Annotated in this window: 64 protein-coding genes (2 of these 64 cut by a window edge); 23 read left to right on the plus strand and 41 right to left on the minus strand. The window is 52.9% G+C overall.

The genetic code is table 11. The features are described 5' to 3' along the window. Together D568_RS0113115 and D568_RS0113120 are read right to left on the minus strand one after the other, a co-directional pair. A protein-coding gene (locus D568_RS0113115; protein WP_157497865.1) for a translocation/assembly module TamB domain-containing protein crosses the window boundary here: on the minus strand, positions 1–583 show its 5' end (the start). Its footprint begins 2,894 nt before the window's first position; only the first 583 of its 3,477 coding nucleotides appear in the window; its start codon is at positions 581–583; the stop codon falls past the left edge of the window. Positions 584–630: 47 nt separating this feature from the next. Beyond that, the gene (locus D568_RS0113120) at positions 631–2,367 is read right to left on the minus strand and encodes an autotransporter assembly complex protein TamA (protein WP_020210069.1); all 1,737 of its coding nucleotides are present in this window, start codon (positions 2,365–2,367) and stop codon (positions 631–633) included. A 142-nt stretch (positions 2,368–2,509) separates the two neighbouring features. Here D568_RS0113120 and D568_RS0113125 point away from each other — a divergent pair, with 142 nt between their 5' ends. The 14 genes from D568_RS0113125 to D568_RS0113190 all read left to right on the plus strand — a co-directional run bounded on the left by D568_RS0113125 (position 2,510) and on the right by D568_RS0113190 (position 16,300). After that, on the plus strand, positions 2,510–3,337 hold the full coding sequence (locus tag D568_RS0113125; RefSeq protein ID WP_020210070.1) for a 23S rRNA (adenine(2030)-N(6))-methyltransferase RlmJ: 828 nt from the start codon (positions 2,510–2,512) through the stop codon (positions 3,335–3,337). A 10-nt stretch (positions 3,338–3,347) separates the two neighbouring features. Then, positions 3,348–3,779 carry an RDD family protein gene (locus tag D568_RS0113130; RefSeq protein ID WP_020210071.1) on the plus strand — a complete coding sequence of 144 codons (432 nt, stop codon included), beginning with the start codon at positions 3,348–3,350 and terminating at the stop codon, positions 3,777–3,779. Positions 3,780–3,854: 75 nt separating this feature from the next. After that, positions 3,855–4,604, plus strand: coding sequence for a bifunctional demethylmenaquinone methyltransferase/2-methoxy-6-polyprenyl-1,4-benzoquinol methylase UbiE (gene ubiE / locus D568_RS0113135; protein WP_020210072.1), 750 nt, complete (start codon positions 3,855–3,857; stop codon positions 4,602–4,604). A gap of 35 nt (positions 4,605–4,639) precedes the next feature. Further along, a complete protein-coding gene (locus D568_RS0113140; protein ID WP_169334801.1) occupies positions 4,640–5,233 on the plus strand; it encodes a ubiquinone biosynthesis accessory factor UbiJ in 594 nt (197 codons plus the stop codon). Continuing rightward, positions 5,230–6,885: a ubiquinone biosynthesis regulatory protein kinase UbiB gene (gene ubiB, locus D568_RS0113145; protein ID WP_020210074.1), complete on the plus strand. Its 1,656-nt coding sequence runs from the start codon at positions 5,230–5,232 to the stop codon at positions 6,883–6,885. Before D568_RS0113140 ends, ubiB begins: the two co-directional genes overlap by 4 nt. 87 nt (positions 6,886–6,972) lie before the next feature. Then, the gene (locus D568_RS0113150; protein WP_020210075.1) at positions 6,973–8,712 is read left to right on the plus strand and encodes a S41 family peptidase; all 1,740 of its coding nucleotides are present in this window, start codon (positions 6,973–6,975) and stop codon (positions 8,710–8,712) included. Then, positions 8,709–9,068: a hypothetical protein gene (locus tag D568_RS0113155; protein ID WP_020210076.1), complete on the plus strand. Its 360-nt coding sequence runs from the start codon at positions 8,709–8,711 to the stop codon at positions 9,066–9,068. The genes D568_RS0113150 and D568_RS0113155 overlap by 4 nt, the downstream gene beginning before the upstream one ends. Positions 9,069–9,104: 36 nt before the next feature. Then, positions 9,105–9,416: a hypothetical protein gene (locus tag D568_RS20130; RefSeq protein WP_020210077.1), complete on the plus strand. Its 312-nt coding sequence runs from the start codon at positions 9,105–9,107 to the stop codon at positions 9,414–9,416. Positions 9,417–9,505: 89 nt separating this feature from the next. After that, on the plus strand, positions 9,506–10,867 hold the full coding sequence (gene mpl, locus D568_RS0113165) for a UDP-N-acetylmuramate:L-alanyl-gamma-D-glutamyl-meso-diaminopimelate ligase (protein WP_020210078.1): 1,362 nt from the start codon (positions 9,506–9,508) through the stop codon (positions 10,865–10,867). Positions 10,868–10,877: 10 nt separating this feature from the next. Further along, on the plus strand, positions 10,878–11,498 hold the full coding sequence (locus D568_RS0113170; protein ID WP_020210079.1) for a flavin prenyltransferase UbiX: 621 nt from the start codon (positions 10,878–10,880) through the stop codon (positions 11,496–11,498). A gap of 2 nt (positions 11,499–11,500) precedes the next feature. Further along, a complete protein-coding gene (locus D568_RS0113175) occupies positions 11,501–12,403 on the plus strand; it encodes a hydroxymethylglutaryl-CoA lyase (RefSeq protein WP_020210080.1) in 903 nt (300 codons plus the stop codon). Next, positions 12,400–12,702, plus strand: coding sequence for a DUF2288 domain-containing protein (locus tag D568_RS0113180; RefSeq protein ID WP_020210081.1), 303 nt, complete (start codon positions 12,400–12,402; stop codon positions 12,700–12,702). The genes D568_RS0113175 and D568_RS0113180 overlap by 4 nt, the downstream gene beginning before the upstream one ends. Positions 12,703–12,939: 237 nt before the next feature. Continuing rightward, complete coding sequence (locus D568_RS0113185; RefSeq protein WP_020210082.1) at positions 12,940–15,165, plus strand: NADP-dependent isocitrate dehydrogenase; 2,226 nt, start codon at positions 12,940–12,942, stop codon at positions 15,163–15,165. A 160-nt stretch (positions 15,166–15,325) separates the two neighbouring features. Next, positions 15,326–16,300: a glutathione S-transferase family protein gene (locus D568_RS0113190; RefSeq protein ID WP_020210083.1), complete on the plus strand. Its 975-nt coding sequence runs from the start codon at positions 15,326–15,328 to the stop codon at positions 16,298–16,300. Positions 16,301–16,375: 75 nt separating this feature from the next. Here D568_RS0113190 and rplQ read toward each other — a convergent pair whose 3' ends face one another. The 32 genes from rplQ to D568_RS0113360 form a co-directional block, all read right to left on the minus strand. After that, on the minus strand, positions 16,376–16,771 hold the full coding sequence (rplQ, locus tag D568_RS0113195; protein ID WP_020210084.1) for a 50S ribosomal protein L17: 396 nt from the start codon (positions 16,769–16,771) through the stop codon (positions 16,376–16,378). Positions 16,772–16,841: 70 nt separating this feature from the next. Next, the gene (locus tag D568_RS0113200; RefSeq protein ID WP_020210085.1) at positions 16,842–17,831 is read right to left on the minus strand and encodes a DNA-directed RNA polymerase subunit alpha; all 990 of its coding nucleotides are present in this window, start codon (positions 17,829–17,831) and stop codon (positions 16,842–16,844) included. Between the two features lie 26 nt (positions 17,832–17,857). Then, the gene (rpsD, locus tag D568_RS0113205; protein WP_020210086.1) at positions 17,858–18,478 is read right to left on the minus strand and encodes a 30S ribosomal protein S4; all 621 of its coding nucleotides are present in this window, start codon (positions 18,476–18,478) and stop codon (positions 17,858–17,860) included. 12 nt (positions 18,479–18,490) lie between these two features. Beyond that, positions 18,491–18,886: a 30S ribosomal protein S11 gene (rpsK, locus tag D568_RS0113210; protein ID WP_020210087.1), complete on the minus strand. Its 396-nt coding sequence runs from the start codon at positions 18,884–18,886 to the stop codon at positions 18,491–18,493. Positions 18,887–18,941: 55 nt separating this feature from the next. Next, positions 18,942–19,298, minus strand: a complete 357-nt coding sequence (gene rpsM / locus D568_RS0113215) for a 30S ribosomal protein S13 (RefSeq protein ID WP_020210088.1) — start codon at positions 19,296–19,298, stop codon at positions 18,942–18,944. Between the two features lie 251 nt (positions 19,299–19,549). Further along, entirely contained in the window at positions 19,550–19,666 is a 117-nt protein-coding gene (gene rpmJ, locus D568_RS21700; RefSeq protein ID WP_020210089.1) for a 50S ribosomal protein L36, read from the minus strand. A gap of 21 nt (positions 19,667–19,687) precedes the next feature. Then, complete coding sequence (gene secY, locus D568_RS0113230; protein WP_020210090.1) at positions 19,688–21,025, minus strand: preprotein translocase subunit SecY; 1,338 nt, start codon at positions 21,023–21,025, stop codon at positions 19,688–19,690. Positions 21,026–21,034: 9 nt separating this feature from the next. Next, complete coding sequence (gene rplO, locus D568_RS0113235; RefSeq protein ID WP_020210091.1) at positions 21,035–21,469, minus strand: 50S ribosomal protein L15; 435 nt, start codon at positions 21,467–21,469, stop codon at positions 21,035–21,037. A 1-nt stretch (position 21,470) separates the two neighbouring features. After that, positions 21,471–21,656, minus strand: a complete 186-nt coding sequence (gene rpmD, locus D568_RS0113240) for a 50S ribosomal protein L30 (protein WP_020210092.1) — start codon at positions 21,654–21,656, stop codon at positions 21,471–21,473. Between the two features lie 36 nt (positions 21,657–21,692). Then, positions 21,693–22,202: a 30S ribosomal protein S5 gene (gene rpsE, locus D568_RS0113245; protein WP_026287037.1), complete on the minus strand. Its 510-nt coding sequence runs from the start codon at positions 22,200–22,202 to the stop codon at positions 21,693–21,695. A gap of 10 nt (positions 22,203–22,212) precedes the next feature. Further along, positions 22,213–22,563: a 50S ribosomal protein L18 gene (gene rplR, locus D568_RS0113250; RefSeq protein WP_020210094.1), complete on the minus strand. Its 351-nt coding sequence runs from the start codon at positions 22,561–22,563 to the stop codon at positions 22,213–22,215. A 10-nt stretch (positions 22,564–22,573) separates the two neighbouring features. Further along, positions 22,574–23,113 carry a 50S ribosomal protein L6 gene (gene rplF, locus D568_RS0113255; RefSeq protein ID WP_020210095.1) on the minus strand — a complete coding sequence of 180 codons (540 nt, stop codon included), beginning with the start codon at positions 23,111–23,113 and terminating at the stop codon, positions 22,574–22,576. Between the two features lie 11 nt (positions 23,114–23,124). After that, on the minus strand, positions 23,125–23,517 hold the full coding sequence (rpsH, locus tag D568_RS0113260; RefSeq protein ID WP_020210096.1) for a 30S ribosomal protein S8: 393 nt from the start codon (positions 23,515–23,517) through the stop codon (positions 23,125–23,127). Positions 23,518–23,547: 30 nt separating this feature from the next. Further along, positions 23,548–23,853 (minus strand): 30S ribosomal protein S14, encoded by a 306-nt coding sequence (gene rpsN, locus D568_RS0113265; protein ID WP_020210097.1) that lies wholly within the window; start codon positions 23,851–23,853, stop codon positions 23,548–23,550. Positions 23,854–23,863: 10 nt separating this feature from the next. Beyond that, positions 23,864–24,403, minus strand: a complete 540-nt coding sequence (gene rplE / locus D568_RS0113270) for a 50S ribosomal protein L5 (protein WP_020210098.1) — start codon at positions 24,401–24,403, stop codon at positions 23,864–23,866. Between the two features lie 5 nt (positions 24,404–24,408). Beyond that, on the minus strand, positions 24,409–24,723 hold the full coding sequence (gene rplX, locus D568_RS0113275) for a 50S ribosomal protein L24 (RefSeq protein WP_020210099.1): 315 nt from the start codon (positions 24,721–24,723) through the stop codon (positions 24,409–24,411). A gap of 36 nt (positions 24,724–24,759) precedes the next feature. Continuing rightward, positions 24,760–25,128 carry a 50S ribosomal protein L14 gene (rplN, locus tag D568_RS0113280; RefSeq protein WP_020210100.1) on the minus strand — a complete coding sequence of 123 codons (369 nt, stop codon included), beginning with the start codon at positions 25,126–25,128 and terminating at the stop codon, positions 24,760–24,762. A gap of 38 nt (positions 25,129–25,166) precedes the next feature. Next, complete coding sequence (gene rpsQ, locus D568_RS0113285; protein ID WP_020210101.1) at positions 25,167–25,433, minus strand: 30S ribosomal protein S17; 267 nt, start codon at positions 25,431–25,433, stop codon at positions 25,167–25,169. Positions 25,434–25,435: 2 nt separating this feature from the next. Beyond that, positions 25,436–25,627, minus strand: coding sequence for a 50S ribosomal protein L29 (rpmC, locus tag D568_RS0113290; RefSeq protein WP_020210102.1), 192 nt, complete (start codon positions 25,625–25,627; stop codon positions 25,436–25,438). Continuing rightward, positions 25,627–26,040, minus strand: a complete 414-nt coding sequence (gene rplP, locus D568_RS0113295; RefSeq protein WP_020210103.1) for a 50S ribosomal protein L16 — start codon at positions 26,038–26,040, stop codon at positions 25,627–25,629. The genes rpmC and rplP overlap by 1 nt, the downstream gene beginning before the upstream one ends. Positions 26,041–26,052: 12 nt before the next feature. After that, positions 26,053–26,733 carry a 30S ribosomal protein S3 gene (gene rpsC / locus D568_RS0113300; RefSeq protein WP_020210104.1) on the minus strand — a complete coding sequence of 227 codons (681 nt, stop codon included), beginning with the start codon at positions 26,731–26,733 and terminating at the stop codon, positions 26,053–26,055. A gap of 13 nt (positions 26,734–26,746) precedes the next feature. Beyond that, a complete protein-coding gene (gene rplV, locus D568_RS0113305) occupies positions 26,747–27,079 on the minus strand; it encodes a 50S ribosomal protein L22 (protein WP_020210105.1) in 333 nt (110 codons plus the stop codon). A gap of 25 nt (positions 27,080–27,104) precedes the next feature. After that, the gene (rpsS, locus tag D568_RS0113310) at positions 27,105–27,383 is read right to left on the minus strand and encodes a 30S ribosomal protein S19 (protein ID WP_020210106.1); all 279 of its coding nucleotides are present in this window, start codon (positions 27,381–27,383) and stop codon (positions 27,105–27,107) included. A gap of 33 nt (positions 27,384–27,416) precedes the next feature. Beyond that, positions 27,417–28,244 carry a 50S ribosomal protein L2 gene (rplB, locus tag D568_RS0113315; protein ID WP_020210107.1) on the minus strand — a complete coding sequence of 276 codons (828 nt, stop codon included), beginning with the start codon at positions 28,242–28,244 and terminating at the stop codon, positions 27,417–27,419. Positions 28,245–28,257: 13 nt separating this feature from the next. Then, the gene (rplW, locus tag D568_RS0113320) at positions 28,258–28,554 is read right to left on the minus strand and encodes a 50S ribosomal protein L23 (RefSeq protein WP_020210108.1); all 297 of its coding nucleotides are present in this window, start codon (positions 28,552–28,554) and stop codon (positions 28,258–28,260) included. Beyond that, positions 28,551–29,165, minus strand: coding sequence for a 50S ribosomal protein L4 (rplD, locus tag D568_RS0113325; RefSeq protein ID WP_020210109.1), 615 nt, complete (start codon positions 29,163–29,165; stop codon positions 28,551–28,553). The genes rplW and rplD overlap by 4 nt, the downstream gene beginning before the upstream one ends. A gap of 20 nt (positions 29,166–29,185) precedes the next feature. Beyond that, a complete protein-coding gene (gene rplC / locus D568_RS0113330) occupies positions 29,186–29,830 on the minus strand; it encodes a 50S ribosomal protein L3 (protein ID WP_020210110.1) in 645 nt (214 codons plus the stop codon). A gap of 108 nt (positions 29,831–29,938) precedes the next feature. Further along, positions 29,939–30,250: a 30S ribosomal protein S10 gene (gene rpsJ, locus D568_RS0113335; RefSeq protein WP_020210111.1), complete on the minus strand. Its 312-nt coding sequence runs from the start codon at positions 30,248–30,250 to the stop codon at positions 29,939–29,941. A 326-nt stretch (positions 30,251–30,576) separates the two neighbouring features. Continuing rightward, positions 30,577–31,977, minus strand: a complete 1,401-nt coding sequence (locus D568_RS0113345) for an NAD(P)(+) transhydrogenase (Re/Si-specific) subunit beta (RefSeq protein ID WP_020210113.1) — start codon at positions 31,975–31,977, stop codon at positions 30,577–30,579. Positions 31,978–31,989: 12 nt separating this feature from the next. Then, a complete protein-coding gene (locus D568_RS0113350; RefSeq protein WP_020210114.1) occupies positions 31,990–32,274 on the minus strand; it encodes an NAD(P) transhydrogenase subunit alpha part 2 in 285 nt (94 codons plus the stop codon). A gap of 9 nt (positions 32,275–32,283) precedes the next feature. Next, positions 32,284–33,441 carry a Re/Si-specific NAD(P)(+) transhydrogenase subunit alpha gene (locus tag D568_RS0113355; protein WP_020210115.1) on the minus strand — a complete coding sequence of 386 codons (1,158 nt, stop codon included), beginning with the start codon at positions 33,439–33,441 and terminating at the stop codon, positions 32,284–32,286. Between the two features lie 132 nt (positions 33,442–33,573). Continuing rightward, the gene (locus D568_RS0113360; protein ID WP_020210116.1) at positions 33,574–35,100 is read right to left on the minus strand and encodes a UxaA family hydrolase; all 1,527 of its coding nucleotides are present in this window, start codon (positions 35,098–35,100) and stop codon (positions 33,574–33,576) included. Positions 35,101–35,301: 201 nt separating this feature from the next. Between D568_RS0113360 and D568_RS0113365 the strand changes: the two genes are divergently transcribed. The 6 genes from D568_RS0113365 to D568_RS0113395 all read left to right on the plus strand — a co-directional run bounded on the left by D568_RS0113365 (position 35,302) and on the right by D568_RS0113395 (position 45,074). Continuing rightward, positions 35,302–36,072 carry a FadR/GntR family transcriptional regulator gene (locus tag D568_RS0113365; protein ID WP_020210117.1) on the plus strand — a complete coding sequence of 257 codons (771 nt, stop codon included), beginning with the start codon at positions 35,302–35,304 and terminating at the stop codon, positions 36,070–36,072. 98 nt (positions 36,073–36,170) lie between these two features. Further along, positions 36,171–37,580 carry a glycoside hydrolase family 28 protein gene (locus D568_RS0113370; RefSeq protein ID WP_020210118.1) on the plus strand — a complete coding sequence of 470 codons (1,410 nt, stop codon included), beginning with the start codon at positions 36,171–36,173 and terminating at the stop codon, positions 37,578–37,580. Positions 37,581–37,877: 297 nt separating this feature from the next. After that, positions 37,878–40,580, plus strand: coding sequence for a TonB-dependent receptor (locus tag D568_RS0113380; protein ID WP_020210120.1), 2,703 nt, complete (start codon positions 37,878–37,880; stop codon positions 40,578–40,580). Positions 40,581–40,836: 256 nt separating this feature from the next. After that, positions 40,837–43,344 carry a glycoside hydrolase family 88 protein gene (locus D568_RS0113385; RefSeq protein WP_020210121.1) on the plus strand — a complete coding sequence of 836 codons (2,508 nt, stop codon included), beginning with the start codon at positions 40,837–40,839 and terminating at the stop codon, positions 43,342–43,344. Between the two features lie 43 nt (positions 43,345–43,387). Further along, the gene (gene kduI / locus D568_RS0113390; protein ID WP_020210122.1) at positions 43,388–44,227 is read left to right on the plus strand and encodes a 5-dehydro-4-deoxy-D-glucuronate isomerase; all 840 of its coding nucleotides are present in this window, start codon (positions 43,388–43,390) and stop codon (positions 44,225–44,227) included. 52 nt (positions 44,228–44,279) lie between these two features. Beyond that, positions 44,280–45,074: a gluconate 5-dehydrogenase gene (locus tag D568_RS0113395; RefSeq protein ID WP_020210123.1), complete on the plus strand. Its 795-nt coding sequence runs from the start codon at positions 44,280–44,282 to the stop codon at positions 45,072–45,074. 494 nt (positions 45,075–45,568) lie between these two features. On the opposite strand, the gene D568_RS0113400 is transcribed toward D568_RS0113395, so the two are convergent. Then, positions 45,569–46,408: a hypothetical protein gene (locus D568_RS0113400; protein WP_020210124.1), complete on the minus strand. Its 840-nt coding sequence runs from the start codon at positions 46,406–46,408 to the stop codon at positions 45,569–45,571. A 272-nt stretch (positions 46,409–46,680) separates the two neighbouring features. Between D568_RS0113400 and D568_RS0113405 the strand changes: the two genes are divergently transcribed. After that, positions 46,681–48,366: a carbohydrate-binding protein gene (locus D568_RS0113405; protein WP_020210125.1), complete on the plus strand. Its 1,686-nt coding sequence runs from the start codon at positions 46,681–46,683 to the stop codon at positions 48,364–48,366. Between the two features lie 159 nt (positions 48,367–48,525). Here D568_RS0113405 and D568_RS0113410 read toward each other — a convergent pair whose 3' ends face one another. Both D568_RS0113410 and D568_RS0113415 read right to left on the minus strand, forming a co-directional pair. After that, positions 48,526–49,146, minus strand: coding sequence for an energy transducer TonB (locus D568_RS0113410; RefSeq protein ID WP_020210126.1), 621 nt, complete (start codon positions 49,144–49,146; stop codon positions 48,526–48,528). 105 nt (positions 49,147–49,251) lie between these two features. Then, on the minus strand, positions 49,252–50,154 hold the full coding sequence (locus D568_RS0113415; protein WP_020210127.1) for a LysR family transcriptional regulator: 903 nt from the start codon (positions 50,152–50,154) through the stop codon (positions 49,252–49,254). A gap of 105 nt (positions 50,155–50,259) precedes the next feature. Between D568_RS0113415 and D568_RS0113420 the strand changes: the two genes are divergently transcribed. Continuing rightward, entirely contained in the window at positions 50,260–50,766 is a 507-nt protein-coding gene (locus D568_RS0113420; RefSeq protein WP_020210128.1) for a lactoylglutathione lyase family protein, read from the plus strand. 44 nt (positions 50,767–50,810) lie between these two features. Here D568_RS0113420 and D568_RS0113425 read toward each other — a convergent pair whose 3' ends face one another. The 4 genes from D568_RS0113425 to uxaC form a co-directional block, all read right to left on the minus strand. Beyond that, positions 50,811–51,044, minus strand: coding sequence for a DUF2789 domain-containing protein (locus D568_RS0113425; protein WP_020210129.1), 234 nt, complete (start codon positions 51,042–51,044; stop codon positions 50,811–50,813). 200 nt (positions 51,045–51,244) lie between these two features. Next, positions 51,245–52,384 (minus strand): pectinesterase family protein, encoded by a 1,140-nt coding sequence (locus D568_RS0113430; RefSeq protein WP_020210130.1) that lies wholly within the window; start codon positions 52,382–52,384, stop codon positions 51,245–51,247. Then, positions 52,381–53,856 carry a mannitol dehydrogenase family protein gene (locus D568_RS0113435; protein WP_020210131.1) on the minus strand — a complete coding sequence of 492 codons (1,476 nt, stop codon included), beginning with the start codon at positions 53,854–53,856 and terminating at the stop codon, positions 52,381–52,383. The genes D568_RS0113430 and D568_RS0113435 overlap by 4 nt, the downstream gene beginning before the upstream one ends. Positions 53,857–53,870: 14 nt before the next feature. Then, the gene (gene uxaC, locus D568_RS0113440; protein WP_020210132.1) at positions 53,871–55,286 is read right to left on the minus strand and encodes a glucuronate isomerase; all 1,416 of its coding nucleotides are present in this window, start codon (positions 55,284–55,286) and stop codon (positions 53,871–53,873) included. Between the two features lie 314 nt (positions 55,287–55,600). Between uxaC and D568_RS0113445 the strand changes: the two genes are divergently transcribed. After that, on the plus strand, positions 55,601–55,870 hold the 5' portion of the coding sequence (locus D568_RS0113445) for a sugar kinase (protein ID WP_020210133.1). 678 nt of this gene lie beyond the right edge of the window; the window shows 270 of its 948 coding nt (coding positions 1–270); the start codon lies at positions 55,601–55,603; its stop codon lies off the right edge, out of view.

A 55,870-nucleotide genomic window follows, 5' to 3' on the forward strand; every position in this document is an offset into this window, starting at 1 on the left:
TAACGCTTTGCGATTTCGGTGTAGGCAAAAGATGAGCCGCAGCGGTAACTTCCAACCCATACGGGTAACTCAAACTCGCAGTACCCTGCAAGGACAGTGTGTGCCCTGCCGTATCCACGGTTAGTTTATCGATAGTAAGCGAGCGAGGGCCGTAGGTAAGCTCGGCGGCTAAATTATCCAGCGAATAGGCCACGTCGGAGTAGCTGACCTGTACACGGGTCAGAAGCACATCTGGAGCGACTAAGGACATGGGCACACCAAGATCAGGCCACTGAAACGCGTCATCCTCCTCGGGCACCGGCTCTTTGGCGGCAATGCTTATATCAACACCACCAATGTAGAGCTTGTCGATCAGTAAAACGCCCCACAATACCCCTACCGGATGCCAGGCAAATTCTAGCTGCTGTACCTCGAGCTGTATGGCCTCGGTGTTGTAACGAATATTCTGTAGCTCAACTCCGCGCAGCAAAGCTCCTTGCGCATGGGTTAACTCGACGCCGGTTGCTTCGTGCACTTTACTCAATAGCCAGCGGGTGCCGGGCTCGGTGGCAATCAACAAGGTGACGGCACACAGCAGCGACATGAACAGCACTACAACAAATAAAATACCGCGAAGGAGAAACCGTCGAATCACAAATCTGGCCCCACACTTAAATGCAACCGCCAGCCTTCGTTACCGTCTAATGCCTTGGCAATATCTGCGCGTACCGGCCCTACAGGAGAAATCCAGCGCACCCCCACACCAACACCTCGATACGGATCGAGATACCCTTTGTTAAACGCCGTGCCCTCATCGTAAAAAGCCGCCAGCGAGAAGTCTCCATACACTCGATGGTCGTACTCTACGCTACCCGTCAGCACCCGAGAACCGCCAATCACCACGCCATCGTCGTTTTTTGGCCCCAGGGTTTTGTAGTCATAGCCGCGCACGCTGGCATCACCGCCGGCGAAAAAGCGCTGCGAAATGGGCAACTTATTAAAATCATCCACTTCCGTTACGCCGCCTTCAGCGCGAAACAGCAAGCGTCCATCGCCCAAAGGCAAAATAAACTTCACCCGCGAATAAATTTGCGCAAAGTCGGTACTGGAGACAAACGCATCACTGGCACCTTTGACGCGCAGCAGAATATTCCAGCCCCGGCGCGGATACTGCACATCGGTCGAGCTGGAATAAGAGGTGGAGTACACAGGAATAATCAGCTCCGAGGTTTGCGACGGCGCATCACCAAAACGGTATTCCTCTTCCTCGAAACTGAGACCAAAGTTATTTAACCATTGGCTGCTTTCCCAGCTGGAGTAATTTAAGCCTGTGGCCAGGCGATTGCTCACCGAATTGTTTATATCTTCTTGAGTAAAGCCGGTATATAAACGCAACACTTCGTAGGCGGGCCTAGCCATGGGAATGGAGTAACCCACCTGGTAGGTAGTGATTACCTCAGAGGCATTAACTGTGGCATCCAGGCTGTGCCCACGGCTGTTAAGGTAACGGTTTTCATACCCCAGTAAAACTCGCGGGCCAATGTCCGATGCATAACCCACACCCACCGAATAACTGTGCTTGGGACCTTTTAACAGCTCAACATGGATAGGCACTTCACCATCTTGCAGCGCATTTAATTGAGGTTTAACACTTACCGAGCCGAAATAATTACTGGCCTGCAACTCGCTGCGCAGCTTGACCAGGTCCTCTGAGCGGTACGCCTGACCTCGCGTTAATGTAATGTAACGATCAATCAAGCTATCGCGCAGGATGTCATGAGTTACCGTGACCTCACCCACCCGATACCGAGCCTGAGTATCCAGAATTAAATGCACGCGGGCACTGTTGTGCTCTTGCGATACCAGCACTTCCGAGCGAACTAAATTGGCATCAAAAAAGCCCTGCGCGCTGGCCGTCTGCAACAATCGGGTTTTAAACGATTCGTACTCACCATGATTAAGAGGTGCACCCGGCTTCAAGCGAGTGTCTTTGACCAGTTTAGCCAGTGCAGCATTGTCTTTGCCCTCACCCTCAAGCAAAATTTCTACTTGCTCATAAGTGGTGATGGGACCAGGTGTAATGGCGAGCGTTAAACGCCAACAATTTTCGGTTCGATCGAAGCTTTTCTCAGCTTGAAGCTGGTAATAGCCCAGAGCTTGGGCCGCCTCGGTCATGCGTCTGTCAAACTCTTCGCCCAGGGCGCGCACATGCCAGCGCGCCAATCGGCAAGACTGACTCTCGACGTTCAGATAGGCACGAATGTTATCGCGCAGTTCATCACTGCCGCCTGATAACACTAACTCGGGAGCCGCTGTCGCACGCACAGATACCAATGCAAGCAACCACCACAGCTTTGCCCAGCCTTGAGACATAACACTCCCGTTCATACTAATAACCTGGCCAGCCTAACAGCCAGGTTGGTATTCATTCAGCTTTACAGTTTATCATCCACAAGCACGTGACAAGCCAATTTTTGCCGAGCGCCGTTTCGGTCTATAATCGCCGCTCAGTCTTAAGGCCTTCCTCACCATGCTCAGCTACCGCCACAGTTTCCACGCCGGTAATCACGCCGACATTCTCAAGCATTGCGTTTACCTTAACTGCCTGGGCTACCTCCAGCGCAAAGATACTGGCCTGCGTCTGATCGACACCCACAGCGGTGCGGGCGCCTATACCTTGACCAGTACCGAGGTAAAAAATGCCGAATACAATGAAGGAATTGCACGTATTTACACAGCGAGCAGTGCGCCGCCCGTGGTGGATTACTACCTCAAAGCCATTCGCGCCTTCAACCGGCAGGGCTTAAAGTACTACCCAGGCTCGCCACAACTGGCAGCGAACTTACTGCGTCCACAAGATGAAGCCTACTTTTTCGAATTGCACAGCAGCGACTACCGCTTACTGCACAACCGATTCAAACAGAGCAAGCGTATTCACGTGAGTGATACCGACGGTTTTACCGGGCTCAAGCGGCTGCTGCCCTCGCCCACCCGCCGCGCGCTGGTACTGATTGACCCGAGCTACGAAATTAAAAGCGACTACCGTCTGGTGGTAGACGCACTGATACAAGCCTACAAACGCATGGCCACCGGCTGCTTTTTGCTCTGGTACCCAGTGGTGGACAGAGGCTACATCAATAGCCTCGAAAAACAATTACGCGGCAGCGAGCTTGCCAACGTCCAATTGTTTGAACTGGGCATAAGCCCTGACAGCCATGGCCAGGGTATGACGGCCAGCGGTATGATCGCCGTAAACGCGCCCTGGACACTGCGCGAGCAAATGGAAACCGCCCTGCCCTGGCTGGCCGGGCAACTGAGTGCGACCCCCCAATTTCGGATTGAGCAGTTAAAAGAGTAGGAGTCCTGACATGGCCCAGCAGCACCCTCACTACGTGGGATTCTGGCGACGCTTTCTCGCCTTTTTGATCGATTCATTGGTTATTCTGCCACTGTTGATAGCCATCACCATGGGGCTATACCGTCACAGCGGCGACTGGCTTGCCATGCTGATGGCAGGCGCCGAAAACTTCTGGATGAACTACGGACTCCCCGCCGCCTTCACTTTGCTGTTCTGGCTGATTAAGTCAGCTACGCCTGGGAAAATGCTGGTGGGCGCGGTGATCGTCGATGCCGAAACCCTGCAACCGCCCACCCCATGGCAATTGCTGATTCGCTATTTGAGTTATTACATTTCGGGTCTACTGCTGTTTCTCGGGTTTATCTGGATTGCCCTGGATAGCCGCAAACAGGGCTGGCACGACAAACTGGCCGGCACCGTGGTTATCGACCGCCGCCGCTGACGCACCCACGGCATCAATGTACAATGTGGCCACCATTTTCCGCCGCATGATTTTACGCTGCAATAAAGGCCTGCTATGAGCGACAAAAAAACCACCCACTTCGGTTTTGAAGAAGTTGACGTCGAGAAAAAAGCCGAGCGCGTCGCCGGGGTCTTTCACTCGGTAGCGGGCAAATACGATTTAATGAACGATTTAATGTCCGGCGGTGTGCACCGTTTATGGAAGCGCCTGACCATTGAAAAGGCGGCCGTGCGAGCCGGGCAGAAAGTGCTGGATATTGCCGGCGGCACCGGCGATTTGTCCTACCAGTTTTCTCGCCAGGTGGGCGCCGATGGCCTGGTAGTGCTGGCGGATATTAACGACTCAATGCTCAAGGTCGGCCGCGATAAACTCCTCGACAAAGGCGTGGCGGGCAATCTTACAGTCGCCCAGGCCGACGCCCAGTTTTTGCCCTTTGCCGATAATACCTTCGATTGCATCACCATCGCGTTTGGCCTGCGCAACGTGACCGATAAAGACCTCGCGCTAAGCTCCATGCTGCGCGTGCTAAAGCCGGGCGGCAAACTACTGGTGCTGGAATTCTCCAAGCCCATCAACCCACTGCTGGAAAAAGCCTACGACGCTTACTCGTTTAAAATCCTGCCCAATATGGGCAAGTGGGTAACCGGCGACGCTGACAGCTACCGCTACTTGGCCGAATCCATTCGCATGCACCCGGATCAAAAAACCTTGCAAGGCATGATGGACAACGCCGGTTTCGTCCTCACCGACTACCAGAACATGACCGGCGGTGTGGTCGCGCTGCACAGCGGAATCAAGCCCTGATGCTGGATGCCACCGCCATCGCCGCGCTGGCAAGTGTGACAGAAAAAGCCGCTGCGCACGCACTCAAGTACGACCCAGGCAGCCGCGCCCGATTGCGCTCATTGAGCGGCCAGGTTCTGGCCCTTCACGTACGCGCGCCGGAAGTACATCTCTACATCCTGCTGGACGACCCCGTGCGGATTCAGCAGAGCTACGATGGCGACGTTAGCTGCCGTCTCTCGGGCAACGCGCTGGATCTGGCCAAACTCCTGACCAGTGACAGCACCAGCCTTTACGGCACAGGGGTTACCCTGGAAGGCTCGCCGCAGTTATTAGCCGAACTGAAAACACTGTTGCAAACTCTCGATATCGACTGGGAAATGGCTCTGGCCGACGCCATTGGCACGCTACCCGCTCACATTATTGCCAAACAGGTGCGACGCGCCGCTGGCTGGAGCCGCGAGCGTGCCACACATGCCGGACAGCTAGGCGGCGAATACCTGACCGAAGAAGGCGCGCAAGCGTTAGGCCACAACGAATTCGACCTGTTTTGCGACGATATAAAGCAGACCGGCCAGGCGCTCGACCGACTTGAAGCGCGCATCAACCGGCTGCTTTCCAGCCATAGCAAGGACTCCTCTACCCCATGACCAGTGTGTTGCGACTTTTTACCATTCTGGCCACGTTCGCCCGTTACCGCCTTGATTTACTCCTGCCGCGCACCAACCTGCCCTGGTGGCTGCGAGTGCTGTTTGCGCCCTTGGCCCTGATACCCGCAGGCAAACTCACACGCGGCGAAAGGCTGCGCCTGGCAATGGAGTCCCTGGGGCCCATTTTTATTAAATTCGGCCAATTGCTTTCAACCCGCCCCGACCTTATGCCGCCGGATATCATTGCCGAACTCAGCGCCCTGCAAGACCGGGTGCCGCCGTTTGCTAAAGAAAAATTCTGCCAGCTGGTTGAGGAATCGTTAGGCGACAATGTCGACAATGTTTTTAAACACTTTGACCGCGAGCCACTGGCGTCGGCCTCGGTGGCGCAAGTACACGCCGCCGTGTTGCACGACGGCCGCGACGTAGTCGTTAAAGCCATTCGCCCCGGCATTGAAAAAATTATTCAGCAAGACACCCGACTGCTGGAGCTGATTGCGCGCTTAGTTGAAAAATACAGCGCCGACGGCAAACGCCTGCGCCCCGTGGAAGTGGTTGAGGATTACCGCACCACTATTTTTGATGAACTGGATTTACAGCGCGAGGCGGCCAACGCCTCGCAGTTACGACGCAACTTTTCACACTCACCGCTGTTGTACATTCCCGAGGTTATGTGGGATTACACCCGCCGCAAAGTGCTGGTGTTAGAGCGCATATCCGGCATTCCTGTTACCAACCTAGATGAGTTAGAAGCGCAAGATACCGATATGAAAAAACTCGCCGAACGCGGCGTAGAGATTTTTTTCACCCAGGTGTTTGAGCACAATTTTTTCCACGCGGACATGCACCCGGGCAATATTTTTGTGTCACGCGAACACCCGGATCAACCGCAGTATATTGCGGTTGACATGGCGATTGTGGGCTCGCTAAACCGGGCCGACCAATATTACTTAGCGCGCAATATGCTGGCGATGTTTCGCCGCGATTATCGTCAGGTGGCCGAGCTGCACGTACAGAGCGGCTGGGTGCCAGAGTCTACCCGCATTGAAGAACTGGAAGCGGCGGTGCGCACCGTGTGCGAGCCTATTTTTGAAAAGCCCTTAAAGGATATTTCCTTCGGTCACGTGTTGCTTAATCTGTTTCGCACCGCCCGGCGCTTTAATATGGAAGTTCAGCCTCAGCTAGTGCTGCTGCAGAAAACACTGCTCAACATCGAGGGGCTCGGGCGTCAGCTGTACCCAGACCTAAACCTCTGGGCCACCGCCCATCCGTTTTTAGAGCGCTGGCTGAAAAACCGCTTTCACCCCAAGTCGCTGTGGCAAGACTTAAAACGCTACGGCCCCGAGTGGATGGAAAAATTCCCCGAAGTGCCTCACCTGGTGTTTAACGGTTTACAACAAGTTCAGCAGCTGGATGATCTTCGCGGCGAGCTCGCCGATTACCGCGCTCAAGCTCAGCGCCGCGAGCATCGCGCCGCCAACCGCAGACGCCTGACCTTGGCCGCTGTGGCCTCGCTGGCGGGGGCGGTCGCGCTGATTTGGCCAGAGGCGCAACACTTACATCTGGCTTCCGGAATATCGTTTGATGATATTCCAGCGGCGGCCTGGGCATTAAGCGGCATAGGATTACTTCTGCTTGCGATACGGCGCTAGTCACTGATCAACAGAGGCTGGTAAGATCGGACACTCTTTAAGCAGGAAGAACAAACGCAATAAAAGCGGCATGGAGATAAGCTGACGATGAACAAACCTCAAACTTTTAAGGCTTTATTGGCCACGGCGGCGCTGATCGGTTTAAGCGCCTGCGGCGGCGGTGGCAACAGCACAACCCTGGATCGGGTACAGGATTACTACGGCATCGACGATGACGACTCACCCACCGTGACCCCGCCCAGCCAGTCCTCAAGCTCTGTCAGCAGCAGCTCGTCTTCCGTGTCATCGAGCAGCTCATCGTCCAGTAGCAGTAGCAGTAGCAGTAGCAGTAGCAGTAGCAGTGAAGGTTACACTTGGGTAAAAGATGTTTATCCCCCACGAGATAATTTCAAGGATCAATGCGCATCTCCCAGAACGGGGATTGCCCCTTACAACAATGAGCCCTACCCCGATCAGCAAGCCTCCTACGTTGAAGAGAATGCCTTTCTGCGCTCCCTCACCAATGAGGTCTATTTGTGGTACGACGAGGTAGAAGATTTAAACCCGCGCTCTTACGGCACTATCGAGTATTTTGATTTGCAAAAAACCACAGCGGTTACGCCGTCGGGCAACGCCAAAGATCAGTTTCACTGGTACGACGAAACCGACTCTTATATGGTTCGCCAGGAATCCGGGGTTTCGGTTGGCTATGGCGTACAATGGGCCCTGCTTGCCAGCGTACCACCGCGCGAAGCGGTCGTCGTGTACACAGAGCCCGGCTCCTCCGCCGCGGCAGCCAACCTTCAGCGCGGTGCGCGTATTCTCGCAATCGACGGTGTAGATTTGATTAACGATAATACCAATGCTGGAATTGACACTCTAAACGCCGGGCTTTTCCCCAGCACCATGGGCGAAAGCCATACTTTTACAGTTCAGGATTTAAACAGCACCACGACCCGAGACATTACCCTCACTGCAAGCGAAGTGACTATCGCGGCCGTCAATCAGGCTTCCATCATCGACACCCCTAGTGGCCAAGTGGGCTACCTGTTGTTCAACACTCACATTGCCACCGCCGAAGCTGAACTGGCTTACACCATCAGCGAATTGAGCGCCGCCGGGGTCAGCGACTTGGTGCTGGACATGCGCTATAACGGCGGTGGATACCTGGATATTGCCAGCGAACTGGGCTACATGATTGCCGGCAGCCAGGCTGCGGGAAAAACCTTTACCGCTACCGAATTTAACGACAAACACACCGAGGTTGACCCCTTCACCGGCGCGGATCTCACACCGATGGAGTTCCATACCGAAACGCTGGGCTTTTCATTAATGCCAGGCCAGGCGCTACCCACTCTGGATTTAAATCGCGTATTCGTGCTGAGCGGTGGCAACACCTGCTCTGCCTCAGAGGCGGTGATTAACGGCTTGCGCGGTATTGATGTAGAAGTCGTTTTGATTGGCGGCGCCACCTGCGGCAAACCTTACGGTGCCTACATGGTGCATAACTGCGGTTTGTCGTACTTCACAACCCAGTTTAAAGGCAGCAACGCCAAAGGCTTCGGCGACTACGCCGACGGCTTCTTCCCGGGCGCAGCCAACAGCAGTAATCAAGCGGAGCTACCGGGTTGCGTGGTAGAAGACGACTTAGATCACCTTTTGGGGGATCCCGCCGAGGCCCGTTTGGCGGCGGCCTTGCATTACCGCAACACGGGTAGCTGCCCCTCCGGCACCAGCGCCAAGGGACAACCCCCCAGCCTGCAAAAAGCCAGACAAGCAGGTGCCAATGACGGTGTTATTTACCAGCCGCCAGGCATGGGCGACAGTATTTTGAGACAACCCCAGTGAGGGCTTTACTGTTAGCAGCGGCGAGTTTACTCGCCGCCTGCCAGTACTTAACCGACACCAGCTCACCCGCCGTATTACTGGCCCCGAGTGAAGAAACCCGCGCGGAACTCACCCGTACCATATCGCGTGCTCTGGGTACAAAAATTATCTTATCGGCGCAGGCACTTACTCACAGCCCGCGATTGATAATCGACGCGCCAGCACCGCAAAACCTGCAAAACCAAGGCGGCGCTGGGCTCACAATGAGCCGACCAGACCACTTTAGTCTCTGGCTCGAAAACGGCCGCTGTATTTTGAAACACGAAGAAACAACCAACCAGTGGGTATTACAAAGCGCCCATTGCGCCAAGCCCTAGCTATACTTGGTACCCTAGCCCCCAAAGGAGATGGACATGAAACGCTCTGTACTACTGATTGTATTAGGCGCTTTCAGCGTCGGCACCTCAGCTGATATTAAACCGGATATATTAGAGTGCGACGCCAAAAAAGCCGCACGCAATGCAGCGCTGGATTCCACGGTTGGCGTAAGCGGTAACTGCGACGCCGAAAAACTCGCCGACAAAACCAAAGATAACGTTAAAGACTCTGTAGACGACGGCAAAAAGAAGCTCGGTGATGGCGTTGAAAATGCTAAAGAGCATGCAGCCGATGCCCTCCCGGGTGAAAAGCACAAAAACGATGAGCACAAGTTAAAACACGATTAACCTGCAAACGGCCGGGCAGCCCCGGCCGTACCCCACTTCTGGCCATTGTGCTAAGCTCGCCTCACGTTTTTCTCGGGTTTAAACATCGCATGCATATTCATATTCTCGGCATTTGTGGCACCTTTATGGGCTCGCTGGCCTGCTTGGCGAAAGAGCTGGGGCACCGAGTGACTGGCTCGGATCAGAACGTCTACCCTCCCATGAGCACTCAGCTGGAACAGGCGGGTATAGAGTTAATCAGCGGCTATGACCCGGCGCAGTTAGACCCAGCTCCAGACTTAGTCATTATTGGTAATGCCTTAAGCCGCGGCAATCCGGCGGTCGAGGCCGTACTCAAACGAGGCATCCCTTACACCTCTGGCCCCGAGTGGCTGCGCCTGCACGTACTGCCGGGCAAATGGGTACTGGCGGTGTCGGGCACTCACGGCAAAACCACCACCGCCAGCTTACTCGCCTGGATTTTAGAATACGCGGGTATGAGCCCCGGCTTTTTGATCGGCGGCGTGACGCAGAATTTTCCCGTGTCGGCCCGTTTAGGAGACACGCCTTTTTTTGTGATTGAAGCGGACGAATACGACAGCGCCTTTTTCGATAAGCGCTCTAAGTTTGTCCACTACTTGCCGCGCACCTTAATCATTAATAATTTGGAATTCGATCACGCGGATATTTTTGCCTCACTCTCGGATATTCAGCGCCAGTTTCATCATTTAATGCGTACCTTGCCCGGCAATGGCCGTGTTATTTATCCGGCCGATAACGAAGCGGTAAATCAAGTGATTACACAAGGGTGCTGGAGCGAGGCGGAAACCATGGGCGAGCAGGGCGAATGGAGCACGCGCAACATCAACCCAGACGGCTCCAAGTTTTCGGTGTTGTTCGGCTCAAGGGTTGAGGCAGAAGTGCACTGGGAGTTAAACGGCGAGCACAATGTCAGCAACGCCTTAGCCGCAATGCTCGCCGCGCGCCATGTCGGCGTTACCCCGGAAATCAGCGCGCGCGCTCTGCACGAATTTAAAGGGGTAAAGCGTCGCCTCGAGTGCATAGCCGATGTGCACCGCATCAAGGTGTACGACGATTTTGCACATCACCCCACCGCCATTCAAACAACGCTGGCCGGGCTGCGCGCCAAGGTAGGGGACGGCAAAATTATCGCGGTCATTGAACCGCGCTCCAACACCATGCGTATGGGTGTGCACAAAAGCGCCCTGGCACCCGCCTGCGTCGATGCTGACGATGTGCTCTGGTATCAACCGCCAGATACCGATTGGGATCTGGCCGATGTAGTCAACCACTCACCGGTACCCGCCAAGCTATACCGTGATCTGGACAGTTTAATGCACGACGCCTTGGCCCTTGCCGAGGCGGACAGCCACATTGTGATTATGAGCAATGGCGGCTTTGGCGGCCTGCACCAGAAGCTTGTAGCGCAACTGAACAAACACGCCCTGTAACGGAATAACCATGACGAGCCCAAGTGAAAACCGCACCATCACCCTGGCCATGACCGGCGCTTCAGGTGCTCAGTACGGCCTGCGCTTGTTGCAGTGTTTACTGGCGGCCGACTGCAATGTGTACCTGCTGTTGTCCAGCGCAGCCGAGGTAGTCATCCGCACCGAGACAGACTTGGATTTACCCACCGACCTGGAACAGCAGCAACTGTTTTTAAGCCAGCGTTATGGTGCAAGTGATGAGCAGCTGACCCTGTTCGGCCGTGACGATTGGTTCTCGCCAGTGGCCTCAGGCTCCAGCTCTCCCTCATCCATGGTGATTTGCCCGGCAAGCGGCGGCACCCTGTCATCCATTGCCAGCGGCGCCAGCAATAACTTGATTGAGCGCGCGGCGGACGTCGCCCTCAAAGAGCGCCGCCAGTTAATTGTGGTGCCGCGCGAAACTCCCTACTCGGCCATCCACCTGGAAAACATGCTCAAGCTCACCCAGCTGGGCGCAGTGGTACTACCGGCAAGCCCCGGCTTTTACATGCAGCCCGCTACTATTGAAGAGCTGATCGATTTTGTTGTCGCTCGTATTCTGGATCAACTGGGATTAGAGCAGGATCTGATGCCCCGCTGGGGTGAGGAATAACCTTGCTCCCGCAAAGAGTTTCTATCGTTGAAGTCGGCCCGCGCGATGGGCTGCAAAACGAGCCCGGTACCATCGCGCTTGCCCATAAGCTCGAGTTGATTCACGCCCTTGCAGAGGCTGGACTAACTCGCATTGAGGCCGGCGCCTTTGTAAACCCTAAGTGGGTGCCACAAATGGCCGACAGCGAGGCGGTGTTTGCGAAGCTTAAACGCAAGCCCGGCGTTAGATACAGCGCCCTGACGCCCAATTTAAAAGGCTTTGAGCGCGCACGACAGGTAAACGCCAGCGAGGTGGCGATCTTCGCGGCGGCCAGCGAAGCCTTCAGCGAAAAGAATCTGAACTGCAGTATTGAGCAAAGCCTGGCGAAGTTTGCCGAGGTGGCCAGCGCCGCCCGCGAGCACAAGATCCCTCTGCGCGGTTATATCTCCTGCGTTCTTGGCTGCCCCTACAGTGGAGCCGTAGCACCAGAGCTGTGCCTGGAAATCGCGCAAGAACTGCTGAACATGGGCTGCTATGAAATTTCGCTAGGCGACACCATCGGCATCGGCACCGCCGCCAGCACGCAAGCGTTATTACGAGTTTTGCTCAAGCGAATCGACCCGACCAAACTCGCCGTGCACATGCACGATACCTACGGCCAGGCGCTCACCAATATTTATACGGCCTTGCAGCAAGGCATTGCGGTGGTGGACTCCTCAGTCGCAGGCCTCGGCGGCTGCCCCTACGCCAAAGGCGCTACCGGCAACGTTGCCACCGAAGACGTACTCTTTCTATTAAAAGGGCTGGGTATAGAGCACGGTATCGACCTACCTAAAGTTGCACACGCCGGTGCTACTATTTGTCGCCATTTAAATATACGCAACAACAGCCGCGCCGCCGTGGCGCTATTGAATAAAACATCATGACCAATCAAAACGACGACATTTTGCAAACCAAAGTAAACCTTGAAACCGCGCAAATCCCCTGGCGGGACTTACAGCGCTTTTTTGCCGGGGGCAGGGCGGTTTTTGTCGCCCCCGAGCTGGACTTGACTCGGGTCGCCACTGAGATGGCCAAAGACAATGCCACACAAATCCAGCACTGGATGAGCGAAGGGCAGGTAGGACCCGTCAGTGACGAACAAGCCCAGGCCTGGTTTGAGGCCGACGCCCTACTCTGGGCCGTCGTTATTAAACCCTGGGTAATGGTGCAGGAAAAACTCTAAAGCTCGCTTTCACCCCACACCACTGGCCGCGCACAGTGCGAAGCGGCTTGTGTGCTGCTATAATGCCGCCTCCTCCAATGCAGAGGCTTGTTGTCGAGTATTGGCCGCCACAAGTGGCCAGTTGAGGATGAACAGCCTGCGCGGGATTGCGCTTTACCTGTGCCCGGTGCTTTGCTCCGGCCCGCCCGGTCTCATCCGGCCTCTGAAGATACCCTCTTTACAATCACAGGTAGAAGAATGGCTACAGATTCAAAGATTATCTACACCAAAACCGACGAAGCTCCGGCACTGGCCACCCAGTCGCTCCTCCCGATTATCGAGGCCTATACCAAAGTGTCAGGCATTGGAGTTGAGCTGAAAGACATCTCACTGGCCGGTCGTATTATTTCCCAATTTCCGGAATATCTGACCGACGAGCAGCGCCAGAGCGACGCCCTGGCCGAGCTGGGCGAACTGGCCAAGCAGCCAGAAGCCAATATTATTAAGCTGCCAAATATTAGCGCCTCAATCCCTCAGCTGAAAGAGGCCATTAAAGAACTGCAGCAACAGGGCTACAAACTGCCCGACTACCCATCAGAACCCAAAACCGACGAAGAAAAGTCCATCGCCGCTCGCTACGACAAGGTCAAAGGCTCGGCGGTTAACCCCGTATTGCGTGAGGGCAACTCAGATCGCCGCGCACCCGCCTCGGTAAAAGAGTACGCGCGTAAAAACCCACACTCGATGGGCGCCTGGTCAAAAGATTCCAAATCTCATGTAGCACACATGAGCGAAGGCGACTTTTTCGGTAGTGAAAAGTCCGTGACCCTGCCTGCCGCTACGACCGCAAAGATTGAATTTGAAAAGGCCGATGGCAGCAAAGAAGTTCTGAAAGACGGCCTGGCTTTACAAGCTGGCGAAATCGTCGATGCCGCCGTCATGAGCGCCAAGTCGCTGCGCGCTTTCCTGGCTGAGGCCATTGCTGATGCCAAAGAACAGGGCGTGTTGTTCTCGCTGCACATGAAAGCCACCATGATGAAGGTGTCTGACCCTATCATCTTCGGCCATGCGGTCAGTGTTTTCTTTAAAGACCTGTTCGAGAAATACAGTGCCGAATTCAAAGAGCTGGGCGTAGACCCAACTTACGGCTTTGGTGATGTGCTGGCCAATATTGAAAAACTGCCCGCCGACAAGCGCGCCGAAGTGGAAGCCGACATCAAAGCCATTTTGGCTGCCGGCCCTGAAATGGCGATGGTGAACTCCGATAAAGGTATCACCAACCTGCACGTGCCTAACGACGTGATTATCGATGCCTCCATGCCCGCCGCAATTCGCTCTTCTGGCCAAATGTGGGGCCCAGACGGCAAGCTGCACGACACCAAGTACACCATTCCCGATCGCTGCTACGCCGGTGTTTACGCTGAAACCATCGACTTCTGCAAAGAAAATGGTGCTTTCGATCCCACCACCATGGGTAGTGTTCCTAACGTCGGCCTGATGGCCCAAAAAGCAGAAGAATACGGCTCACACGACAAAACCTTTGAAATGTCGGGTGCTGGCACCGTTCGTGTTATCGATGCCGACGGCAATGTACTTCTAGAGCAAGCAGTAGAAGAAGGCGATATTTTCCGCGCCTGCCAAGTGAAAGACGCCCCCATCAAAGACTGGGTTAAACTCGCGGTTAATCGCGCACGCGCCACCGGCACCCCAGCGGTGTTCTGGCTGGATAAAAACCGCGCCCACGACGCGGAGCTGATTAAAAAGGTAGAAGCCTACCTGCCAGAGCACGACACCGAAGGCTTGGATATCCGCATTCTTTCTCCGGTTGAGGCGACTCGCGTTACCTTACAGCGCGCCAAAGACGGCGAGGACACCATCTCCGTCACCGGTAACGTACTGCGTGACTACCTCACCGACCTGTTCCCGATTCTGGAGCTGGGCACCAGCGCCAAGATGCTTTCTATCGTACCGTTGATGAACGGCGGCGGCCTGTTCGAAACCGGCGCCGGCGGCTCTGCACCCAAGCACGTGGATCAGTTCACTGAAGAGGGCCATCTGCGCTGGGACTCTCTGGGTGAATTCCTTGCACTGGCAGCCTCTCTTGAGCACTACAGCCAAGTAACCGGCAACACTAAAGCCAGCGTATTGGGCGCGGCGCTGGACAAAGCCACAGGTAAATTCCTGGACGAGAACAAGTCGCCCAGCCGTAAAGTCGGCGAAATCGACAATCGTGGCAGCCACTTTTATCTCGCCATGTACTGGGCCGAAGCTCTGGCCAGTCAGACCGATGACAAAGAGCTCGCCGAGCGCTTCGCCAAAGTCGCCAGCGACATGGCCAGTAATGAAGATAAAATCATGGCAGAGCTTAACGGCGCCCAAGGCAAGCCGGTAGACATCGGCGGCTACTACAAAACCGATGACGCCAAAACGTCGGCGGCTATGCGCGCCAGCAGCACCTTAAACGCTATTGTCGATGCACTTTAATCGATCGGTTTTATAAAGCGTAAGTGCTACACAAAGCCGGGGCTTGCCCCGGCTTTTTTCTGTCTGATCGTTTTTTTGAATCACAAGCCACAGCTTTTCCGGTGTTTTTACACCCAGCAAACTTCTAAGCTTTGAGCATACCAATGCACTAGGAGTAAATATGGGCTTATTAGTAGAAGGTACTTGGCAGGACAAATGGTACGACACAGACTCAACCGGCGGGAAGTTTGTTCGCAGCAACGCACAATATCGTCATTGGGTAACCGCCGATGGCATCGCCGGACCGACAGGAGAAGGCGGATTCAAGGCTGAGCCCGGCCGCTATCATCTGTATGTATCTCTGGCCTGCCCTTGGGCGCATCGCACGCTGATTTTTCGCAAACTGAAAGGATTAGAAAAGTTTATTGAGGTCTCAGTGGTAAACCCACTGATGGCCGAACACGGCTGGACATTTGAAGACGCCCCGGGTGTGGAGCCCGACCCCATTCACCATGCAGAATTTCTGCATCAAATATACACTGCCGACAAACCCGATTACACGGGACGCGTAACAGTCCCGGTACTGTGGGATAAATGGCAAAAGCGGATTGTCAGCAACGAGTCGGCCGACATCATTCGTATGCTTAACAGCGCTTTTGATCATTTAGGAGCAAAGCCAGGCGATTACTACCCCGAAAAACTCCAAAATGAAATTGAGCAAATTAACGACAGGGTCTATCACTCCGTCAACAACGGTGTATACAAGGCTGGATTCGCAACTCAGCAAGACGCCTACGATGAAGCGGCGACTGAATTGTTTACAACGCTGGACTGGCTTGAGGAAAAGCTTGAGCACAACCGGTATTTAACCGGAGGAACGATCACAGAAGCGGACTGGCGCTTATTCACCACACTGATCCGATTCGACCCCGTGTATCACGGTCACTTTAAGTGCAACATTAAACGCATCGCCGATTACCCCAACCTGTGGGGTTTCACCCGCGAGCTATACCAGTGGCCCGGAGTAAAAGAGACCGTTAATTTTGAGCATATCAAAGGCCACTACTATCGTAGCCACACGATGATCAACCCGACGGGCATAGTGCCCAAAGGGCCTGAGTTGGCACTGCTGGACCAGCCCCATAAAAGAGACTGAAACAAACCTGAACAAACCACAGAACGTAAAAAAGCCGGCGAGCCGGCTTTTTTACGTAGGCAGTGAGAAACCGATTTATTCGGCTTCAGTCACTTCCTCTGCAACAGCATTTGCAGGGCGATCTACTAACTCGACGTATGCCATGGTGGCATTATCGCCGGCACGCATGCCGCACTTCAAAATTCGCAGGTAACCACCAGGACGAGCTTCGTAGCGTGGACCCAGATCGGTAAACAATTTACCAACCGCTTGGGCGTTACGCAGACGAGCAAAAGCCAAACGGCGGTTCGCTACACTGTCTTTTTTAGCCAAAGTAATCAAAGGCTCGGCAAAACGACGCAGCTCTTTGGCTTTGGGCAGAGTTGTTTTAATCAGTTCGTGCTCAACCAATGAAATGGTCATGTTGCGGAACATCGCTTTACGATGCGAACTGTTACGATTCAGTTTACGGCCACTATGACGATGACGCATGACGCTAAATCCTTCACTTATGATTGCTTCACAGCAATCTCGTTAACCCGCGCTTTCGCGGGACTATGAATTAATCTTCGTTGCGCAGGCTGGCTGGAGGCCAGTTTTCCAGACGCATACCGAGAGACAGACCGCGCGAGGCAAGTACGTCTTTAATCTCGGTCAGAGACTTTTTACCCAAGTTCGGAGTCTTCAACAGCTCAACTTCAGTGCGCTGAATCAGATCGCCGATGTAATAGATGTTTTCCGCTTTCAGGCAGTTGGCCGAACGAACGGTCAGCTCCAAATCATCCACCGGACGCAGAAGAACAGGATCAATCGCCTCTTCTTTTTCTTCCGGTTGTGATTGTGCTTCGCTCTCCAGGTCAACGAACACGGCCAGCTGCTGCTGCAGGATGGTCGCGGCGCGACGGATGGCTTCTTCAGGATCAATGGTACCGTTGGTTTCCAAATCCAGAATCAGCTTATCCAAATCGGTGCGCTGCTCTACACGAGCGCTGTCTACACTGTAGGCAACACGACGTACAGGGCTGAAAGAAGCATCCAGCTGCAAACGACCGATCGCACGGTTTTCGTCTTCTTCCTGACGGCGGGCATCAGCAGGCTGATAGCCACGACCGCGGGCGACAGTCAGACGCATAGTCAAAGTAGTGTCACCAGTGATGTTGGCGATGACGTGCTCGGGGTTTTTAACCTCGATGTCGTGATCGACCTGAATATCACCAGCAGTAACAACACCCGGACCCTTTTTGGTCAGAGTCAACACTGCTTGGTCTTTACCGTGCATTACCACGGCTACGCCTTTGAGGTTCAAGAGGATTTCAATAACGTCCTCGCGAACACCCTCAATGTCGCTATACTCGTGCAATACACCATCGATCTCGGCTTCGATGATGGCGCAGCCAGCCATCGAAGACAGCAAGATACGACGCAGCGCATTGCCCAATGTATGTCCGAAACCACGCTCCAGCGGCTCCAGCACGACCTTTGCGTGGGTCGGGCCGTTTTCGGTTACGTCGATATGACGCGGAGTCAAAAATTCGTTTACTGCAGTCTGCATAGCCACACCTGTTAACGGTTAATCCCTTACTTGGAGTAAAGCTCTACGATAAGGTTTTCGTTGATTTCAGCCGGCAAGTCGCTGCGATCAGGAACGCGCTTGAAAGTGCCTTCCTTTTTGTCAGCGTTTACTTCAACCCATTCAACATCAGCACGCTGGCCTGACAGAGTCAGAGCGTTCTGAATGCGCAGTTGGTTCTTTGCCTTCTCACGAACGGCTACAACGTCACCTTCTGCGACCTGGAAAGAAGCAATGTTAACGGTTTGACCATTAACGGTAATCGCCTTGTGAGACACCAGCTGACGTGATTCGGCGCGGGTTGAGCCAAAGCCCATGCGATAAACCACATTGTCCAGACGGCACTCAAGCAACTTCAACAGGTTCTCACCAGTTGCGCCCTTGCGACGAGCAGCTTCTTTGTAGTAGCTGCGGAATTGCTTTTCCAGTACACCATAGGTGCGACGTACTTTTTGTTTCTCACGCAACTGAACGCCGTAATCAGACAGGCGTCCACGGCGTTGGCCGTGCATACCTGGAGCGGTTTCCAGTTTGCATTTTGAGTCCAGCGCGCGTGCACCGCTCTTCAGGAACAGGTCAGTGCCTTCGCGACGGGACAGCTTACAAGTTGGTCCAATATAACGTGCCATTAGTTTGCCCCCTTACACTCGACGTTTCTTAGGCGGACGGCATCCATTGTGCGGGATAGGCGTCACGTCTGTGATGTTGGTAATTTTGTAACCAACGTTGTTCAGGGCACGAACAGCAGACTCGCGGCCTGGCCCTGGACCTTTTACCTCAACGTCGAGGTTTTTTAAGCCGTAATCTTTAGCGGCTTCACCGGCACGTTCTGCAGCTACCTGAGCCGCAAACGGGGTGCTTTTACGTGAACCGCGGAAACCAGAACCACCAGCAGTGGCCCAGCTCAGGGTGTTACCCTGGCGGTCAGTGATCGTTACGATCGTATTATTAAAAGAGGCGTGGATGTGTGCAACACCATCCGCTACCTGCTTTTTAACCTTTTTCTTGGTCGTGGCTTTATTACCTGGCTTGGCCATAGCAATCTCTTCCTAACTGTTGTTACCGTACTTTGAATGTGGGCGTAAGCGTCAATTACTTCTTGATGGGCTTACGCGGACCTTTGCGGGTACGAGCGTTAGTCTTAGTACGCTGACCATTTACCGGCAAACTACGACGGTGGCGCAGGCCACGGTAGCATCCCAGATCCATCAAGCGTTTAATGTTCATAGACACAACACGACGCAGGTCACCCTCAACGGTAAACTTGCCCACTTCGGTGCGAAGCTGATCAACCTGCTCTTCAGAAAGAGAGCCGATTTTCGCATCTTCAGCAATACCGGTAGCAGCACAGATCTGCTTGGCGGTGGTCCGGCCAACCCCGAAAATGTAAGTCAGGGATATAACCGCGTGTTTATGGTCTGGTATGTTTACACCAGCAATACGGGCCATTCAAATTACTCCAGTAACTCTAAAATTGCAGCGTTGACGTGGAAATACCCCACCCCTGACGCTCTTAATAAAAAGGCGCGCAAGGATAGCGACAAAACCACAAAAAAGCAATAGCCTGATGATTTCTCATCAGACGACAGTCAACGCCCCCTAGTGTGCAAGCCAGCCGTTATGGTTGTTCAGCTGGCAGAAAAGGTGGCAAAAATGCCACCTTTTCTGGCCGACGGGCAGCAAGCTGCCCATCGTCTTGCTTAGCCTTGACGCTGCTTGTGGCGTGGCTCGGCGTTGCAGATTACCCGCAGAACACCGTTGCGACGTACCATTTTGCAGTTGCGGCAAATTTTTTTAACAGAAGCACGAACTTTCATGATCCTACCCTTTAACTTGGGTTAGCGAGCGTTACCGCTGCCGTACCCCTTCAAGTTTGACTTCTTCATCAGTGATTCATACTGATGCGACATCAAGTGAGCCTGTACCTGGGACATAAAGTCCATTACCACCACCACTACAATCAGCAATGAGGTACCGCCTAAGTAGAAGGGCACATTAGCCGCTACTACCAGGAACTGAGGCATCAGGCAAACTACCGACATATAAACAGCGCCGATAACCGTCAGACGGGTCAAAACACTGTCAATATATTTGGCTGATTGCTCGCCGGGACGAATCCCCGGAATATAAGCACCTGATTTTTTCAGGTTGTCCGCAACCTCTTTCGGGTTAAACATCAACGCCGTATAGAAGAAGCAGAAGAACGCAATCAAGCCGGTAAACAAAATAACGTTCAAAGGCTGGCCTGGGCCAATCGCCAGTGCAAAATCCTGCAGGAAATTGCTTACCGGACCGTCGCCACCTTCACCGAACCACTGCGCAATCGAGGCAGGGAACAGCAAGATAGAGCTGGCAAAAATCGCCGGAATCACGCCCGCCATATTAATTTTCAATGGCAGATGGCTAGTTTGAGCCGCGTAGGCCTGACGACCTTGCTGACGCTTGGCGTAGTTCACCGTAATGCGGCGCTGGCCGCGCTCGATGCGCACAATACACCAAATTACAAAAATAGCCAGTACTGCGATACCCAGCAGCATCAAAATATTGAGATCTCCCTGACGGGCACTCTCAAAAGCCGCACCGATGGCACTCGGGAAGCCAGCAACGATACCCGCGAAAATCAGCATGGATATACCATTACCAATACCGCGCTCTGTTACCTGCTCACCCAGCCACATCATAAAGACGGCACCGGTCACCAGAGACACTACAGCGATAAAGTAGAAAGCTATGGTTGGCTCTCCACCGTATGCAAAACCCGAAAAGCTCACCGCCATAGCCATTGCCTGGACAGTAGCCAATACAACGGTACCGTAGCGTGTGTACTGGTTAATCTTACGACGACCAGCATCACCTTCTTTTTTCAACTGCTCCAGCGAAGGAGTCACCGCAGTCATTAACTGCATAATGATCGACGCTGAAATGTAAGGGAAAATACCCAGAGCCAGAATACTCATCCGCTCCAGAGCACCGCCCGAGAACATATTAAACAGGCCCAGCACCGTTCCCTGATTCTGATTAAACAGATCGGCAATCCGGTCTGGGTCAAGCCCAGGAACCGGAATGTGGGTACCGATCCGGTAAACCACTATTGCCAAAAACAGAAAACGAAGGCGAGCCCAGAGCTCGCCCAATCCTTTTTGATTTGCTAACGGCAGATTACCGGGAGTTGCCATTGGCACCTCTTACTCTTCGACTTTTCCGCCCGCCGCTTCGATGGCAGCTTTGGCGCCTTTAGTTACAGATAAACCTTTCACTGTAACGGCTTTGGTCACTTCGCCGGAAGCAAAGATCTTGGCACGCTTGATGTTCGCACCGATGATATCGGCTTGCTTCAAGGTTTCCAGATCTACCACTTCGCCTTCTACTTTGTTCAGCTCGTTCAAGCGAACTTCAGCAGTCACACGGCCAACTCGTGAAGAGAAACCGTACTTAGGCAGGCGCTTTTGCAAAGGCATTTGACCGCCTTCGAAACCTGGCTTAACAGTACCGCCTGAGCGAGACTTCAAACCTTTGTGGCCGCGACCACCAGTTTTACCTAAGCCACTACCGATACCACGGCCAACACGCTTTTTGCTAGTAGTGCTGCCGGGAGCGGGATTCAGCGTATTAAGACGCATGTTACTCTCCCTCTACCTTAACCAGATAGTTCACTTTGTTAATCATGCCACGAGTTGAAGGAGTGTCTTCTACCTCAACCGTGTGGCCGATGCGACGCAGCCCCAAACCTGTAACACAAGCCCGATGGTTCTTCAGACGGCCTGCGGTACTCTTGACCTGAGTCACCTTAATCATTTTCTTAGCCATGCTCGTTTACCGCTTTCCTAGAATCGACAATGTCGATTAGTTCAGAATATCTTCTACGCTCTTACCACGCTTGGCGGCTACTGCTTCAGGAGCAGCCATGTCACGCAGCGCTTTGTAAGTAGCGCGAACCACGTTTACCGGGTTGGTAGAACCGTAGCACTTAGCCAGAACGTTCTGTACACCGGCGATTTCCAGTACAGCGCGCATAGCACCACCGGCAATTACACCAGTACCAGGAGATGCTGGCTGCATGTAAACCTTAGAGGCGCCGTGACGACCCTTGGTGGCGTACTGCAGTGTATCACCGTTCAGGTCTACAGAAATCATATTGCGACGCGCTGCTTCCATTGCTTTTTGAATAGCAACAGGCACTTCGCGCGCCTTACCGCGGCCGAAACCTACCTTGCCGTTACCGTCGCCAACAACGGTAAGTGCGGTGAAGGCAAAGATACGACCACCTTTAACTGTTTTAGCAACACGGTTAACTTGTACCAGCTTTTCCTGGAAGCCTTCGTTGTTGCTGTCATCTTTCTTAGTAAAAGCCATGTCTTTACCCTTAGAATTCCAGTCCAGCTTCACGCGCGGCATCAGCCAATGCCTTTACGCGACCGTGATATTTGAACCCACTGCGGTCAAAGGCAACTTGGGTAATGCCAGCGGCTTTCGCGCGCTCGGCAATCAACTCACCCACAGCTTTGGCAGCATCAGCATTGCCAGTGGCACCGCTGCGCAGTGATTTGTCCAGAGTGGAGGCGCTTGCTAAAACGCTGGCTCCATCCTGGGCAATAATTTGTGCGTAAATGTGACGTGGCGTGCGGTGAACGGTTAGGCGGTTTACACCCAACTGACGGATCTTGGCACGGGCACGGCGCGCACGGCGAAGACGAGATTGCTTCTTATCGCTCATAACCTAGCCCCTACTTCTTCTTAGCTTCTTTACGACGTACTTGTTCGTCAGCGAAGCGCACACCTTTACCTTTATAAGGCTCTGGCGGACGAAGCGCGCGGATCTCCGCGGCCACCTGACCGAGCAACTGCTTATCAGCGCTCTTGAGTACGACATCGGTCTGGCTCGGAGTTTCCACTGTGACACCTTCTGGAACGGTGTAATCCACAGGGTTAGAGAAACCCAAAGACAGGTTTACAGTGTTACCTGTAGCTTTGGCACGGTAACCAACGCCAACCAACTGCAGCTTTTTCTCAAAGCCTTCAGTTACGCCGACCATCATGTTACCAACCAGGGCACGCATAGTACCCGCCAAAGCGATAGATTCCTGCTTGGCACCACCGTCGCGGGCAGCAAAGCGCAGAACGTTATCTTCCTGCGTTACTTCTACTGCATCGTGAACGGTCACTGCCAACGTACCTTTGCTGCCCTTCAAGCTAAGTTCTTGCCCGTTAAGGGTGACATTAACAGCAGCGGGTACTTCAACCGGACTGTTTGCAACTCGTGACATGATTCTTCCCGTTAGAATACTGTGCAGAGGACTTCGCCACCTACGCCCTGGGCGCGTGCAGCACGATCAGTCATTACACCTTTACTGGTCGAAACGATGGCAACACCCAGGCCGTTGCGAACACTCGGCAGCTCGGTTTTACCAGCGTAGTTACGCAAACCGGGACGACTTACACGGTCGAGTTCCGCGATTACCGGCTTGCCTTCAAAATATTTCAGCTCGATGGTCAGCTCAGCCTTTGGGCCTTCGCTTACAGAGAAGTCTTTTACGTAACCTTCTTCAACCAAAACCTTGGCAACGTTTGCCTTAAGCTTGGAAGAAGGCATGCTAACTTCAGTCTTACCAACTTGCAGCGCATTGCGAATGCGGGTCAGCATATCTGCTAACGGATCTTGCATACTCATCTGAATGTGCTCCTATATATGGGCCTGAGCTTACCAGCTCGCCTTAACCAGACCCGGGACGTCACCGCGCATAGCTGCTTCACGCAACTTGTGACGGCAAAGACCAAACTTACGATAAACACCGTGCGGACGGCCGGTCACGCGGCAGCGGTTGCGACCACGAGAAGGGCTGGCGTCACGAGGCAATTTCTGCAACTTGGTTTGCGCTTCCCATACTTGCTCTTCAGATGAAGCAGGGCTGGAAATAATCGCTTTCAATTCGGCACGCTTGGCAGCGTACTTCTCAACCAGACGTGCACGTTTTGCTTCGCGTGCGATCATAGATTTTTTAGCCATGTCTCTACCCTTAGCCTTTGAACGGGAAGTTAAACGCTTTCAACAAAGCGCGTCCTTCTTCGTCAGTACGTGCCGTTGTGGTGATACAGATATCCAAACCACGCAGCTTGTCTACTTTATCGTAGTCAATCTCGGGGAAAATGATCTGTTCAGTCACACCCATAGAGAAGTTGCCACGACCGTCAAATTGCTTGGGACTGATACCGCGAAAGTCGCGGATACGAGGAATAGAGATCGAGATTAAACGATCCAAAAACTCGTACATGCGGTCTTGACGCAGGGTCACTTTACAGCCGATCGGCCAGCCATCACGGATTTTAAAACCTGCGATAGACTTACGCGCCTTGGTTACGACTACTTTCTGACCGGCAATCTTTTCCAGATCGCCCACAGCGTTTTCAAGCACTTTTTTATCGCCCACTGCTTCACCAACACCCATGTTGATGGTGATTTTAGTGATACGCGGCACTTCCATAACGTTCGCCAAACCCAACTCTTCTTTCAGTTTGGGAGCGATCTCTTTGCTGTATACTTCTTTAAGCCTAGCCATGTTACTTACGCCCCTACGGCTTCGCCATTGGATTTGAAGACGCGAACTTTCTTATCGCCTTCAACCTTGAAGCCAACACGATCAGCTTTTCCAGTTGCGGCGTTGAAAATCGCAACATTGGAAACATGAATAGCGGCTTCTTTCTCTACAATACCACCAGCAACACCCAGTTGAGGGTTTGGCTTCTGGTGCTTTTTGACGAGATTGATACCAGATACGATCACCTTGTCATTGGCCAAAACGCGAACTACTTTGCCACGTTTGCCTTTGTCGCGACCGGCGATAACAATCACTTCGTCATCACGTTTAATCTTACGCATTTGTCTGCCCTCGTCTCTCTAACTCTGTCGAAGTGCTTAAAGCACTTCCGGCGCCAGAGAAATGATTTTCATGAATTTCTCGCCACGTAACTCACGCGTTACGGGTCCGAAAATACGTGTACCAACCGGAGCATCCTGGTTGTTCAGCAGTACAGCAGCGTTGTCGTCGAACTTGATCAACGAACCGTCCTGACGACGCACACCGCGCTTGGTGCGTACCACTACCGCCTTCATTACCTGGCCTTTTTTCACCTTACCGCGTGGAATGGCTTCCTTTACGGTAACTTTGATGATGTCACCCACGGCTGCGTAACGACGGTGGGAGCCGCCAAGCACCTTGATGCACTGGACACGGCGTGCGCCGCTGTTGTCCGCTACATCTAAGTAGGATTCTGTTTGAATCATCGTCCGTCTCCGAAACTAATCTATGCCGCAAGAAATCCTTAGATTTCAGTTGCGCGCTCTTCAATTTTCACCAAAGCCCATGACTTGCTTTTAGACAGGGGACGCGACTCAGCAATAGTCACGGTATCGCCCATCTTGGACTCGTTGTTTTCGTCATGCGCTTTCAGCTTGGATGACTTACTCACGTACTTGCCGTAAATCGGGTGCTTAACGCGACGCTCGATCAATACTGTGATGGTTTTATCCATCTTGTCGCTGACGACTTTACCAGTCAGTGTACGAGCCAGTTTTTCTGTCTGAGCCATCGTTAATTACCTGCCTTTTGTCTAAGCGCCGTTTTGATGCGAGCAATATCTTTACGAGTTTGCGACAACAAGTGAGTCTGGCTCAGCTGGCCAGTGGACGCTTGCATACGCAGCTTGAACTGCTCTTTCAGCTGGGCAAGCAACTCGTTGTTCAGCTCTTCAACGGACTTTTCCCGGAGTTCTGAAGCTTTCATCACATCACCGAACGTTTAACGAATGTTGTAGTAATAGGCAACTTTGCCGCAGCAAGAGCGAAGGCTTCACGAGCCAGCTCTTCACTAACACCGTCCATTTCATACAGGACTTTGCCAGGGCAAATCTGTGCCACCCAGTATTCTACGTTACCCTTACCTTTACCCTGACGAACTTCCAGAGGCTTTTCGGTAATTGGTTTGTCCGGGAATACTCGGATCCAAATTTTACCGCCACGTTTAATGTGACGAGTCATAGCACGACGGGCCGCTTCGATCTGACGTGCTGTAATACGACCGCGACCAGTCGCTTTTAATCCAAAGTCGCCAAAGCTAACTTTGGAGCCGCGATGGGCCAAACCGCGGTTGCGGCCTTTCTGTTGCTTGCGAAACTTCGTACGCTTCGGTTGCAGCATCTTGCGTACCCCTTACTTAGACTTTGAGCCTTTTTTCTTAGGCGCGGTTTCGGTGGCTTCTACATCACCAATAATCTCGCCTTTGAAAATCCAAACTTTAACGCCAATGATCCCGTAGGTAGTTGACGCCTCGGCGGTGTTGTAGTCGATATCCGCACGCAGAGTATGCAGCGGCACACGACCTTCGCGGTACCATTCAGAGCGCGCAATCTCAGCGCCACCAAGACGGCCACCTACCTGAATCTTGATACCTTCAGCACCCTGACGCATGGCGTTTTGTACCGCGCGCTTCATGGCACGACGGAACATCACACGACGCTCGAGCTGCTGAGCAACACCCTGGGCAACCAGAGCCGCATCCAGATCAGGCTTGCGAATTTCTTCAATGTTAATGTGAACAGGCACGCCCATTTTCTGGCTTACTTCAGCGCGCAGGCGATCAACATCTTCACCTTTTTTACCAATCACGATACCCGGACGGGCAGTGTGAATGGTGATACGCGCAGTGTTAGCAGGACGTTCAATATCAACGCGGCTAACAGAGGCATTTGCCAGTTTGTCCTGGATGTACTTACGCACTTCCAAGTCGTTGTTCAGCTTGTCTGCGTAATCATCGCCGCCAGCATACCAAGTAGAGGTATGGCTTTTGACAATACCCAGACGAATACCTGTCGGATGTACTTTCTGACCCATAACGCCTACTCTCTTACTGATCGGCTACTTTTACGGTGATATGACAAGTGCGCTTCAAAATACGGTCTGCACGACCTTTTGCGCGCGGCATGATGCGTTTCATGGTCATGCCTTCGTCTACAAACACAGTAGACACTTTCAGCTCGTCAATATCAGCACCTTCGTTATGCTCTGCGTTTGCAATTGCAGACTCGAGCACTTTCTTCATAATCGCAGCGCCCTTCTTCGGGCTAAAAGCCAGAATATCAAGAGCGTCTTCAACGCCTTTACCGCGAATTTGATTTGCAACCAAACGCGCTTTCTGCGCCGACAGACGTGCACCGCGTAATTTTGCTGCTACTTCCATCGTATTACCTCGTAGGCACTAGCGCTTAGCGCTTTTTAGCTTTCTTATCTGCAACGTGACCGCGATAAGTGCGGCTCGCTGCAAACTCGCCCAATTTGTGCCCAACCATCTCTTCGTTGATCAGGACCGGCACGTGTTGACGCCCGTTGTGTACCGCCAGAGTCAAGCCAACCATCTCCGGAAGAATCATGGAGCGGCGAGACCAGGTTTTGATCGGGCGACGATCATTTTTTTCGATCGCTGCTTCGACCTTCTTAATCAGGTGAAGATCGATAAAAGGACCTTTCTTCAGTGAACGTGGCACTGTTGCTTCCTCTTTAGGTTGTCAGGTCGTCAATTAACGCTTGTCGCGACGACGAACTATCATCTTGTCAGTACGCTTGTTCTTGCGCGTTTTGTAACCCTTGGTTGGAGTACCCCAAGGTGAAATTGGGTGACGGCCACCAGAGGTACGACCTTCACCACCACCATGCGGGTGATCAACCGGGTTCATCGCAACACCGCGAACAGTCGGGCGCACACCGCGCCAGCGCGTGGCACCTGCTTTACCCAAAGAACGCAGGCTGTGCTCGCTGTTGGAAACTTCGCCCAAAGTGGCGCGACATTCCGCTAGCACTCGACGGGTCTCACCGCTGCGCAAGCGCAGAGTGGCGTATACACCGTCACGAGCTACCAACTGAGCCGAAGTACCAGCAGAGCGTGCGATTTGCGCACCCTTACCAGGCTTAAGCTCAACACAGTGAACCACGCTACCTACGGGAATGTTGCGCAAAGGCAGAGCATTACCGGGCTTGATAGCCGCAGCATCACCAGATTCAATTTTGTCACCAGCCTTCAGGCCCTTAGGCGCAATCACGTAGCGACGCTCACCGTCGGCATAGCACACGAGTGCAATGTAAGCCGTGCGGTTTGGATCATATTCAATACGCTCTACTGTCGCTGCGATACCGTCTTTGTTGCGACGGAAATCGATCAGGCGATAGTGCTGCTTGTGACCACCACCGATGTGACGAGTAGTGATACGGCCAGCGTTGTTACGACCGCCAGAGCGAGACTGCTTTTCCAACAGGGGCGCGTAAGGCGCACCTTTGTGCAAGTCCGGATTAACGACGCTTACTACAAAGCGGCGACCGGGCGAGGTTGGTTTACGTTTTACAATAGCCATTGCAACAATCCCCTTACTCAGCTACCGCAAAGTCGATGTCTTGACCTTGCTCAAGGCGCACGTAAGCTTTTTTCCAGTCACTGCGCTTGCCGAGACCGTAGCGTGTACGCTTGGTTTTGCCTTTAACGTTCAGAATGCGAACCTGCTCAACTTTAGTGTCGAACAGCGCCTGAACAGCGGCTTTAACTTCCAGCTTGGTAGCATCAGCGGCAACTTTAAATACCACCTGATTACCAGTTTCGCCTGCGGCAGCCGCCTTTTCGGAAACCACCGGGCCTAACAAGACTTTATAGATGCGCTCTTGATTCATCCCAGGATCTCCTCGAATTTCTTCATCGCAGCAACAGTCACTACCACTTTATCGAAGCGAATCAAGCTAACAGGATCGATACCTGCTACATCGCGAACATCAACCTTGTGCAGGTTGCGAGAAGCCAGGTACAAACCTTCGCTTACTTCTTCTGTTACGATCAGCGCTTCAGACAAGCCATACTGAGCCAGCTTTTGCACCAGAGCTTTGGTTTTTGGAGCTTCAACATCAAACTCTTCAACAACCACTAAACGCTCTTGGCGATTCAGCTCAGACAAAATGCAACGCAGTGCTGCGCGATACATTTTCTTGTTGAGCTTTTGCTCGAAGTTGCGAGGCTTGGCTGCGAAAGTGGTACCACCTGAGCGCCAGATTGGGCTACGGATAGTACCGGCACGCGCGCGGCCAGTGCCTTTTTGACGCCAGGGCTTCTTACCGCCACCAGCTACTTCAGAGCGAGTTTTCTGGGCCTTGGTACCCTGACGCGCACCTGCCATGTAGGCAACTACCGCCTGGTGAACCAGGTCCTGATTAAATTCTTTGCCGAAGGCAACCTCAGACACTTTCAAAGTACCGTTGGAGCCGCCGGGAGTAACTATATTCAATTCCATGGTCGATTCCCCTAGGACAATTAAGCGTTGTTGCTCGCTTTAACCGCTGGACGTACGATTACGTCGCTTCCGGGAGCTCCCGGAATGGCACCTTTAACCAACAGCAGATTGCGTTCGGCATCAACACGAACCACTTCTAAGTTCTGAACGGTTACACGCTCAGCACCCATATGGCCCGACATTTTCTTGCCCTTAAAGACGCGGCCCGGAGTTTGGCACTGGCCAATAGAACCCGGAGCACGGTGAGAAAGTGAGTTACCGTGGGTAGCGTCTTGCATGTGGAAGTTCCAGCGCTTAACTGTACCTGCAAAACCTTTACCCTTGGAGGTGCCGGTTACGTCAACGACTTGACCTGCTTCAAAAGCAGCAACAGTCAACTCGGAACCAGCTTCGAAATTTTCTTCAGAATTGTTACGCAACTCCCACAAACCACGACCAGCCTCGTTATTAGACTTGGCGAAGTGACCTGCAGCAGATTTGCTAACACGGGAGGCACGACGAGACCCTACGGTAACCTGCACAGCATTGTAACCGTCGGTTTCTACATTCTTAACCTGAGTGATGCGATTGGGTTCTACCTCAATCACAGACACGGGAATGGAAACACCATCATCGGTAAATATACGAGTCATACCGCTTTTGCGGCCGACAATACCAATCGTCATTTTACTAACCTCTTAGTGTACGGGGCTCTTACCCGCTATGGCCGCCCATTTCAGAGCGTTACACAAGGCTGAATAAATTGTTTTACTCAGCCAGACATTTACAAGTTTTTAGCCGAGACTAATCTGAACCTCAACACCTGCAGCCAAATCCAGCTTCATCAGGGCATCTACAGTTTTTTCAGTAGGCTCAACGATATCGAGCAAACGCTTGTGTGTACGAATCTCGTACTGATCACGCGCGTCTTTATTAACGTGCGGAGAGATCAATACAGTGAAGCGCTCCTTACGGGTCGGCAACGGAATAGGGCCGCGCACTTGGGCGCCTGTGCGTTTAGCGGTCTCAACGATCTCCTGGGTAGAAGAATCGATAAGCTTGTGATCAAAAGCCTTCAGGCGAATCCGAATGCGTTGATTCTGCATGTGAACCAAACTCCAATAATAACTTTAAAGAACAATCCATTTCGGCAAGACCACCGGGGCCCGTGCAAAATGGAGGCGCAATATTAATGACCGACCCGGCCGGTGTCAACCAAAAACCAGGAAAAATTGTAAATATTTTAACCAGAGGGAAAACCGCGCCCAGATCAGGTCGTAACCGCTGTAAAAACGCGAGCGGGCGCGCATTGTAGCGACTTGGGGCGCAGATACAAGTACTACCGGTAAATTATTTAGTCTTATATATAAAGAAGCACGAACCTACAAAAAAGGGGGCATGCAACACCTCCTCGGCAGGCGAGACACAACAATTAATCTAATGATCGCAAAACCGTCTCAACCATCTTTTTCGCATCATCGAACAGCATCATGGTGTTGTCGTTAAAAAACAGCTCATTTTGAACCCCAGCATAACCTGTCGCCATTCCGCGCTTCACGAACAGGACAGTCTTGGCCTTTTCCACATCGAGGATCGGCATGCCGTAGATCGGGCTAGCCGGGTCCGTTTTGGCAGCCGGGTTGGTGACGTCATTGGCACCTATGACAAAAGCCACATCCGCCTGCTGGAACTCACTGTTAATATCTTCAAGCTCAAACACCTCGTCGTAGGGCACATTCGCCTCAGCCAAGAGCACATTCATATGCCCAGGCATGCGCCCCGCCACCGGGTGAATCGCGTAGCTTACCTTCACCCCAGCCTTTTTTAACTCATCCGCCATCTCACGCAAGGCGTGTTGCGCCTGAGCCACAGCCATGCCATAGCCAGGCACAATAATCACCGAACCGGCGTTTTTCATAATAAAGGCGGCATCCTCAGCACTACCCTGCTTTACCGGGCGATCATCGGTCCCACCCGAAGCTGCCGCAGCAGTCGAGTCACCCCCAAAACCACCCAGAATGACGTTAAAGAAAGAGCGGTTCATCCCCTTACACATAATATAAGAAAGAATAGCGCCAGATGACCCCACCAAGGCCCCGGTAATGATCAAGGCGTTGTTGTGCAGGGTAAAGCCGATACCCGCCGCCGCCCAGCCGGAATATGAGTTCAACATACTCACCACCACCGGCATGTCGGCGCCACCAATGGGAATAATAATGAGAAACCCGAGCACAAAGGCGAGCCCCACCAGCGACCAGAACACCCAGCCAGACTGATCCACACAGAAATAGCCCACCAACCCCAAGGCCGCCAAACCCAATAGCGCGTTTAACAAATGCTGCCCAGGAAAAACCACCGGACGCCCTGACACCAACCCCTGCAGCTTGGCAAAAGCGATAACAGAACCGGAAAAGGTAATGGCGCCAATCATGGCCCCCAGGCTCATCTCAATACGACTGGCAACATAAATACCACCTTGCGCATCCAACAAACCAAAAGAGGCAGGATTTAAGTAAGCCGCCCCCGCCACCAGTACAGCCGCCATCCCCACCAGCGAATGGAAGGCCGCCACCAACTGCGGCATGGCCGTCATGGCAATGCGCGACGCAATCAATAAACCAACAGCGCCACCGACAAACACTGAGCCAACAATCCACAAATAAGAAGTAATTTCGGGACTGAGAATGGTCGTGCCGACGGCAATCATCATACCCAGCATACCCATCACATTGCCGGCACGAGACGACTCAGGAGAAGATAAACCGCGCAGCGCCAAAACGAATAGTACCGCCGCGACCAAGTACGCCAACGAGGTGATACTTTGCATATCCATAGCAGACTCCCCTTACTTCTTCTTTTTATACATAGCCAGCATGCGCTGGGTGACCGCAAAGCCGCCAAAGATATTCACAGACGCCAGCGCCACGGCAATACACCCCAAAACCTTAGCCTGACTCATACCCTCTGGGCCCGCCGCTATCAATGCACCCACCACAATCACACTGGAAATAGCATTGGTCACCGCCATTAAGGGCGTGTGCAATGCCGGGGTGACACTCCAGACCACGTAGTAGCCGACAAATACCGCCAACACAAAGATGGACAACTGAGAGATAAAATCGCCGTGCATAACCACCTCCTATTTATGATCAGCAAACGCCGGGTGAACCACCTGGCCGTCACGAGTAAGCGTGGTAGCCGCAAGAATCTGATCTTCAAAATCCAACCGCAGGGATGCACCCGCTTCGCTATTAACCAGTGGGGTCAAATAATTAAGAAGGTTTTTGGCATAGAGCGCACTGGCATCAGCAGCAATGCGACTGGGCACATTAAAATGCCCCACCACTTTGACACCACCAACCTCTACCACCTCACCAGGGCGAGATGCAGTGCAATTGCCGCCCTGCTCGACCGCCAAATCAACAATGATCGAGCCGGGACGCATACTGGCCACCATCTCGTCGGTAACCAGCACCGGGGCTTTGCGCCCGGGAATCAACGCCGTACAAATAACAATATCCTGAGACTTGATGGTTTCAGCGACCAAAGCCGCCTGCTGCCGCTTGAACTCGTCGCTCATCTCTTTGGCGTAACCGCCGGCGGTTTCAGCTTCTTTTACCTCTTCGGAGTCCACCATCACAAAGCGTCCACCCAGGCTCTCCACCTGCTCTTTGGCCGCCGGGCGCACATCCGTAGCCGAAACAATTGCCCCCAAACGCTTAGCGGTAGCAATCGCCTGCAACCCAGCCACACCAGCCCCTAACACCATCACTTTGGCGGGGGCCACTGTGCCAGCGGCGGTCATCATCATAGGCATGGCGCGGCCGTATTCGTAAACAGCGTCCAACACCGCCCGATAACCGGCAAGATTACTCTGGGAACTGAGCACATCCATACTCTGGGCCCGGGTGATGCGGGGCACAAACTCCAGAGCCATCGCGGTCACATCTGCACCAGCATAAGACGATACAGAGGCCGGCGCTGCGTAAGGTGAAAGCATCGCCAAAAGCAAGGCGCCACGAGGAATTAACGCCAACTCATCCAGATCACCTTCACCGCTCAACAGCGGGCGCTGCACTTTGAGAACGACATCCGCATGAGCATAAAGCGCAGCAATATCCACCTCGATACGCGCACCGGCCGCTTGGTACAACTCATCAGGTAATTGGCTGGACAAACCCGCCCCAGACTCAACCACCACATCAAATCCCATGGCGATATACTTTTTGACGGTATCCGGAGTAGCAGCAACGCGACGCTCATGGTCACGACGCTCCTTCGGTACGGCTATCTTCATAGACACACCCTTTTCTGTTGTTATTGTTTTGACTGTAGATAGAGCCCTCGCATTACGCAAGGGGGAACAAAGGCGCTCAACCGAGCACCTTTACCAACCAGCTAGAACTGAAAAACATATATCACTGACACGCTAAACTACCGCGCCAATCTTCCAAGGATTAAATTCGGCCTCGCCGTACCCCAGCTCTTCGCTTTTTGTCTGCTCCCCCGACGCAATGCGTAAAAGCGTTGCAAAGATTTTCTCGCCCAGAGTCTCTAAGGTTTCATCGCCATCGACCACCGACCCACAGTTGATGTCAATGTCTTCCTGCATATGCCGGTAGATAGTCGTATTACTCGATAGCTTAATACTCGGCACCGGCTTGTAACCAAACGCCGATCCACGACCTGTCGTAAACGCCACCACATTAGCCCCCGAGGCCACCTGCCCCGTCACCGACACCGGATCAAAGCCTGGACTGTCCATAAACACCAGCCCTTTTTTCGTGACCGGCTCAGCGTACTGATAGACCGCCGTCATCGCGGTCGACCCGCTCTTAGCCTGAGCGCCAAGGGATTTTTCTAAAATTGTCGTTAACCCACCCGCTTTATTGCCTGGCGATGGGTTATTGTTCAACTCAAAACCATGCACACGCGTGTACTCTTCCCACCAGCGGATACGCTCTAGCAACTGCTCAGCCACTTCGGGTGTCGCCGACCGCTGCGTTAACAAGTGCTCTGCGCCAAAAATTTCAGGTGTCTCAGAGTAAATAACGGTACCGCCATGACGGACCAGAATATCGCCAGCCACCCCCAGCGCGGGATTGGCTGTAACACCGGACAGCGCATCCGAGCCACCACACTGAACAGCCAATATCAGCTCAGAAGCCGGGCAAGGCTCTCGCTGAATGTTATTCACCAAAGGAAGCATTTTGCGAACTTCGGCCACACCCTGCTCTACCGCCGCACGAGTACCACCCACACCCTGAATATTAAAAGCCTTAAATCGATCAGACTCCTGCAAGCCGGCCTGCTCCAGAACACCATCAACCTGCATGGTCTCGCAGCCAAGCCCAACCAAAAGCACGGCACCAAAGTTTGGATGCGCAGCATAGCCCTCAAAAGTCCGCTGCAGCATTTCATAACCCTCACCTTCTGCACGCATACCGCAGCCGGATTCGTGAGTCAGGGCAATCACACCATCAACATTAGGGAAGTCGTCCAACGCCCCCAGAAAACTGAAGTTAGCCGCAATTTGTTTAGCCACCGTCGCGGAGCAGTTAACTGTCGTCAATATACCTATATAGTTACGCGTTCCGACCTTGCCACTCTCACGGCGATACCCCATAAATGAGGCACGCTCGGCCTCAGATACAAAGTCCGTAGCAACAGCGTGACGACAAAAGCCATAATCCTTCGCAAAGTCACCCATAATGCAGTTATGAGTGTGCACATGCTGCCCCACGGCTATATCGGCAGCCGCATAACCAATAAACTGCCCGTACTTTATGACCGCCTCTCCCTGAGCAACAGGCTTTACCGCCACCTTGTGCATTTGACCCACAGGCTCCACCACCACAAAGTCTCGCCCAGCGATACTTAGTTGCTCCCCGGCCGCAATATCTTCAACAGCAATGGCGACATTGTCCTGTTGGTGCAAATGAATCAGCTTGCTCACGACCACCTCTAACTTTTACGAACTCGACACAGACGGCTGGCGCCACCTTTCTCAACTTATGACCGACAATCTAACAGCTAATTGGTCAGACCGCAATAACATTTTGGTATGACTAAAAAAGACAGAGATTGGCTTGAGCAAAAAAAATACTCTTGCTAAAATTGATCGGTCAAACTCCCTCAACACGGCGCACTAAAACCAATGAACGTATCTTTAGATGCAGGCAAACTCTCTGGCGGACGACTTTACCAACGCGTGGCCGAACAACTCGCCTCCGTGATTTCCGAAGGCGAATACCCGCCAGGCTCGCGGTTACCCGCCGAACGTAAGCTAGCCGAGCGCTTCGAAGTGAGCCGCCCTACCATTCGGGAGGCCATTATCGCGCTGGAACTTGCCGGGGTAGTTGAGGTGCGCGGAGGCTCTGGTGTGTACATCTGCGATGGCGAAAGCGATCGCCTTGCCAGCACTAACCTGGACGTAGGCCCTTTCGACATCTTAGAGGCTCGCATTTTGTTCGAAGGTGAGGCCGCCAGCCTGGCAGCACAAAAAATCACTGACGAAGAAATGGCCGAAGTTCGTCAGGCTTTGGATGACATGGTTACCGAAAACGAAGGTGAGCCCATCTGCGAAAAGGCCGATGAACACTTTCACATGCTCATCGCCCGCGCCACCAAAAATGACGCCATCGTTTCTGTTTGCAGCCATTTGTGGGCTTTGCGCAACAGCTCGCCGGTATCGGCACGCATCCTGGAAAAGGTTCGCCAGGCCGGCTCAAAGCCTCGCATCGAAGAACACCACGCCATTCTCGAGGCACTGGAAGCGCGCGATGCCAAAGCCGCCCGCGCCGCCATGCGCGAACACTTAACCCGCGTAATTCAACAGCTACTGGATGCCACCGAAGCCGAAGCCGTGGAAGAAGCCCGTCGCGCCATTATGCACAACCGGCAGCGCTTTAACCTGATCAACCCCTAACCCTGCCTGACAAAAACCGGGCTTTGGTAATACCAAAACTCGGTTTTTTACGTTAATCTAGCCTCATCACCAATAACAAACATCATAAGAGGCCCTTTATGCCCCACATCTCACGACGCAATGCCCTTAAGGGTTTAGCGGCGCTACCGCTTGCTGGGTGCGCTGCCGGTGGCGGTAAAACATCAACCACCACTCAAACCGCCCCCTGGCACCTAGCCGATCAGATTGTAGGAAAAACCACCATCCCGACCTTTGCGGATCGCAACTTCTCTATTATCGATTACGGCGCCAAAGGCGACGACAAAACAGATTGCACCCAGGCCTTCGCCCAAGCTATCGAGGCCTGTAACGCCGCCGGAGGCGGCCGGGTATTAGTGCCGGCGGGCACCTTTTTAACCGGCCCAATCCATCTAAAATCCCACGTCAACCTGCACCTGGAAAAAGACGCGGTTATCGCTTTCTATACAGACCCAAAGCGGTTCTTACCGGAAGTATTCACCCGCTGGGAAGGGGTGGAATTTATGGGATACTCGCCTCTTATCTACGCCTACGGACAAGAAAATATCGCGGTAACTGGCCGCGGCGTGCTGGACGGGCGCGCCAACCCCACCACCTGGTGGCCCTGGAAAGGCAATGAAGAATGGGGCGTTGAAGGCTACCCCAGCCAGAAGGAAGGCCGCGACAAATTGTTCGCTGAAGCCGAAGCGGGCGTGCCGCCCGAGGACCGCCACTACAGCGAAGGCTACTACTTTCGCCCGCCGTTCGTGCAGCCTTACCGTTGCCAGAATGTACTGATCGAAGGGATTAAGATCATTAACGCCCCCTTTTGGCTGCTCAACCCAGTGCTGTGCGAAAACGTCACCGTACAGGGCGTCACCCTCGAAAGCCTGGGCCCCAACTCAGACGGCTGCGACCCCGAAAGCTGCAAAAACGTGGTGATTGAAAATTGCTACTTCGACACCGGTGACGACTGCATTGCCATTAAGTCAGGCCGCAACAACGACGGCCGACGCGTTAACACCCCCACCGAAAACGTGGTGATCCGCAACTGCCAAATGCGCGCAGGACACGGTGGCGTCGTCATAGGCAGCGAGATTTCCGGCGGCGTACGCTACGTCTTTGCCGAAAACAACACCATGAGCAGTCCAGACCTGGAGCGCGGCTTTCGCATAAAAACCAACTCGGTTCGCGGGGGCTTGCTTGAGCACCTTTATATGCGCAACTGCACCATCGGCACCGTAAAAGACGCCATTGTCATCAACTTTCACTATGAAGAAGGCGACGCAGGCGACTTCGACCCAACCGTGCGCCACGTTGAAGTGCGCAATTTAATTTGCGACCAAGCCCACCAGGTTTTCAAGGTTCGCGGCTTTGATCGCGCACCGATTTCCGACCTGCGTTTTTATAACTGCGAATTCAAAAAAGCCGATGAACCTGGCGTTATCGAAAACGTTGAAGGCCTGGTAACCCACCAAGTCAGCATTAACGGAAAGCCCTTCCTAACCTGACAGTCCAAAAAGAAAATTTCGGCCCGACCAATTGCGGGCCGAACCCTCTAACCAAAAAATACTCCCCGCCACACTGCAATCACCCGCGATAATTGCGTTCATATTTAAAATAAAGCCCACTCCTGATTAAGCCTCGCACCAAATAATGCCTGAAAAATCAACAAATCTTAAAATTGGTAATGCAGGATATATTGTGTGACTTACCAATTTATGCCATTATCAGCTTGCTAATTCACAATAATTGGTCAACGCAATAATTTTTAGCTCACAACCAACCATCGGAATGGGGATACAATAATGAGAACTCCTAGCGTAAAACCACTGGTTGCAGCCATTGCTTTAGCAAGCGTGGCTACATCATCCTATGCCCAGGACAGCAGTGAAGAAGGAATGGGGCTGCTCGAAGAAGTCGTCGTAACAGGCTTCCGTGGCAGTATCGCAAGCTCACTTAACACCAAGCGTGATGCGGCAGGCTCGGTTGACGCCATTTATGCCGAAGACATCGCCGACTTTCCAGATCAAAACTTAGCAGAATCTTTGCAGCGCATTCCAGGTGTCGCCATTACCCGCGATGCAGGTGAAGGTCGCCAAGTAAGTGTTCGCGGCCTCGGCCCACAGTTCACCCGAGTGCAGATCAACGGTATGGAGGCTATGTCCACGACTGGCGGTACCGACTCATCAGGTGGCGCCAACCGGTCTCGCTCATTTGACTTCAACACCTTTGCCTCAGAGCTTTTCACCGAATTGGCGGTTTTGAAAACCTCTTCGGCTGAAGTAGACGAAGGCTCTCTGGGTGCAACCATCCAGTTGAAAACTGCGCGCCCTCTGGATGCCGACGACAACTTCAACGCTGCGATCAATGCGCAACTAGGTTACAACGACCTTTCTGAAGAAACCGATCCTCGACTGTCTGCCGTTATTAGCGGCAAGAATGACTCTGAGACTTTTGGCTGGTTAGCCTCCGTGTCTTATAGCGACCGCAATGCCTTGGAAGAGGGCTTCAGCACCGTGCGCTGGCAAACCTCAGGCGACTGGGTTTCCTGCGACACTTGTGCCAACGGCGACCCCAGTGAAGTAAGCGACTATTTCCATCCGCGTATTCCGCGCTATGGAAAGCTGACTCACGAGCAAGAGCGTATTGGCTTCACCGGAACCTTACAATGGCGACCCACCGGTCGTACTGAAATTGTTGTGGATTATCTGCAGTCTACTTTTGACGCTAGCCGCGATGAGGAATTCCTGGAAGCGTTGATTCGTTCGGAAGCCGACACGACAAACCTGCTCAGCTATGAAGTCGACAGCAATGGAACTATGGTGGCGGGCTCTTTGGATAACGCCAATATCCGTATTGAAAACCGCCACGACGAGCTGGAAACTGACTTCTCACAATTTACTGCCGAACTGACTCACGACTTTACCGACAACTTCCGTATTCATGCTCTTGTCGGCACATCTGAGTCAACATTCGACAATCCAATTCAAACTACCGTTATCTTCGATGACAAAGCCTCTGCAGGTATTGAAGGCGCTACGCCAGCGCAATATACCTGGGACTTCACCAGTAACAACGAACTACCCGAAGTATCCTTTGGCAACTTCGATGTGCAAAACCCGGACAACTTTGTTTACACCAACATTCGTCAGCGTCCTAACTTCACCGACAACAGCTTTGACAACTTTAAGTTTGATGGTGAGTGGGACATTAACGACGCACTGACATTAAAAGGTGGCGTTAGCTACAAGAGCTATGAGTTTGATGTCGGCGAAAAACGCTACGACACCAGCCTGAGCGGTATTGACAGTGTTGGCGGACCGATCGCCATTGATGGTTTGTATTACATCACTGATATGGGCAATGGACTGGGTGCACCTTCTGGCACAACCCTCAGCTGGATCAGCCCCGACGTAGCGGCAGCATCCGACGCCGTCGGCCTGGATAGCTTGCCCGTTTCCAATGATCGCTTGCAAGATAATCGCAGTGTAAGCGAAGACGACACGGGCCTTTTTGTGCAACTTGACTGGAGCACAGAACTGCTCGGCATGGGCTTTCGCGGTAACGCCGGTGTACGTTATGTAGAAACTGACCAATCATCATCTGGCTTCCAAGATGCTGGTGACGAGCCAATCTTGGTAACGGTTGATCGCACATACGATGACACTCTGCCATCTATTAATACCGTACTCGAAGTGACAGACAACATGTTTGTTCGCGCTTCATGGGCTAAAGTTATGACGCGCCCATCCCTGAGCGATGTAACACCTGGCGGCAGTGTAGACGGCTTTAATAACACCGTTAGCTACGGCAACCCGTTCCTCGATCCTTTCCGCGCCGATGCGATCGACCTGTCTTGGGAATGGTACTTTATGGATGATGCGCTGCTGTCTGTGGCCTATTTCCAGAAAGACATTGAGTCGTTTATCACCAGCCGTACCGACGAAGGTGTGCCCTGGTCTGATCTGGGCCTGCCAGACGACCTGCTTAACGGAACTCCGGCCAACCCAAGCGAAAACTTCGATGTTAATCGTCGCGTAAACGGCGGTGGCGGCGACTTGGATGGCTTCGAAATCCAGTACCAGCAGCCTTTCACTGAAAACATCGGCGTAATTCTTAACTACACCAAGGTAGATTCGGAAGTGAACTACGCCGCGGACGGTGAAGAACCAGACTACAATCAGCTGACCGGCATGTCGCCCAAGTCATACAATGGTACCCTGTACTTTGAAAACGACACCTTCGGTGCTCGTATCTCGTACACCTTCCGTGATGATTACCTGACCCGTTATCCGGGCCGCAACGGTAACGATTTAGAGTACACCGCCAGCACAGCCAACGTCGATCTGTCACTGAACTACAATGTGACCGAAAGTCTGAAGCTGACGCTTGAAGGTATTAACCTGACCGACGAGTTTAACCATCAGGTGGTGGATAGCTCTGATCGTGTTAGCGTTTACCACCACACGGGCACCCAATACTATTTAGGTGCTCAGTACAAGTTCTAAAAATCTCTTAGAACTACAATGGGCACCGCAACGCGGTGCCCATTTGTTATCAGGAAGCCTTTGCTTGCGGAGCGTGCTCCTTAAGCAAAGTTTTCTTGCAACTGAAAAACCAAGCGCGCCAATAAAACTGAAGCGTTTATAAAGCTCTGGCATTACTATCGAGAAACTGTTTCTTACCCGCGGACACTCTTGCCTGCGCTCAGAAGGTAAAGCGACCCTACATTTTTAACTGCATCAATAAAAACAGGTAATCACTATGCCCAAATATGCATCTGTTGCAGCGCTGATTGCGCTGAGTTCGCTGGCGTTAACCGCCTGTCAAGAATCGGAAACCTCTACCGCACAACAACCTCCTGCTGCCGCAACCACCAGCAGTGCCAAAAGTGTGGCCGAGAAAGCCCCCAGTGTTGCTCGTATCACCTTGAGCAACCCTTCTGAGTTTGCACGCAGCGATGAGCCTTACAGTATCAGTTACAACGAACTGGGCGTTACCGCCAGCAGCGCAGCAACCTTAGGCTTTGTGATAAATGGCGAGGCTATTCCCAGCCAGGCCATTGACCGCGACGGTGATGGCGATAACGACACATTGTTTACCTTGGTCGATATCGATGCGGGCGCCACCATTACCCTAGACGTGCAAAAAGGCGCGGCTAAAGACGCCGAAAAGCAACGCGCACAAGCGGAAATTTCTCGCAAAACCGGCGGCGAGTGGCAAGAAGATCCGGAAAAACCCGGCAAACAAGTTTATGTGGGCGGCGAATTTGAGAATGTCAACTCATTGACTCCGCCGTCGCAACACGACGACCACTCCTACTTTATTCGCTACGAGGGCCCTGGTATTGAATCCGACTTAGTCGGCTATCGGGTTTACCTTGATCGTCGCAACGGCTTTGATATTTTTGGCAAAAAAACCCACGACATGGTCCTGCAGAATGTGGGGCAAGACGGCTTTGATTCATACCATGAGCCCGCCGACTGGGGCATGGACATTTTAAAAGTAGGCAGCTCTGTTGGCTCCGGTGGCTACGGCTACTGGGATGGCGAAAAAGTGGTACGCGTTAATGACGTTAGCGGCTGGGATGCAAAAATCCTCGACAATGGCAGTCTTTATTCTTCGTTCAGCATCGACTATAAAAACTGGAAAGTCGCCGATACCGAAACCAATCTAAACGCCAAACTATCTATGCACGGTGGCAGCCGCCTGGTTCATACTCGCCTGGAATTAAGCCAGCCATTGGACAACCTGGCCATCGGCTTAGTAAAGCACCCAGGCACAGAATTAATTGAAGGCGAGGTAAACATTACCGGCAAGGCCTACACCTATGTTGCCAGCTGGGGCAAACAAACCCTGAATGACGATCACTTAGGCATGGCATTGCTGTTCCGCAACTCTGACCGCGAAGAGCAAACGCAAGACGAGCACAATTATGTGTCGGTAATGAAATCGGCGGCTGAAGATGTCGATTATTATTTCCTGGCAGCATGGGAAGGTGAAACCGATGGTGTCAAAACCAAGCAAGACTTTATTGATTACCTTGAGCGCGAAACCGAAAAATTAACCCTGCCACTGCGTGAACAGGTGAATACCGCCCACAGTCAGGAAGAAAAATCTTACCCGGTAAGCGCTGAGCAAACGCTGGAGTGGAGCAAGCGCTTGGCGGATGCAGAGCTGATGCGCAAAACTCTTAGCTACCATTACGACGGCTGGGATGTAAACCGCGAGCGCGCCCCTAAGTTTGAATACGATATTGTCGGCCTGCTGCCGATGGCTTATGACGAGCTCAACAAAGAAGCGCCCGCCGATAAATACGCTCAGGTTATGAGCAAAGTAACCGGCAGTTTTATCAATGACAAAGGCGAAATTGGCCGTTATAAGCTATCCAACTACAACATCGATTCAATCGCACCCGGCCGCAACTTGCTGCGCCTATTTGAAGAAACCGGCAAAGAGAAATACAAAATTGCTGCCACTACCTTGCGCGAGCAGTTAGAGTCGCACCCCAAAACCAGCGAAGGCGCTTTTTGGCACAAGCAAAAATACACCAGCCAGGTGTGGCTAGACGGCGTTTATATGGGCATGCCCTTTCTCGCCCATTATTCCCAACTGTTTGAAGACGGCGCCAGCATTCACGAAGTGGTTAAAGAGTTTGAGCTGACTCATAAATATCTGCGTGACGCCGAAACCGGTCTTTACTACCACGCGTGGGATGAAGATAAGCAGCAAGACTGGGCCGACAAAGAAACAGGTCTTTCGGGTTACTTTTGGGGGCGTGGCATGGGCTGGTTAGCCATGGCCGTGGTGGATGTGCTGGATTACATTCCTGCCGAAGACAGCGAGTCGCGTCAGGTGCTGCTGAACATGATCACCGAAATGGCCGCCGATCTGAAAAAGTATCAGGATCCGGAAACCGGTACCTGGTGGCAAATTATGAACATGCCCGAAGCCACTGGTAACTACCGTGAATCCAGCGCCAGCTCCATGTTCACCTATTTTTACGCCAAAGCGATTCGCAATGGTTATATCGGTGATGAATATAAAGATACCGCGCAAAAAGCTTACGACGGCTTAATCCGCGAGTTTATTACCGTAAACGCCGATGACACCATCAGCCTTACCAACATTTGTTATGTGGCTGGGCTCGGCTTTGGCCGCGACGGCAGCTATGACTACTATATGAGCGAGCCGGTGTACGAGAATGATCCGAAAGGAACCGGGCCGTTTATCCTCGCCGGCATTGAAATGCACCGCATGCTGAGCCAATAGAGGGAAAACCCCGAAGGCTCGCAAACCGTGATTAGGAGATACCATGAAAATCATTGAAGAGCGCTTTGCTGTTCATAAAGACGACTACAAGCACTACGACACCGAAAAGCTGCGCCAACACTTTTTGATCGAAAAAGTTTTTGCCGCGGACGAAGTGCTGTTTACCTACACCCACTATGAAAGAATTATGGTGGGTGGCGTCATGCCCGTAAACGCCACCGTGCCACTGGAGCCCGTGTATCAGCAAAAAGCAGATTTCTTTTTGCAGCGCCGCGAGCTAGGTGCGATTAACGTGGGCGGCAAAGGCGCCATCACTGTTGATGGCGAACGCTTTGAGTTGGACAGCAAAGAGGCTTTGTACATTGGCCAGGGTGCGAAAGAAGTCATTTTCTCTAGCGACAACCCAGACCAACCCGCCAAGTTTTATATGAACTCGGCGCCCGCCCATCACGCCTACCCTCATAAAAAAGTTGGCATGTCGGACGCAAAAGTATTGGAAATGGGCTCTAGCGAAACCTGTAACGAGCGCCGCATCAATCAGCTGCTGATTGCCGATGTGGTACAAACCTGTCAGTTGCAAATGGGCATGACCGAATTGCAGCCAGGTAGCATTTGGAACACCATGCCAGTGCACACTCACAGCCGCCGCATGGAAGCCTACTTTTACTTTAATATTCCCGAAGAACAGGCCGTGTGCCACTTTATGGGCCCTGCGGATGAAACTCGCCATATTTGGGTGGGCAACGAACAGGCGATTGTCTCGCCGCCCTGGTCCATGCACTCGGGCGTGGGTACGGCAAACTATACATTTATTTGGGGTATGGCCGGTGAAAACCTCGACTATACGGATATGGATTTCCACAAGCCTCACACATTGAAGTAACCAAAAAAACAAGCAGCCGAAACACGACGTAACCCAAACAACAGGATTATCTATGTCTACTGAATTATTCTCTCTACAAGGCAAGGTAGCACTGGTTACCGGTGCTACCCACGGCCTGGGCATGGCCATGGCCATGGGCTTGGGCAAAGCGGGCGCTACCCTGGTCATCAACGGCCACTCGTCCCAAGAAAAAGTGGACGCCGCATTAAAAGAACACCGCGACGCGGGCATTACCGCGCACGGCTATCTGTTTAACGTGACCGATGAACAGCAAGTCGCCGACGCGGTCGAAAAAATCGAAACTGAAGTAGGCCCCATTGATATTCTGGTCAACAACGCGGGCATTATTCGCCGCACCCCCATGCTGGAAATGGAACTGGCTGAGTGGGAAAACGTGATCAGAACCGATTTGACCGGCGTTTTTATAATGACGAAGCCCGTAGTTTCCAGCATGATCAAGCGCGGCGGCGGTAAGGTCATTAACATCTGCTCTATGATGAGTGAGCTGGGCCGCAACTCGGTAGGCGCCTACGCTGCCGCGAAAGGCGGGTTAAAAATGCTCACCCGCAATATGGCCACCGAATGGGCCAAACACAACGTACAGGTGAACGGTATTGGCCCGGGCTATTTTGCCACCAGCCAAACCGCCCCCATTCGTGTGGATGGCAACCCGATGAATGAATTTATCATCAGTCGCACACCGGCTGGTCGCTGGGGCGACCCGGAAGACTTACAGGGGGCCACGGTGTTTTTATCCTCCAGGGCATCGGACTTTGTCACGGGGCAAATTGTTTATGTCGATGGTGGCATACTCGCCACCATCGGCCGCCCAGCTAACGAAAGTTAGCTTTCCAAAAAACCCCTGCCTAGCAGGGGTTTTTCGTCTGCCGAAAACGGCATAGAGCGTTATTTAAGTTTTTACGATAAAACCGTATTCAACACTTACCCTGCAAACCTCCATGCTTTACCGCGTCCCGTTATCGTCGATATAGGTACGGACTAAGAATAAAACTTGATGTAAAGCAACCGTTAGAATGTAAGAAAAGCGATCGGAATACTTTGCTGTTTTTCCCCACAGCTTTTCCATCACAGTCCGACGTCGTAACACCGATTAAAATGTACGGAGTGCGGCCAGGCCACAAAGTTTTATGCTTGGGCCTAACACCCTGTACGTTGCCCAAACACCCTTAATCAAGAAAAAAATGCAGGTTTAGCAAAACAGGTGCGCCTGGAGGCTGGGGTAGGAGCATCAAGTGCCGACGGGTTTGGCTTACAACACGCGGGTAAGGCAAGCCCTGGGAGCGGACTTATCCTTACAGCGCTGCAGATGCGGTATGGCCCTTACAGCAATGGAAAAATGCGGCTGGGATTTTCCAGTTTAATAACCCGACACTGACGCGGTTTTTCTGGGCCCAGACCAATATTCAGCGGCAAACTCCCGTCGGCATGCATGGCTTCAAGTCCAGCTTTTAAACGTCGAATCAGCTCCGGGTGCTGGTTCGATACCACCGGAAAGCTCGACAACGGGTAGTAAATCAACAGCTCGGGCACGACCGCAAACTCATCCTCTGAGGCCGTATAGTGCTTTAGAATAGACTCGGTTTCTTCTACCCCTAACGGAATATAGTCAATATCCTCATTGCGCAGTAAACCAAACAGCTGGCTTAACTCTTTCGCACCGCGAATAGGTAGCTCATTGGCCTCGTATACCCACATATCCGGCCAGGTAATGCCCTGCCCTGCGGTATATTTACTAAGCTCGCTATGTGATTCAATTTGGGCGAACTCGGCCAACCGATCTTTTAACACTACCAGGTTTCGATACCCTAAACGGCCACCTGCAACCGGCACCGGGATGAGAGTAATTTCCTCGGGAGGAAAGTCGGTGTAAGAGGTAGGTACGATGTGCATGATCTCACCCTCAGCCAAGTGCTGTCGCCAGCGCGCAGTAACACTTGCCTCACGGCTTACTTGTAGCTGGTAGGGTCCAAACTCCGCACCCGTTCGATCTAACGCTTCACGTATTACCCGTACCTCGTGCTCCGCTCTGCCGGGCGCATTCCCACCCACCCACAGAACATACTCAGGCACCGTTGCTGCACTCGCCGGGCGCACTGACTGCGCCTGAGCCAGGCTACAAAGCATTAGCACCAGCGCCATAAGTACACGTTTTTGCAGCATTTCACGTCTCCGCACAGCGGTCTTATTTTGACTGGCGCCATCATAGCACAAGCAATCCATTTGGCACCGAGGCTGCGAACCAGTCGCCATTTGCACAAAGTCTTACTGCTTTTGGAACGCCCACTTCTATGATGTGAAAGAAGTGAATCGCTGTAAGGCGCAAGTGCTTTTAAGCTGCTCAACTGTCTGCGCAGTTAGCGGATAACGATATGCCCCGGCCCACTGACTGACCACTAACGCAGCGGGCGCACCAACAATAAGGAGAGACACCCATGCTTAAAAAGCTCCATCACAACCCTCTGCGCCCGCTGTTGCTCGGGCTGTTAATCGGTGCACCGCTAAGCGCCAACGCGGTCACCTTTCAGGCGGAAGATTACAACGCCTTTTCCGATACCGCTGCGGGCAATACCGGCGGCGTTTATCGCAGCGACGACGTTGATATTGAAGCCACCAGTGACACTGGCGGTGGTTACAATATTGGCTGGACCGAAGCGGGCGAATGGCTGACTTACGATAATCTCACCATCCCCGCCAGCGGTCAGTATATGGTGCGCGCCCGGGTCGCCACCGATACTGGCGCCACAATTTCCCTGGATTTAAACGGTGGCAGCATCCTCTTGGGCGAACTCGCCCTGCCCGCCACAGGTGGCTGGCAGAGCTGGCAAACCGTCGAAACCCAAGTGGCACTGGATGCCGGCACCTACTCACTGGGCGTGTACGCTGCAACCGGTGGCTGGAACCTCAACTGGATAGAAATTATACCCACCGGCGTCAACCCCAGCCCCAGTGAGCAAACCTTTGAAGCTGAAGACTACAGCGAGGCCTACGACACCACGGCGGGCAACACCGGCGGCGCTTATCGTACAGGTGATGTTGATATTGAAGCGACCAGCGATACTGGCGGTGGTTACAACATTGGCTGGACGGAAACCGGCGAGTGGCTGAGCTATACCGGCCTTGAAGTTCCAACGGCGGGTAATTACGACATTCAGGTACGCACCGCAAGCGGTTCCGGCGGTACCCTGTCGCTGGACTTAAACGGCGGCACCACCTTACTGGGCGAGATGAACATTCCCAACACCGGCGGTTGGCAAAACTGGCAGACACTTACCCTGAATGCCTATCTGCCTGCGGGCAGCCACAGCTTAGGCGTATATGCCACCACGGGCGGCTGGAATCTCAATTGGATAAAGGCGTCTCCCGCAGGCGGAACCCCTCCCACCCCCAACCCTACTGTCTCCTGGAGCGACGAGTTTGACAGCATTAACACCAATACCTGGAACTTTGAAACCGGTGGCGGTGGCTGGGGCAACAACGAGCTGCAGTATTACACCAATGGCAATAACGCCTATATCCAGTTCGACCCCCAGGCGGGCAGCAATGTACTGGTGATTGAAGCTCGCCAGGAACAGGGCGGCCAATGCTGGTGGGGCGGCAATTGCGGGTATACCTCTACGCGCATGAACACCCGCAACAAGCACTCGTTCCAGTACGGCCGTATGGAAGCGCGAATTAAGTTGCCCAAGGCTCAGGGAATCTGGCCGGCGTTCTGGATGCTGGGAGATAACTTTAATACACAGGGCTGGCCTCAAGGCGGCGAGCTGGACATTATGGAGCACGTGGGCACCAACAATATTACCTCAGGCGCTCTGCACGGCCCCGGCTATTCCGGCAACACCCCCATTACCGGCCACTTAGACCATGCGCAACCAATCGAACAAACCTACAACGTCTACGCCGTCGAGTGGGATGCCAACGGCATTCGCTGGTTCGTTAACGACACCAACTTTTACAGCATCAGCCGCGCTCAAGTTGAACAGTATGGCCAATGGGTTTACGACCAGCCCTTCTGGTTCTTACTCAACGTAGCCGTGGGTGGTAATTGGCCCGGCGATCCGGATCATGCCAACTACAACACCCAGCGTATGTACGTGGATTATGTGCGGGTTTACCAGTAATACAAAGGAGGCCAGGGTTTGCCCTGGCCTCCTGCTGATCTTTCAGCTGTGCCTGAATCAGCTAAAAGCTTCCTTTTAAAGTCCTGAAAACACCCCCTACAAACAGCCAGCGCACAGCACCGGCAGAGAGTGAGAGTAAAAAACAGTTGCTAGAATGCGCTAGCGAGCAAGCTCAAACAGAAAGCGATTTTGCACGCCGTGCACTTCCTGAGCGACGCCGTTTTCAATACGCGGTTTATATTTAAAGCCCTCGGCGGCGCGAATGGCGGCGCGATTAAAAACGCTGGTGGGCGATCCATCCAGGGTTTGCGCACTCAGCACGACTACATCACGCGTTGCCCCGGTTGCGGTGACGGTAAAAGACACCACCACTTCGCCTTCAATACCCCGACTCAGCGCGGTACGCGGATATTGCGGCGCGACTTTAACAATGGGCAAGTAATCACCGGGCTGCGCGAAGTTTATGCTCAGCGAATCGTTCATCGGCGACAGATCGTGAAACACAGCGATATTGGGGCCTTGAGCATCCACCTGCACGGGGTTTTCAATGGCGGGCGACGCTGGCGGGGCCGGCGGTTCTTCAGGGCGGGTGGGTGCCGGGTCGTAAACCACCTCGACTTTCAACTCGGGCATAACGACATTGCCAATATTGACCGGTTTAGCGGGCTCAATGTAGGTGTAGTTGGTTTGAATCAGGGTTGCCATCAGCAGTAAAAGTGCTGCGGTACAGATTAACCCCATGGGAATTGCGGTAAAGCGCATAGCCGTTGCAGTGCTCATAATCCATTACCTTTGTTGAGGCTCACTCAAACCATAGGCAAGCAATGATTGGCACGCAAAGTTTGTTTTGTGCTAATAAATTTTCAGGCAACGTCCAATGGTTATTTACGCTCGGGCTAACCGATTCACCTCGCTGTAAATCTGTGACTCAAACCATTCATATCGGCTTGGCAGGCGAACATCCCGGCGCTTAATAATATAAAGAGGCTCGACCACCGCCTTAGGCAATGGCACCGACGTGATTTTCTTGATGTGGGGCGAGCTGTCGATCGTCGCTTGCGGCAAGACGGTAAAGCCAAGGCCTTGGGCAACCGGGGTCAGGATTTGATTAATCTGATTCACATAGCTGCGCTTAGGCAACGTCTGCAAGCCGGTAAACTGCTTACCATAGGCGGACGCTAAAACCTGATCCATATAAGTCGCCGCATCCGGGTGGTCAATAAAACCCAGTTGCTGCAATGCCCCCCAGTCAGGTAAACCTTTGTGCTTGACCGCGAAGGTTTTCGGCACCACTAAGCATAAATTTTGATGCCCTATCGCCGTGTACTCCAGCTCCCCCTTGGGCTTTGCAATGCTCACCACCGCCACATCTAACTCACCTTTATCGACCATATTGATTAAGCGCTCATTCGGCGCCGCCTCAAGATTGACCATCAACTCGCGGTGGGCACATTGGCGCTGCAAAAAGACCGGGTAAAGCAACAGCGCCAAACTGCCCGAGCAGCCGATGCGACACTCGCCCTGATGCGGGCTGTCATCCGCCAGGGTTTGTAACAAGTGCTGTTCTTGCAGGAACACCTGCACAGCGTAATCGGCCAGCCGTCGCCCCGGCTCTGTCAGCTCAAAGCGCTTTCCCTCGCGGGCCAGCAAACTTACCCCTAGCGATTGCTCAAGCTTAGCAATATGCTGGCTTACGCCCGGCTGTGTCATGTGCAGCTTTTGCGCGGTTTGAGTAAAAGAGCCCTCTTCCACAAGGGTAATAAAGGTGTGCAGCCAACGGTAATTCATTCAGCAAAACCATTACATAAAATTATGGAAACTATCATAAACCATAATTTTACGTTTATCTTTATGTTTACTATTCTAAACACCTACCCACACAGGAGGACCGTTATGCAAACCACCCCTTATCCGCGCACCTTTTCTCACATTGGCATTTCCGTGCCAGATCTTGAAGCTGCCGTAGACTTTTACACTCAGGTACTCGGTTGGTATTTAATTATGCCGCCCACCGCCATTGAGGAAGATGACAGCCCCGTAGGCGTCATGTGTACCGATGTGTTTGGCGCTGGCTGGAAAAAATTTAAAATAGCTCACTTATCCACGGGCGACAGAATTGGTGTCGAGCTGTTTCAATTTAACAACCAGCAAAACCCGGAAGATAATTTCGAATACTGGAAAACCGGCGTGTTTCACTTTTGTGTGCAAGACCCAAACCTTGAAGAGCTCGCCGAGAAAATCGAGCAAGCTGGCGGCAAGCGCCGAATGAAAGAACCCAGATACTATTATCCGGGCGAAAAACCCTACCGCATGATTTATATGGAAGATCCGTTTGGAAATATTTTAGAAATCTACAGCCACAGCTACGAGCTAACCTACGCCAGCGGTGCCTATCAATAACGAGAAAAAGGCAATGCCTGTACACCCAGGGCATTGCCTTTGCATCAGTGGCGCAGCAGTGCGTCCAGTTCGTCCACCACTTCGGCCCAATCGGCATCATCACCAATAGCCTGCTGCAAAAAACGCTGCTGACTCTCGCTCCAAAAAGAGGCCTCGGCCAGTTTAATGTCGGCGGCCAGCGGCCGATGACGACCAATAAAAGTCTCGATATTTTCTGCCTCGCTGGGCAAGCCCAACTGATCGAACAACGCGCTTAGGGAATGTACGGGCGGCTCCATAAAAGATCTCCACAAAGGTGACTTAACCGGGTAAAACCCAGCTTCAACCAAGCGAGTTTAGCGTAGTACCGTCAACAGATATTGCACTTAACCCAACGTTGAGAAGCCTTTTTAGAATAGTCCGGGCACCACGACTGAGCAAAGATAAATAGATGAAACAATAAGATTGCCGGTGAAAGCCAGCACCAGAGAAATAAACGTTAATCGGTTAATGCGACTTTTAACTGGGTAACAAACTGCTCCAAATCAACAGTTTCAGAATGACTTAGACGTCTTCGAGAAGGTCGATTCATTACGCCGGGACCGGAGGATCTATATTCATAAAAACGCGACTCTTCAGGTGTAAATACCCGGCTTTTTGTGCCGTCGCGGGCGGTGCCAGTCATACTCGCCCAGCCTTCTTTGCGAATGTGGGCATCCATCCAGGTATCAAGATAAACAGCTGAGCCAATCGCGTTCGGGTCGGCGTAACGGCCATCAGTAAACGTCGTGGTCGGGTGCCAAGGGCGGCCTAAAGAGACGCTGTTATCCGGCACGCCGTCTTCCCGCGTTAAACGCGAGTTGATAAAAATCAGGCCGTAGGGTTGCTGAACATTCGTCGACGGTGCGGTGATATGCCCTTGGATATCTCCCGACTTAAACGCCTTGCCACGCTTGCGCGACACAATCTCGCAATGGTCAAACACGACCAAGCCATCGCCAAAAATAAAATCGACATTGCCACTGATTCGGCTGTTATAAAAATAACTGCGGCCGCCATCGGCAAAAACCGTGTCTTGATAACCATCAATGACGCTGTCGGTGACAACCGTCAGATCGCTGCCTATATCCAGCAATAAAGCTACTGCTTGCGCATGACGAACTCGTGCGGGGTCGTCTTTATCCCGTCCGTCATTAGCTAAAAAATCAAAACTGTTCTCGATGTGCAGGTTGTGCAAACGCACGCCCACAGCGTTGATAGTCACCGTGGCCGAGCCCGGCGTACCCCAGTCATCGCGATGATACACGCCGGCCATTCCGGCGTAGGCATCAAAGAAAATACGCGGAGGTTTTTGCCCAAGGCCGGTAAGCGTTACCTGGTCGCGATTGATAGTGAGCTTTTCGTAGTAGTCGCCCGGGGCAACGGCAATTTGGCTATGGCCAGCCTGTAGCGCACCGGCGATAGAGCCATAACGGGGCAAGCCACTGAACTTGTCGGCGCTCTCGCTGCCCGGCGGGGCAACCAGAGCATCGAAGCGACTTTCACCTCGCGCCTGATGCACGCCGAGCATCACAAAAGCAACAAGCACTACAAATTGTGCTATGCGCGCCGCACCGGTACTTTTAATAAAGGACTTCATTGCTGCGCCGCTTTCACCGCCGCCAAAACGCCCTGCTCGCTGATGCGTGCCAGCCAATCGGCAGTCGCAGCGTGAACCTTTTCACTCGCCGCGACAGCTTGCGGGAACACAGCTTTAACGCCTAGCACCGCCGTGACAATTGCAGCCGCGTCACCGCGATTGGCGTCTACCAGCGATTTAAGCTCAGCGGCCAGCGGGTCTTGCACATCAATCGGCTGACCACGCTCATCCACACCAGAGACATAGCGAATCCAGGCCGCCAGCGCCAGGCACAGGTAATCAATATTGCCTTCGCCATCAAGCTGCGCCGCCAGGGTTTGCAACCAGCGCTGAGGAATTTTTTGCGAACCGTCCATGGCGATTTGCCAGGTGCGGTGCTTCAAGCCCGGGTTGGCAAAGCGCTCGCGCAACTGCACCTTGTACTCTTCCATATCAAAGCCGGTGGGCACCTGCACGGTTTGCCCCACTTCACGGTCCATAAACTCCTGACATAACTTTGCCAATACAGGTTCGCGCATGACTTCACTGACGTAATCAAAACCAGCCAGGTAACCCGTGTAGGCCAGCAGCGAGTGGCTGCCGTTTAACAGACGCAGCTTCATAATTTCGTAAGCGTGCACTTCATCCACCAGCAGCGCACCGGCGTCTTCCCAGGCGGGGCGGTCAGAGCAGAAATTATCTTCGATCACCCACTGGCTGAAAGGCTCGGCCAGTACCATGCCTTCATCGCGCAGCCCAAGTTTGCCTTCAAGCTCGCCGCGATCGGCATCGGTAGTGGCGGGCACAATGCGATCGATCATGGTGCAAGGGAAAGTGGTATTCGCGCGAATCCAGGCCGCCAACTCGGTGTCGAATTTATCGGCGTATTGCAATACAACCTTTTCCAACACTTCACCATTATTGGGAAGATTATCGCAACTTAAAACGGTAAAACTTTTTCCGCCGGCTTTGCGACGCGCATTTAAGGCACCGACGATATAACCAATGGCAGACTTGGGCGCTTGCGGGTTTTCCAGGTCATGCACAATGTCCGGATGACTTTCGTTTAAGTTTCCGCTGGCCGGATCGTGGCAGTAGCCTTTTTCGGTGACGGTTAACGAGACGATTTTGATTTCGGGTTTGCTCATCACCTCAAGCAAAGCTGCGGGCGACTCTGGCCCCACCAAAACGTCTTTTACCGCGCCGACAACCTGAAACTTTTCGCCCTCAGGCCCACGCTCAACGACGGTGTACAGGCCATCTTGCTCGGCCAACTGATTTTTAACCGTGGGCGAGCGCAAGCTGGCGCCGATAATTTGCCAATTTTGCGCGCCTTTGTTTAACAGCGCTTCGGTGTACCAGGCTTGGTGAGCACGGTGAAAGGCACCAATACCCAAATGAACGATGCCCGCCTGCTGGGCGTCGCGATCATAGTTGGGCAGGCTGGCCACATTGGCCAGCGCGCCCAGGTTATTTTTATTTAAACGTTGCATGAATAGTCTTCCACTCAGTCGAGTTTGTAGGCTTGCTTCACAAGGCGATAAGTCAGGTCGATAGCAACTTCTTGCGCTTCATCTTCTGGCAAGCGGTGCTCGGCCACCAGGCGCGCCAAGAAATTACAATCCATACGACGGGCGACATCGTGACGTGCCGGAATTGATAAGAACGCCCGCGTGTCGTCGTTAAAACCAACGGTGTTGTAAAAGCCACCGGTTTCAGTCACTTGCTCGCGGAAACGGCGCATACCTTCTGGGCTGTCGTGGAACCACCAGCTGGGGCCAAGCTTCAGCACAGGGTAATGACCGGCCAATGGGGCCAGTTCGCGCGAGTACACGGTTTCGTCCAGAGTAAACAAAATAATCGATAAGCGATTGTCGTTACCGTATTTATCCAGCAATGGTTTTAACGCGTTGACGTATTCGGTTTGCGACGGAATATCCGCACCCTTGTCGCGACCAAAGTTTTCAAACACATGAGGGTTGTGGTTGCGGAACGAGCCCGGGTGAATTTGCATTACCAGGCCGTCTTCAATGCTCATACCCGCCATTTCGGTCAGCATTTGCCCGCGGAACACTTCCGCCTCTTGTTTACTGCACTGCCCGGCCAAAGCTTTGGCAAATAGTTTTTCGCACTCGGCAACCGACAGATCAGAAGTTTGCGCCGTGGGGTGACCGTGGTCGGTAGAAGTGGCACCGAAAGATTTAAAATACTCGCGGCGATTTTTCAATGCGGCCAGATAGCCCTTCCAGTTGGTAGTATCTTCACCGGTGATTTCCCCCAGGCGAGCGACGTTATTGGCAAAGCCTTCAAAGTCGGGGTCGACTACGGGGTCTGGGCGATAAGCGGTAATCACACCACCCTTCCAGCCGCTTTCGCGAATTTTTTTGTGGTGACGCAAATCGTCTAACGGTGACTCGGTAGTGGCCAGCCATTCAATGTTGTAGCGCTCCATCAAGGCGCGAGGACGGAAGGCTTCGGTTTGCAAATAGCTGTTGATACGCTCGTAGTAGGCATCGGCGGTTTGCTCGCTGAGCAGCACATCCAACTCAAACACCTCTTTAAACACATAATCCAACCACATACGCGAAGGGGTGCCGCGAAAGGCGTAATAGTGCTTGGCAAACAGACGCCATATTTTTTTCGGATCTTGCTCTACGGCCAAACCGGCTTTACTGGGCACACCCAAATCCACCAGAGGCACACCCAGGCTGTACAACATGCGGAACACATAATGATCTGGCTTAATCAACAGCTCCGCAGGGTTTGGGAACAGCTCGTTATCGGCAAACCAAGAGGGGTCGGTATGGCCGTGGGGGCTGACAATGGGCAGGTCTTTTACTTCCTGATACAGACGACGCGCAATGGCGCGGGTGGTCTCATCGGCGGGAAACAGGCGATCTGGGTGTAATGTGAGTGCACTCATGAGAATTAACTACCGTAGTTTTTAGTGTTAGACAAACCAGTCTGACCAAGTCAGCATTCGGCAAGCCTTTAGGTATGACCAATTTATGGTTACAAAAGCGCGTCAGTCTGTCAATAACAACCGTAGCGCAACACCCTGCAAGGCTTATATTCTCAACGACTGCAGGGGAAATAACTCCATTTACCGAGCAGCACATTATAGTAAAAAAGACTATATGATGACAGCCTTGAACAGCCCATGCCTTGAAAAACCGGCTTGACCAATTGTAGAATCGCGACCCAGTATCCAAAATTCAAACATAAAGAGATGACAAGATGGCACAGATTGCCTGCATTGGCGAAGTGATGATTGAGCTGGCCGGGGCAGAGCCCACGGCCGACGGTGGCGAGCGCAAGGCTCTGGGGTACGCTGGCGACACCTACAACACACTGGTTACCCTGGCCCGACTTGGCACCCGCAGCGCTTATGTGACACGCCTGGGCGACGATCATTACAGCGACGCTATTATTGAGCGGCTTGGCAACGAAGGTATCGGCACCGACACCATTGTGCGTCAAGAAGGTAAAGTGCCCGGCCTGTACATG

The sequence above is a fragment of the Gilvimarinus chinensis DSM 19667 genome (assembly GCF_000377745.1).
Lineage (GTDB): Bacteria > Pseudomonadota > Gammaproteobacteria > Pseudomonadales > Cellvibrionaceae > Gilvimarinus > Gilvimarinus chinensis.

Excerpts from the sequence above, each read along its gene's own strand:
- D568_RS0113120 (WP_020210069.1), bottom strand. The coding sequence starts at position 2,367 with ATGAACGGGAGTGTTATGTCTCAAGGCTGGGCAAAGCTGTGGTGGTTG.
- D568_RS0113125 (WP_020210070.1), top strand. The coding sequence starts at position 2,510 with ATGCTCAGCTACCGCCACAGTTTCCACGCCGGTAATCACGCCGACATT.
- D568_RS0113130 (WP_020210071.1), top strand. The coding sequence starts at position 3,348 with ATGGCCCAGCAGCACCCTCACTACGTGGGATTCTGGCGACGCTTTCTC.
- ubiE (WP_020210072.1), top strand. The coding sequence starts at position 3,855 with ATGAGCGACAAAAAAACCACCCACTTCGGTTTTGAAGAAGTTGACGTC.
- ubiB (WP_020210074.1), top strand. The coding sequence starts at position 5,230 with ATGACCAGTGTGTTGCGACTTTTTACCATTCTGGCCACGTTCGCCCGT.
- D568_RS0113150 (WP_020210075.1), top strand. The coding sequence starts at position 6,973 with ATGAACAAACCTCAAACTTTTAAGGCTTTATTGGCCACGGCGGCGCTG.
- D568_RS20130 (WP_020210077.1), top strand. The coding sequence starts at position 9,105 with ATGAAACGCTCTGTACTACTGATTGTATTAGGCGCTTTCAGCGTCGGC.
- mpl (WP_020210078.1), top strand. The coding sequence starts at position 9,506 with ATGCATATTCATATTCTCGGCATTTGTGGCACCTTTATGGGCTCGCTG.
- D568_RS0113170 (WP_020210079.1), top strand. The coding sequence starts at position 10,878 with ATGACGAGCCCAAGTGAAAACCGCACCATCACCCTGGCCATGACCGGC.
- D568_RS0113180 (WP_020210081.1), top strand. The coding sequence starts at position 12,400 with ATGACCAATCAAAACGACGACATTTTGCAAACCAAAGTAAACCTTGAA.
- D568_RS0113185 (WP_020210082.1), top strand. The coding sequence starts at position 12,940 with ATGGCTACAGATTCAAAGATTATCTACACCAAAACCGACGAAGCTCCG.
- D568_RS0113190 (WP_020210083.1), top strand. The coding sequence starts at position 15,326 with ATGGGCTTATTAGTAGAAGGTACTTGGCAGGACAAATGGTACGACACA.
- rplQ (WP_020210084.1), bottom strand. The coding sequence starts at position 16,771 with ATGCGTCATCGTCATAGTGGCCGTAAACTGAATCGTAACAGTTCGCAT.
- D568_RS0113200 (WP_020210085.1), bottom strand. The coding sequence starts at position 17,831 with ATGCAGACTGCAGTAAACGAATTTTTGACTCCGCGTCATATCGACGTA.
- rpsD (WP_020210086.1), bottom strand. The coding sequence starts at position 18,478 with ATGGCACGTTATATTGGACCAACTTGTAAGCTGTCCCGTCGCGAAGGC.
- rpsK (WP_020210087.1), bottom strand. The coding sequence starts at position 18,886 with ATGGCCAAGCCAGGTAATAAAGCCACGACCAAGAAAAAGGTTAAAAAG.
- rpsM (WP_020210088.1), bottom strand. The coding sequence starts at position 19,298 with ATGGCCCGTATTGCTGGTGTAAACATACCAGACCATAAACACGCGGTT.
- rpmJ (WP_020210089.1), bottom strand. The coding sequence starts at position 19,666 with ATGAAAGTTCGTGCTTCTGTTAAAAAAATTTGCCGCAACTGCAAAATG.
- secY (WP_020210090.1), bottom strand. The coding sequence starts at position 21,025 with ATGGCAACTCCCGGTAATCTGCCGTTAGCAAATCAAAAAGGATTGGGC.
- rplO (WP_020210091.1), bottom strand. The coding sequence starts at position 21,469 with ATGCGTCTTAATACGCTGAATCCCGCTCCCGGCAGCACTACTAGCAAA.
- rpmD (WP_020210092.1), bottom strand. The coding sequence starts at position 21,656 with ATGGCTAAGAAAATGATTAAGGTGACTCAGGTCAAGAGTACCGCAGGC.
- rpsE (WP_026287037.1), bottom strand. The coding sequence starts at position 22,202 with ATGGCTTTTACTAAGAAAGATGACAGCAACAACGAAGGCTTCCAGGAA.
- rplR (WP_020210094.1), bottom strand. The coding sequence starts at position 22,563 with ATGAGCGATAAGAAGCAATCTCGTCTTCGCCGTGCGCGCCGTGCCCGT.
- rplF (WP_020210095.1), bottom strand. The coding sequence starts at position 23,113 with ATGTCACGAGTTGCAAACAGTCCGGTTGAAGTACCCGCTGCTGTTAAT.
- rpsH (WP_020210096.1), bottom strand. The coding sequence starts at position 23,517 with ATGAGTATGCAAGATCCGTTAGCAGATATGCTGACCCGCATTCGCAAT.
- rpsN (WP_020210097.1), bottom strand. The coding sequence starts at position 23,853 with ATGGCTAAAAAATCTATGATCGCACGCGAAGCAAAACGTGCACGTCTG.
- rplE (WP_020210098.1), bottom strand. The coding sequence starts at position 24,403 with ATGGCTAGGCTTAAAGAAGTATACAGCAAAGAGATCGCTCCCAAACTG.
- rplX (WP_020210099.1), bottom strand. The coding sequence starts at position 24,723 with ATGCGTAAGATTAAACGTGATGACGAAGTGATTGTTATCGCCGGTCGC.
- rplN (WP_020210100.1), bottom strand. The coding sequence starts at position 25,128 with ATGATTCAAACAGAATCCTACTTAGATGTAGCGGACAACAGCGGCGCA.
- rpsQ (WP_020210101.1), bottom strand. The coding sequence starts at position 25,433 with ATGGCTCAGACAGAAAAACTGGCTCGTACACTGACTGGTAAAGTCGTC.
- rpmC (WP_020210102.1), bottom strand. The coding sequence starts at position 25,627 with ATGAAAGCTTCAGAACTCCGGGAAAAGTCCGTTGAAGAGCTGAACAAC.
- rplP (WP_020210103.1), bottom strand. The coding sequence starts at position 26,040 with ATGCTGCAACCGAAGCGTACGAAGTTTCGCAAGCAACAGAAAGGCCGC.
- rpsC (WP_020210104.1), bottom strand. The coding sequence starts at position 26,733 with ATGGGTCAGAAAGTACATCCGACAGGTATTCGTCTGGGTATTGTCAAA.
- rplV (WP_020210105.1), bottom strand. The coding sequence starts at position 27,079 with ATGGAAGTAGCAGCAAAATTACGCGGTGCACGTCTGTCGGCGCAGAAA.
- rplB (WP_020210107.1), bottom strand. The coding sequence starts at position 28,244 with ATGGCTATTGTAAAACGTAAACCAACCTCGCCCGGTCGCCGCTTTGTA.
- rplW (WP_020210108.1), bottom strand. The coding sequence starts at position 28,554 with ATGAATCAAGAGCGCATCTATAAAGTCTTGTTAGGCCCGGTGGTTTCC.
- rplD (WP_020210109.1), bottom strand. The coding sequence starts at position 29,165 with ATGGAATTGAATATAGTTACTCCCGGCGGCTCCAACGGTACTTTGAAA.
- rplC (WP_020210110.1), bottom strand. The coding sequence starts at position 29,830 with ATGACGATTGGTATTGTCGGCCGCAAAAGCGGTATGACTCGTATATTT.
- rpsJ (WP_020210111.1), bottom strand. The coding sequence starts at position 30,250 with ATGCAGAATCAACGCATTCGGATTCGCCTGAAGGCTTTTGATCACAAG.
- D568_RS0113345 (WP_020210113.1), bottom strand. The coding sequence starts at position 31,977 with ATGGATATGCAAAGTATCACCTCGTTGGCGTACTTGGTCGCGGCGGTA.
- D568_RS0113350 (WP_020210114.1), bottom strand. The coding sequence starts at position 32,274 with ATGCACGGCGATTTTATCTCTCAGTTGTCCATCTTTGTGTTGGCGGTA.
- D568_RS0113355 (WP_020210115.1), bottom strand. The coding sequence starts at position 33,441 with ATGAAGATAGCCGTACCGAAGGAGCGTCGTGACCATGAGCGTCGCGTT.
- D568_RS0113365 (WP_020210117.1), top strand. The coding sequence starts at position 35,302 with ATGAACGTATCTTTAGATGCAGGCAAACTCTCTGGCGGACGACTTTAC.
- D568_RS0113370 (WP_020210118.1), top strand. The coding sequence starts at position 36,171 with ATGCCCCACATCTCACGACGCAATGCCCTTAAGGGTTTAGCGGCGCTA.
- D568_RS0113380 (WP_020210120.1), top strand. The coding sequence starts at position 37,878 with ATGAGAACTCCTAGCGTAAAACCACTGGTTGCAGCCATTGCTTTAGCA.
- D568_RS0113385 (WP_020210121.1), top strand. The coding sequence starts at position 40,837 with ATGCCCAAATATGCATCTGTTGCAGCGCTGATTGCGCTGAGTTCGCTG.
- kduI (WP_020210122.1), top strand. The coding sequence starts at position 43,388 with ATGAAAATCATTGAAGAGCGCTTTGCTGTTCATAAAGACGACTACAAG.
- D568_RS0113395 (WP_020210123.1), top strand. The coding sequence starts at position 44,280 with ATGTCTACTGAATTATTCTCTCTACAAGGCAAGGTAGCACTGGTTACC.
- D568_RS0113400 (WP_020210124.1), bottom strand. The coding sequence starts at position 46,408 with ATGCTGCAAAAACGTGTACTTATGGCGCTGGTGCTAATGCTTTGTAGC.
- D568_RS0113405 (WP_020210125.1), top strand. The coding sequence starts at position 46,681 with ATGCTTAAAAAGCTCCATCACAACCCTCTGCGCCCGCTGTTGCTCGGG.
- D568_RS0113410 (WP_020210126.1), bottom strand. The coding sequence starts at position 49,146 with ATGAGCACTGCAACGGCTATGCGCTTTACCGCAATTCCCATGGGGTTA.
- D568_RS0113415 (WP_020210127.1), bottom strand. The coding sequence starts at position 50,154 with ATGAATTACCGTTGGCTGCACACCTTTATTACCCTTGTGGAAGAGGGC.
- D568_RS0113420 (WP_020210128.1), top strand. The coding sequence starts at position 50,260 with ATGCAAACCACCCCTTATCCGCGCACCTTTTCTCACATTGGCATTTCC.
- D568_RS0113425 (WP_020210129.1), bottom strand. The coding sequence starts at position 51,044 with ATGGAGCCGCCCGTACATTCCCTAAGCGCGTTGTTCGATCAGTTGGGC.
- D568_RS0113430 (WP_020210130.1), bottom strand. The coding sequence starts at position 52,384 with ATGAAGTCCTTTATTAAAAGTACCGGTGCGGCGCGCATAGCACAATTT.
- D568_RS0113435 (WP_020210131.1), bottom strand. The coding sequence starts at position 53,856 with ATGCAACGTTTAAATAAAAATAACCTGGGCGCGCTGGCCAATGTGGCC.
- uxaC (WP_020210132.1), bottom strand. The coding sequence starts at position 55,286 with ATGAGTGCACTCACATTACACCCAGATCGCCTGTTTCCCGCCGATGAG.